We start from the raw sequence: 56189 nt of genomic DNA, 5'->3' as shown, positions 1-56189 counted from the left end.
TCCCACCAGGTCCTCCTGGAGGAAGGGGACACCAGATGCTCGGAGACCGTCGCCTGCATGCCCGGCAGCAGCACGCCCCTGCCGCTGGGCGCGGCGGAGCGGATCGGCGGTATGGAGTACGAGTTCGCGGCGCGCGTCGAGACGCTGTCGCAGGGCGCGTTCGCCGGGCGCGCGCAGGAACTGCTCGCGCTCGTCGCCGACCACCCGCACGGCCTGGCCGGGACGTTCCCCGGCTCGCCGCACGCGTTCACCGCGATGCTGGCGCAGCGGTACGACGGCGGGGTGCGATGGCGCACGTGGCACGCGTACCCGCAGGAGGGGCAGCTCGTGGTGACGCGGACCAGCGTGCGGCGCGACCCCCGGGCCCGGCGCCCGGACGGCGGGGCCGCCCGGTTGCGCCGCGAGGGCGGTGCCGCGTCCGGCGGCCCGCTGGTGCGCGGGGCCGCCGGTGGGTGACGGGGTGCCGCTGCGCGGGGCCGCCGGGGGTTGAGCCGCCGGTGGTCGACGGGGTGCCGGAGCGCGCGGCCGCCGGTCGCCCGGGGCCTGCTGATGGCGCCACCGGCAGGGGCCGGCCGCCGACCAGCCGGGGTCCGCTCCGGCGGCGGCCCGGGGCCGGTCCGCACGGCTGTCGGGCGTTCCATGCCTCGGACGCCCCGGTAGCACTCGTGTGGGTGACGAAGCGTGAGTGGAACGCGACGTAGCGTGGACGCATGCTCGAAGCGCCCGCCTCGCCGACCGCGGCGCCGCCCTCCTCGGAGGACGCGGCGCCCGGGCCGCCGGGGCCGCGCGCCGGCCGCCCCCTGGTCCTCGCGGCCGTCTTCGTCTGCGCCGCCTGCGGACTGGTCTACGAGCTCCAACTGGTCGCCCTCGCCTCGTACCTGATCGGCGACTCCGTGACCCAGGCGTCCGTCGTGCTGGCCGTCATGGTCTTCGCGATGGGCGTCGGCTCCCTGCTCGCCAAACGGCTGCGCCGCCGGGCGGCCGTGGGCTTCGGGCTGCTGGAGGCGGTGCTCGCCCTGGTCGGCGGCTGCTCCGGGCTCGCGCTGCACGCCTCGTTCGCCTGGCTGGGCGGCGCGCGGCACACGCTGGTCGTGCTCTCCCTCGTCACCGGGGTGCTGATCGGCGCCGAGATACCGCTGCTGATGACGCTGATCCAGCGCGTCTCGCCGCGCGCCCGCCAGGACGCCGACGGCACGGTCGCGGACCTGTTCGCCGCCGACTACGTGGGCGCGCTGGTCGGCGGGCTCGCCTTCCCGTTCGTCCTGCTGCCCTGGCTCGGTCAGCTCACCGGCGCGCTCCTGACCGGCGTGGTGAACGCCGTGGTGGGCGGGGCCATCGTGCTGTGGCTCTTCGCCCGCGACCTGTCGGGTCGCGAACGGCTGCTGCTCGTCTGCGTCAACGCCGCCGTCCTCGGTCTGCTCGCCGTCGCCGCGCTGCTGGTGGAGGACTTCGAGCGGGCCGCGCGCCACGCCGTCTACGGCGCGCACGTCCGCGTCGCCGTCCGCACGTCCGTGCAGGAGGTCGTGCTGACCGGCACCCGGCACGGACCGCCCGACCTGTACCTGGACGGGCGGCTGCGGATCAGCGGCGGCGACGGGTACCGCTACCACCAGGCCCTGGTCCACCCCGCCATGCGCGGCCGCCACACGCGCGTGCTGGTCCTCGGCGGCGGCGACGGGCTCGCCGCGCGCGAGGTGCTCCGCTACGCCGACGTGGCGCACGTGACCGTCGTCGAGGTGGACCCGGGCGTCGTCCGGCTCGCCCGCACCGATCCGGCCCTGGCCCGGCTGAACGCCCACGCGTACGACGACCCCCGGCTGCGGGTCGTCCACGCCGACGCGTTCCGCTGGCTCAGGACCGCGCCGCGCACCGCGCCGTACGACGTCGTCGTCGCGGACCTGCCGCACCCGGGGAGCACCGCCGGCGCGAAGCTGCACTCGCAGGAGTTCTACGGCCTGACCGCGCGCGTGCTCGCCGCCGGCGGCCGCCTCGCCGTCCACGCCGGGCCGGTCGCCGCGCGGCCCTCCGTGTACTGGACGGTGGAGGCGACGCTGCGCGCCGCGGGTTTCGCCACCCGGCCGTACGCCGTCACGGACCGACCGACCGGTCCCGCCGGCGGCCCCGGCCGCGCGCCCGACGGGTCCGCGCGTCCCCCGCGCGACTGGGGCCTCCTCCTGGCCGCGCCCGCCTCCTCGCGCAGGCCGGGCCCGCCCGCCCTCGCGCCCGCCCCGGGGGCACCGGCGCGGGACGCGCCGACGCAGGGCGCCCTGGCGGCCGCGGCACGCCGCGCGGAACGGACCCGCGTGCCGGCCCTGCCCCCGTCGACCCTGACCCACCCCCGCTACGGCCGATGACCGGGGCCGGACGGGGCCGACGGCCCGCCGGGACCGGGCCGGTGGGGCCGGTCGGGCCGGTCGGGCCGGCCGTGCCCGGCCGGGGCCGAGCGGGTGCGGTGGAGCCGGGCGGGTCGGGGCCGACGGGTCCGGTGGGCGGCCCCGGTCGGGCGGGCGGCCCGTACGGGGAGGCGGCCGGCGCCGGCGGCCCCTGGCGGGACGCGGCCGGCGCCGGCCCCTGACGCGGTCGGCGGGTGATCGGTGGCGCGCGGAGCGGGGACGGGACGGCCCGGCGTGGGTAGGCTCGCTCCCATGGAGCATGAGGTGTTCGTTCCGGTTGCCGAGCCGCCCCTCCGCGACCTGCTGGCCGACCCGGCCCGCGTCGCCCGCTGCGTCCCAGGGCTCCAACAGGACGCGGACGGCGCCGCGGGGCCGCTGTCGGGCCGCCTCCGGGTGCGCGTCGGCGGGCACACCATCACCTACCGCGGCGAGCTGCACCTCACCGCCCGGGAGGACGGCGCGTACGCCGTCGAGGGCGAGGGCTCCGAAGTGCGCGGCGGCGGGGCGGTGAAGGTCGCGCTGACCGCCCGGCTCACTCCGGCGGAGGACGGCACCACCCTGGCCTTCACCGGTTCCGCCGGCGCCGAGGGGCGCCTGGCCGAGCTGCCGGACGACGCGGTCACCGCGGCGGCCCAGCGCCTGCTGGACCGTTTCGGCGAGGCCCTCGCCCGCGGCGCGGCCGCCCCGGCGGCCCCGGCCGCCGCCGCGGGCCCGCAGGACGGCGTGACCGGACCGGACGGCGCGGGCGACGCGGACGGCCCCGGCGACGTGGACCACGACGGGGTCGACGACGGCGCAGTGGAGCCGACCGCCGCCGACGCGGCCCCGGGCGCCGCGGGCGACACCGCCGCCGACGCCGCCCACACCGACGCCGGTGACGACGCGGCCGACGACGAGGCCGGCCGGCGCCCCACCGTCTTCGACACGCCGGTCCCGCCGCCCTCCCTGGACCCGGACGCCCTGGACCCGTTCGCCGTCGACGGCTTCCCGCTCGACGAGACGGTCCCCGGCGAGCCCGCCGTCGAGGCCGCACACGCCCGGCGGACCATGATCGGCCGCAGTGCCGAGGAGGTCGACCACTCCCCGCCCCGCGGCAGGTACGCCCCCGTGCCCGGCCCCGACCACCGGGTCGGTTCCGCCGCGCTGCGCTGGCTCGCCCCCGCCGCCGCGCTCGCCATCGCCTCGGCGGTCGTCGTCGGCCGCGCCCTGCGCCGCCGCGGCTGAGGGACCCGGACCCCTCCCGGGCGGTGTCCCGCCGGTCGCACCGGGCGCGCGTGTCCGGCACGGCACGCCCGCCCGTGCCCCTCGGACCCGGCAGGTGCCCCGCCGCGCCGGGGCACCGTCGGCCGCCCACGCCACCGGATACCGCTCCCTGATCCGACCCGACCGACGGGACACCCCCTAGGGTCGGAGGGGTGAGCATGAGTGAGAACGTCCGGCTGGCCGCCGGAGACGTCGAGTTGACCATCACACCCGCCAACGGCTGCCGGTTGGCCGGCCTGCGCGTGGCCGGTGCGGAACTGCTGCGGCAGGGCGAGCGGTACGGCTGCTTCCCGATGGTGCCCTGGTGCGGACGCACCGACCGGGGCGTCTTCCTCAACGGCGCGACCCGGCACCGACTGCCGCTCAACGCGCCCCCGCACGCCATCCACGGCACCGGCCGCGACACCGCCTGGCGCACGGCCCGCGCGGACGGGACGGAGGCGGTCTTCACGTACGACCTGGCCGATCCGTGGCCGTACACCGGCCGGGTCACGCAGACCGTCGAGCTGACCGACTCCTCGCTCACGCTGCGGCTGGGCGTCGAGACGTACGACGACTCGTTCCCCGCGCAGGCCGGCTGGCACCCGTGGTTCAACCGGACCGTCCACGGCAGCGAGGTGGCCCTCGACTTCGCCCCCGCCTGGCAGGAGGAGCGCGGCGACGACCACCTCCCCACCGGCCGGCGCGTCGACCCCCGGCCCGGCCCCTGGGACGACTGCTTCGGCATGCCCGACGGCGTCAGCGCCACGCTGACCTGGCCCGGAGTGCTGGAGCTCGAGGTGGCGAGCCGCTCCCCGTGGGTCGTCGTCTACGACGAGCAGGAGGCCGCCGTCTGCGTCGAGCCGCAGTCGGGTCCGCCGAACGGGCTGAACACCCACCCGCGGCTCGTCACCCCCATCGACCCGCTGGAGGTCGCCACCACCTGGACCTGGCGCCGCCTCTGACGCGCGGGCCGCGCCCCCTCCGGCTCCGGCCGCCGCCTCCGACGCGGGACGCGACCGGCAGGAGCGGGACGGACGCGGGCGACCGGAGCGGTGGGGCCGGACCGGCCGCCGCGGGACGGCACCGGCCGCCGCGGGACGCGACCGGCCGGTGCGGGAGGCCAGTGGTCGGCGCCGGGGTGCGGGCGGTCGGCGCCGGGTGCGGGCGGCCGGTCGTGCCCGGCGCGGACGGTGCCGCTTAAGCTCGTGGGCATGACTGACGTACGAGCCGATCTGCTCCGGCAGATCAAGGACAAGGCCGTGGTGCACGGCAAGGTGACCCTCTCCTCGGGTCTGGAGGCCGACTACTACGTCGACCTCCGCCGGATCACGCTGGACGGCGCCGCCGCGCCGCTCGTGGGTCAGGTCATGCTCGATCTGACCGCCGACCTCGACTTCGACGCGGTGGGCGGCCTGACCCTCGGCGCCGACCCCGTCGCCACGTCGATGCTGCACGCGGCCGCCGCCCGCGGCCGCGCCCTGGACGCGTTCGTCGTCCGCAAGGCCGCCAAGGCGCACGGCATGCAGCGCCGCGTCGAGGGCCCGGACATCAAGGGCCGCCGCGTCCTGGTGGTGGAGGACACCTCCACCACCGGCGGCTCCCCGCTGACCGCCGTCGAGGCGGTCCGCGAGGCGGGCGCCGAGGTCGTCGCCGTCGCGACGATCGTGGACCGGGCGACCGGCGCCGGCGAGAAGATCAGCGGCACCGCCGGGGTGCCCTACCGGTACGCCTTCGCCCTGGACGAGCTGGGCCTCGGCTGACCCCCGGCCGCTCGACCTGCGGCTTCTTCGACGCGTGCGCCGTTCCCCGGGGAACGGCGCACGCGTCGTGCGTCACGGCGCCGTCCGGGGGGTGGAGCCCGCGGGGCCGTCTGGGAAGATGGGTGCGACGATGACGTCGCCCCCAGGTCAGGGATCAGCAACGCTACGCAACCGCAGATCACAAGGAGCGGACAGATGCCCATCGCAACCCCCGAGGTCTACAACGAGATGCTCGACCGGGCGAAGGCAGGCAAGTTCGCCTACCCGGCCATCAACGTGACGTCGTCGCAGACCCTGCACGCCGCCCTGCGCGGCTTCGCCGAGGCCGAGAGCGACGGCATCATCCAGATCTCGACCGGTGGCGCGGAGTTCCTGGGCGGCCAGCACAACAAGGACATGGTGACCGGCGCCGTCGCGCTCGCCGAGTTCGCCCACATCGTCGCCGCGAAGTACGACGTCACCATCGCCCTCCACACCGACCACTGCCCGAAGGACAAGCTCGACGGCTACGTCCGCCCGCTGATCGCGGTCTCCGCCGAGCGCGTCGCCAAGGGCGAGAACCCGCTGTTCCAGTCCCACATGTGGGACGGCTCCGCTGAGACCCTCGCCGACAACCTGGCCATCGGCCGCGAGCTCCTCGCGCAGGCCGCCGCCGCCCGGATCATCCTCGAGGTCGAGATCACCCCGACCGGCGGCGAGGAGGACGGCGTCACCCACGAGATCAACGACGAGCTGTACACCACCGTCGACGACGCCGTCCGCACCGCCGAGGCCCTCGGCCTGGGCGAGCAGGGCCGCTACCTGCTGGCCGCGTCCTTCGGCAACGTCCACGGCGTGTACAAGCCGGGCAACGTCGTGCTCCGCCCCGAGCTGCTGAAGGACCTCCAGCAGGGCGTCGCCGAGCGCTTCGGCAAGGCCGACCCGTTCGACTTCGTCTTCCACGGCGGCTCCGGCTCGACCGCCGAGGAGATCGCCACCGCGCTGGAGAACGGCGTCGTGAAGATGAACCTCGACACCGACACCCAGTACGCCTTCACCCGTCCGGTCGCGGACCACATGTTCAAGAACTACGACGGTGTCCTGAAGGTCGACGGCGAGGTCGGCTCGAAGAAGACGTACGACCCGCGCACCTGGGGCAAGCTGGCGGAGGCGGGCATGGCCGCGCGCGTCGCCGAAGCCTGCCAGGCGCTCCGCTCGGCGGGCACCAAGCTGAAGTAGTCGCCGCCACGGCGACCGGCCGGGCCCGGCACCGCGAGCGCGCGGTGCCGGGCCCGTGCCCGTGGCCGGCCGCGCGCGGACGCGACGCCGCACCCGCCGGAAGCAGCGCCGCGCCCGCCGCGCCGCCGGGACGCCGGAAGCACGTCGGAAGCACGCCGGAAGGGGAAGCATGCCGCAGGACCGGGTGTACGACTTCGACGCGGAGGTGCCGATACGCGGCACCGGCTCGTTCCAGTGGGACGTGCTGCCCGATCTGTACGGGGTGCCGGACCTGGTCCCGTTCACCATCTCCGACATGGACTTCCGCTCACCGCCGGAAGTGCTCGACGCCGTCCGGGAACGCGTCGACCAGGGGGTGTTCGGGTACGCCGACTGGCGGTACACGGCCTTTCCGGACGCCGTGCGCGAGTGGTACCGCCGGCGGTACGACCTGGAGCTCGACCCGGCGGCGCTCGTCTTCGGCCCGTCCGTGGTGAACGGCCTGGCGCAGCTGCTGCGGATGTGGACCCGGCCGGGTGACGGCGTCGTGGTGCACGTGCCGACGTACGACGGCTTCACCAAGACCCTCGCCGGGCTCGGACGGGAGGCGCGGGGCGTCCCGGTCGGCGACGGGGTGGCCCTGGAACGGGAGCTGGCGCGCCCCGACAGCCGGGTGCTGCTGCTGTGCTCGCCGCACAACCCGACGGGCCGGGTGTGGAGCCGGGCCGAACTGGAGCGGTTCGCGGCGCTCGCCGCCGCGCACGGGGTGGCCGTCGTCAGCGACGAGATCCACGGCGACCTCGCCCACGGCGGCCACCCTCACGTGCCGTGGCCGGCCGTCGCGCCGGCCGGGGGCCGCTGGGCGCTGCTCACCTCGGGGTCGAAGGCGTTCAACTTCCCGGCGCTGAACGGGGCGTACGGCGTGCTCGGCGACCCGGCCGACCGGGCCGCGTTCGACCGCCGGCTGGAGTACGGCGAGGGCCTCACCGCGCCGTCCGTGCTCTCCCTCACCGCGCACACCGCCGCCTACCGGCACGGCGGGCCCTGGCTGGACCAGCTGCGCGCGTACGTCGCGGGGAACCTGCGGCTGCTCGCCGACCGGCTGGAGGACGCCTTCCCCGGCCGCGCCCTGTACGCGCCGCCGCAGGCCGGGTACCTCGCCTGGGTCGACCTGCGGCCGCTCGGCGTGGACGACGGGACGCTCGACGAGGAGCTGGTCCGGCGCGAACGGGTCGCCGTCCGGCGCGGCACGGTGTACGGCACGGCCGGATTCGTGCGGATCAACCTCGGCTGCCCGCGCGCCAAGGCCGAGCGGGGCGTCGACGCGCTGGTCCGCACCCTGACCCGTCTCGCGGAGTGACCCGGCCGCCGTAGGAGACTGGGGCCATGGCCATTCACGAGAACCTGCTGGGGGGACCGCCCCCCACCCACCTGCCCGACGAGCCCGGTCCGCGCGAGCTGCTGGCGGCCGGGACCGCGCCGGAGGAGGTCGCCGCGCAGTACCCGACGTCCTCGCTCGCCTGGGCGCGCCTCGCCGACGCCGCCTACGAGGGCGGCCGGGTCGTCGAGTCCTACGCGTACGCCCGCACCGGCTACCACCGGGGCCTGGACGCCCTGCGCCGCAACGGCTGGAAGGGCCACGGCCCCGTGCCGTGGGAGCACGAGCCGAACCGCGGCTTCCTGCGCGCCCTGCACGCCCTGGCGCGGGCCGCGCAGGCGATCGGCGAGAAGGAGGAGTACGAGCGCTGCGCGACGTTCCTGCGCGACTCGTCGCCGCTCGCCGCGGACACGCTGGGCTGACGCCGCCCGGGGCCGGGGCCGCGCGACGCCGGCCGGACCCGGCCCCGCCACGGGTGGCTCCCGCCTCCGGTGGACCGCGCCTCCGGCGGACCGCGCCGGCGGTGCGGCGCGAGGCCCCGCCCCCGCTGTTTCCCGCCCCCGGTGGAGCGCTGGACCCGGCCCCGGTGGGCCCCGCCGTCGACAGGCCCCGGTCCCGGCGGCACGCCGGGGGCGGGGCCCGTTTCCGTCCTCGGGCGGAACGGGATCCTCCGGGCCGGCCCGGGCCGGGGGCACGGCCTCCCGGGGGCGGTGGCGCGCGGGTGCGGCGGGACCGGGCGGTGAGGTGCGACCGGGCCGCGTGGTGACCGGCCGGTACGATCGCACAGACCATCGAATCAGGCGCCGGACCTCCCCCGACCCGGCCAGGACACGGGGAGAGCTCTGCCATGGGCAAGCGTGGAACCGCCGCGCCGCGAAAACGCGCGCGCCGTCCGAGCGGCCGCGGCCGCGGCAGGAACCGTGGGCCGCTGAGGCGTGTCGCGCCGGCGACCCTCGCCCTCGGGATCCTCTCCCTGGCCGCCGGCGCCGCCCTCGCCCACTGGCACGCCGACGAGCGGCCCGTCGCCGCCGTCGCCCCCGCCCCCGCCGCCCCGCAGGCCCCGCGGGCGGACCGGTCACCCGCCGCCCCGGCCGCGCCGGAGAGCGACGCGCGGCCCGCCGCCCCGCCGGCCGCGCCGTCCCCCTCCCGCCCCGGCCGCGCCGCGCCGCCGCCCCGTTCCGTGCCACGGACGGGCGCCGGGACCTTCACCACCGCCCGCACCACCGGCGCCGAGGTCGGCACCGGCACCCTCCGCCGCTACCGCGTGCAGGTCGAGGACGGCACGGGCATCCCCGCCGCCGACGCCGCGCACGAGATCGAACGCATCCTCGCCCACCCGCGCGGCTGGGCCGCCCACGGCCGCGGGAGGTTCCAACTGGTCGCCGAGGACGCCGACTTCGTCATCCGGATCGCCACGCCGGAGACCGCCGACCGGCTCTGCCTCGCGCAGGGCCTCGACACCCGCGGCGAGTACAACTGCGAGACCACCGAGGGCGTCGTGGTCAACCTCAAACGGTGGCTGCTCGGCTCCCCGACCTTCACCGGCACCCCCGCCGAGTACCGCCACCTGATCATCAACCACGAGGTCGGCCACGAGATCGGGCTGCGCACCCACATGACGTGCCCCGGTCCCGGCGAGCCCGCGCCCGTGATGATGCAGCAGATCAAGGGGTTGCGCGGCTGCGTCTCCAACGCCTGGCCCTACGACGAGGACGGCCGTTACATCACCGGTCCGATCGTGCCATGATGCGACCGGGACCGCGTGCGCCGACTGCGCCCGGTCCCGAGGGGACCGGGGCTCCACCGCCGAACGGAAGGAGCAGACCGCTACCCGGTAGCACGCACCGACGGAGACAGCGATGTCTACTTCGCCCACTACCCCCCCTGCGCACGAGACCGGTTCGGACATGCCGAACCTGGACTTCGCGGGCACCACTCCCTACGAGGACTACGTGCAGGCGGACGTCCTCACCCACCTGCAGAACCTGCGCTCCGACGACCCGGGAGAGATGGTCTTCCTGGTCACCACCCAGGTCATGGAGCTGTGGTTCACCGTCATCGTCCACGAGTGGGAGACCGCGGGCCGCGCCCTGCGCGACGACCGGATCCCCGACGCGCTGACCGCCCTGCGCCGCTCGACGCACGAGCTGGAGGCGCTGAACGCCTCCTGGAACCCGATCGCCCGCCTCACGCCCGCGCAGTTCAACGCGTACCGCAAGATGCTCGGCGAGGGCTCCGGCTTCCAGTCCGCGATGTACCGCCGCATGGAGTTCCTCCTCGGCGACAAGTCGGCGTCCATGCTCGTCCCGCACCGCGGCTCCCCGCGCGTCCACGCCGAGCTGGAGAAGGCCCTCGCCGAGCCCGGCCTGTACGACGAGGTGCTGCGGCTGCTGGCCCGCCGCGGCCTGCCCGTCCCCGCCGAGGTCCTGGAGCGCGACCTCACGCTGCGGTACGAGCCGTCGCCGGCGGTCGAGCAGGTCTGGGCCGGGCTGTACGCCGCCCCCGGCGACCACGCCGAGCTGGTCGAGCTCGGCGAGGCCCTCACCGACGTCGCCGAACTGGTGTGGCGCTGGCGCAACGACCACCTCGTCGCCACCCGCCGGGCCATGGGCGCCAAGACCGGCACGGGCGGCTCCGCCGGGGTGGCCTGGCTGGAGAAGCGCGCCGGCAAGCACGTCTTCCCCGAGCTGTGGACGGCGCGCAGCCATGTCTGAGACCCTCCTCCCCCCGCGGACCCTCCAGGCGCGGGCCGCGGAACTCGACGCCGCCGACCCGCTCGCCGACCGCCGCGACCTGTTCGTCCTGGACGACGGCGTCGTCTACCTCGACGGGAACTCGCTGGGCGCCCTGCCCCGCCACGTCCCCGCGCGGATGGCGCACGTCATCGGCCACGAGTGGGGCGAGCTGCGCATCCGCTCCTGGGACGAGAGCGGCTGGTGGACCGCGCCCGAGCGGGTCGGCGACCGTGTCGCCCCGCTCCTCGGCGCCGCCCCCGGCCAGGTCGTGGTCGGCGACTCGACCAGCGTCAACGTCTTCAAGGCGCTGGTCGGGGCGGTCCGGCTGGCCGGCGACGACGGCAGGGACGAGATCGTCGTCGACGCGACGACCTTCCCCACCGACGGGTACATCGCCGAGTCCGCCGCCCGCATGACCGGCCGCCGCCTGGTGCCGGTCGCCCCGGGCGACGTCGCCGGCGCGGTCGGCCCGCGCACCGCCGCCGTCCTCGTCAACCACGTCGACTACCGCACCGGCCGCCTCCACGACCTGCCCGGCATCACCGCCGCCGCGCACGCCGCGGGCGCCGTCGCGGTGTGGGACCTGTGCCACAGCGCGGGCGCCCTCCCCGTCGACCTCGACGCGCACGGCGTGGACCTGGCCGTCGGCTGCACGTACAAGTACCTCAACGGCGGCCCCGGTTCGCCCGCGTACCTGTACGTCGCCCGGCGCCACCAGGAGCGCTTCGACTCCCCGCTGCCCGGCTGGAACTCGCACGCCGACCCCTTCGCGATGACCCCCGGGTACGCGGCGGCGGACGGGGCGCGGCGCGGCCGGGTCGGCACGCCCGACATCCTGTCGATGCTGGCCCTGGAGGCGGCCCTCGACGTGTGGGACGGGGTGCCGGTGCCGCAGGCGCGGGCGAAGAGCCTCGCCCTGACGGACTTCTTCCTGGAGTGCGTCCGGGCGTACGTCCCCGAGGGGCGCCTCACCCTCCTCACCCCGGCCGCGCACGCCGAGCGCGGCAGCCAGGTCGCCCTCTCGTGCGACGACGCCCCCGCGGTGATGGAACAGCTGATCGCCCGCGGTGTCGTGGGTGACCTGCGCCGCCCGGACGTGCTGCGTTTCGGCTTCACGCCGCTGTACGTCGGGTTCGCCGACACCGAGCGCGCCGCCCGCGTGCTCGCGGAGGTGTGTTCGGGCCGGTAGCGCCGCCGTTCGAGCCGATCTGCGGGGGCCGTCGCGCCTGATACGGTCCCCGCAGGTCAGGCCAATTCGGCCCCGTCACCGAAAGGTTGAGCACCATGCCCGACCCCGCCGCGCGCGACGCCGCCGAGGAGGCGTCGGCCCTGTCGCATCCGGCCGTCGACCCCGACTCCACCGCCTCGTACGGCCCGCACCCCGACCAGGTCGTGGACTTCCACGCGCCCCGGGGCCGGCACGACCGGGTCCCCCTCGTCGTCGTGCTGCACGGCGGGGCGTGGCGGGCGACGTACGACCGGCGGCACGTCTCGCCCTTCGCGGACTTCCTCGCCCGGCGCGGGTTCGCCGTCGCGAGCGTCGAGTACCGGCGGGGTGGCGGGCTCCCCGCACCGCGCGGGGCCGGGCCGGGCGGTACCGGGGGGCGGGGGGCCGGGCCGGTCGCCGGGCGCTGGCCGGAGACGTTCGACGACGTGGCCGCGGCGCTCGACGCGCTGCCCGCGCTCGCCGCCGCGCACGTGCCGCAGGCCGACCCGCGCCGGACGGTCGTCACCGGCCACTCGGCGGGCGGGCACCTCGCCCTGTGGGCCGCCGCCCGGCACGTCCTGCCCGCCGGTTCGCCCTGGCGGCTGCCCGAGCCGCCCGAGTTGCGCGGCGTCGTCGCCCTGGCCCCCATCGCGCACTTCGCGCGGGCCGTGGAGCTCGACGTGTGCGGCGGCGCCGTCACCCAGCTGCTCGGCGGGGACGCGCACGCCAAGGAGCGGACGGCCGCGGCGGACCCCGCGCTGCTGCTGCCCACGGGCATCGCCACGACCGTCGTCCAGGGCCGCGAGGACACCGTCGTGCCGCTGCCGGTCGCCGAGGCGTACGCCGACGCGGCGGAGCGGGCCGGGGAACTGGTCGGCCTCACCGTCCTGGACGACGTGGGCCACTTCCCCCTGATCGACCCGGCGGCGGACGCCTGCGCGGTCGTCGCGGAGGAGATCGCCCAACTGGCCTGGTGACCGGACGCCCGGTGGCACCGCACCCGAGGTGACGACCGCGGGAGAGGGGCGGGGATCGCGGACCGTGGTCGTCCGCGAGGGCTCCCGGCGTGCCCGTACGACCTTCCTCGTCACGGAGCCACCGGAGCCACCGGAGTCACCGGAGTCACCGGAGTCACCGGAGCCACCGGAGTCACCGGAACCGTCGGCCGCCACGTCGTGGCCGAGCTGCTGCGCCGCGGCGCGCCCGTCCGCGCCCTGACCCGCGAGCCCGCCGCCGCGGACCTCCCCCGCCCCGTCGAGGTCGTGCGCGGCGACCTCACCGACCCGGCCTCGCCCGCCGCGTCCGGCGCCCTCGACGGCGTCATCGGCCTGCACCTGATCACCTTCGGGTGCGCCGCCCGGCGCGGACGTCCGCCGAGTGGGCCCGGGAGCACGCGGCGGCGTTCCGGCTCCCCGGGAGGACACCGCGTAGTACTCCAGACGGACCCGCCGGAACCCGTCTCACAGCCGACGCCACGGGTGCGGTGCCCCCCGTACGGTTGCTGACGTGACCGAGACGACGCAGCGCATCCAGGGCGCCCGCAGCCCGGAGCTCCACCACGCCGTGGGGATGCTCCGGGGCCTGCGCGAACACCTCATCCAGGACGCCACGAGCTACCGCCCCCTCCCGCCCATGTCCCCCGACGGCCCCGTGACGCGCAGGCTGCCGGAGGGGATACGCCGGTACGTGGTGTGGACGCCGCACGCGGCGGTCTGCGCCGCGGCGCTGCTGGTCGTCGCCGTGGCGTTCGACCGCGGGCCGTTCGTCTTCGGCCTCCTCCCGGCGGCGCCCATCCTGCTGACGCTGGTGCGGCCGGTGGCGGCCTTCTGGGGGTCGCTGCTCGCCGCGACCCTGTCCTCCGTGGTCGCCGGGCCGTGGGACGGGGGGCCGTGGACGCCTCTCACCTTCTTCTCCCACCTGGTCGTCCTGACCGTGGTCGCGGCGCGGACCCAGCCGCGCACCGCCGCCTGGATGTGGGTGGTGACCGGCGTGTACGGGCTCTTCTCGGGCATGGTCTTCGGCGGGTACGGCGGCGAGAACACCGCGGCGCTGCTCTTCGTCTCCGCGCTCGTCCTCCTCACGGTGACCGTCCTGCACGTGCGGCGGGAGGCGAAGGAGGAGGTGACCGCGGAGCGCACGGTCACCGCGCACGAGCGGTCCATGCGGACCCTGCTGGAGGAGCGCACCACCATCGCGCGCGAGCTGCACGACGTGGTCGCCCACCACATGTCGGTCGTCGCCATCCAGGCGGAGGCCGCCCCGTACCGGGTGGAGAACCCGCCGCCCGAGCTGGAGCAGGCGTTCGTGACGATCCGCGAGAACGCGGTCGCCGCCCTGGCCGAGCTGCGGCGCGTCCTGGGTGTGGTCCGCGCGGAGGACTACGAGGCCCCCGACGCCCCGCAGCCGACCCTCGCCGACCTGGACGGGCTGCTGGCCAACGTCCGCGACGCGGGCCTGGCCGTCGACAAGGCGGTCACCGGCGCCGCGCGCGAGCTGCCGCAGGGCGTGGAGCTGTCCGCGTACCGCATCGTGCAGGAGGCGCTCAGCAACGTCCTGCGGCACGCGCCGGGCGCGGCGGCGCGCGTGGAGATCGCGTACGTGCTGGGCGGGCTCGGCCTGCGGGTCGTGAACGGCCCGCCGCGCGGCCTCGTCAAGCCCTCCCCGGGCGCGGGCCACGGCATCACCGGCATGCGGGAGCGGGTGGCGATGCTGAACGGCGAGCTGACCGCGGGGCCGACGGACGACGGCGGCTACGAGGTGACGGCGTTCGTGCCGGTGACGAAGGACGAGGCGACGGCGTGACGATCAGGGTCCTGGTGGTGGACGACCAGGTGATGGTCCGCGAGGGCTTCTCGGTCCTGCTGAACGCGATGCCCGGCATCGAGGTCGTCGGCGAGGCCGTGAACGGCCGCGAGGCGATCCGGCAGGTGGCGGCGCTGCGCCCGGACGTGGTGCTCATGGACATCCGCATGCCGGAGATGAACGGCATCGACGCGACCCGGGAGATCGTCGCCGCCGACGGCGACGCGAAGGTGCTGGTCCTGACCACCTTCGACCTCGACGAGTACGTCTACCAGGCCCTGCGCGCCGGCGCGTCCGGGTTCCTGCTGAAGGACGCCTCGGCCCGGCAGCTGGCGGACGGGGTGCGGGTGGTGGCGGAGGGCGAGGCGCTCCTCGCGCCGACGGTCACCCGGCGGCTGATCACCGAGTTCGCCCAGCGCGCCGAGTCGCCGCGACCGGCGGCGCTGTCCCGGGTCGGCGACCTGACGGAACGCGAGACGGAGGTCCTGGTGCTGATCGCGCAGGGCCTGTCCAACGCGGAGATCGCCGCGCACCTGGTGGTGGCGGAGTCGACGATCAAGACGCACGTCAGCCGGATCCTGGTGAAGCTCGGCCTGCGCGACCGCACCCAGGCGGCGGTCTTCGCCTACGAGGCCCGCCTGGTCACCCCGGGCTAGGTGGCGACACCCGGGGCCCGCGCCGGGCCGCCGGCCGCGCGCCGGGACCGGTCGCCGGGCACCGGGACCGGTCGCCACGTGCCGGGCCCGATCGTCTCCGCGGGTCCCGCGGGGTCCCGCCCGGTCTCCGGGGGCCCCGCCCGGTCTCCGGGGGTCCCCCTGGTCTCCGGGGGTCTCGCCCGGGGGGCGGCCGTGGGGTAGCGTCCCGCCATGCTCACGTCGTTCGACCCCTGGGCGCCCGGGTTCGTCGCGGATCCGTACCCCGCGTACGCGGAGCTCCGTGCCCGGGGGCGCGTCCACTGGTACGAGCCCACCCGCCAGTACCTGGTCCCGCACCACGCGGACGTCTCCGCCCTGCTGCGCGACCGGCGCCTGGGGCGGACGTACCTGCACCGCTTCACGCACGAGGAGTTCGGCCGGACCCCGCCGCCCGCCGCGCACGAGCCGTTCCACGTGCTCAACGGCCACGGTCTGCTCGACCTGGAGGCGCCGGACCACACCCGCATCCGCCGCCTGGTGGCGAAGGCGTTCACGCCCCGCACCGTCGAACGGCTGGTGCCCGTCGTCGAGCGGCTCGCCGCGGAGCTCGTGGACGGACTCGTCGCGGACGGCGGCGGCGACCTCCTCACCCGCGTCGCCGAGCCGCTGCCGGTGGCGGTCATCGCGGAGATGCTGGGCATCCCCGCCGCGGACCGCCCCCTGCTGCGCCCCTGGTCGGCGGCCATCTGCGGCATGTTCGAGTTGAACCCCGACGAGGAGACGGCCCGCCGGGCGGTCGCCGCGTCCGTCGAGTTCTCGGCGTACCTGCGGGAGCTGATCGCCCGGCGGCGCCAGGAGCCCGGCGACGACCTGGTGTCCGCGCTGATCGCCGCCCACGACGAGGGCGACCGGCTGACGGGGCAGGAGATGGTGTCGACGTGCGTGCTGCTGCTGAACGCGGGCCACGAGGCGACCGTCAACACCACCGTCAACGGTTGGTGGACCCTGTTCCGCCACCCGGACCGGCTCGCGGAGCTGCGCGCCGGCGGGGTGCCGTTGTCCACGGCCGTGGAGGAGCTGCTGCGCCACGACACGCCTCTCCAGATGTTCGAGCGCTGGGTGCTGGACGACATCGAGATCGGTGGCGTGACCGTTCCGCGCGGCTCCGAGGTGGCGCTGCTCTTCGGCTCCGCCAACCGCGACCCGGCCCGCTTCGACCACCCCGACCGCCTCGACCTGGCCCGCGCCGACAACCCGCACGTCAGCTTCGGCGCGGGCGTCCACTACTGCCTGGGCGCGCCGCTGGCCCGGCTGGAGCTCACCGCCACCTTCCGCGAGCTCCTGCGCCGGGCCCCGCGGCTGCGCCCGGTCGAGGAGCCGCGGTGGCGGCCCGGGTACGTGATCCGGGGCCTGGAGGAGCTGCGCGTCACCGTGTGACGGGGCCCGTCACCTCCGTCACCCCCGTGGCCGGGCCCGTCACCCCGTGACGAGGTCCCGGCGCCGCAGCCCCGCGAGACCCGCCGCGACCAGCAGCGCCGCCCCGGCCAGCAGGACCAGCACCGGCGGCCACGCCATGTCGGCGCCCGGCAGCTTCGGCAGGTGCCCGAACGGCGACAGGTCGAGCACGGCCCGCGGCAGGTCCAGCGCCGGCCCGATCCAGCCGATCGCGAGCGACAGCCCGGCCACGCCCCACGCCGCGACCGCCACCTTCGGCGCGGCGCCGTACAGCAGCACCGCCACCCCGCCCAGCAGCCACACCGCCGGCAGCTGGACGGCCGCCGCCCCCATCACGGCGCCGAAGTCCCGCCCGTACGAGAGGTACATCCCGAGCCCGGCCGCGAACAGCAGCACGACCGCACCGGCGAACGCGACCACCAGGTGCCCGGCGGCCCAGCGCAGCCGCCCGACCGCGCCCGCGAGCACCGGTTCGGCGCGCTGCGAGGTCTCCTCGCCGTGCAGCCGCAGCACCGACCCGACCGCGTACAGCGACGCGACCATCCCGAACATCCCGAGCAGCGCGGCGAGGAAGGCCTCGCTGACGGCCTGCGCGCCGCCCATCCGCTGGAAGATCGCCCGTGCCCGCTCGTTGTCCCCGACGAGGTCGGCGGCGCCCTCGACCATCCCGCCGAAGACGAGTCCGGCGACGAGGAACCCGACCGTCCACCCCGCGAGCCCGCCGCGCTGGAGCCGCCACGCCAGGGCCCCCGCCGTGGCGAGCCGCCCCTCGGCGGGGCCGGGCCGGGAGGGCAGGAAGCTCATGCCGATGTCGCGGCGCCCGGTCAGCCCGTACGCGGCGGCGCCCTGGACCAGGATCGCGGCGACCGGCAGCAGCAGCACCCACCAGCGGTCCCCGGCGAACGCCCGGACGTTCTCCGCCCAGCCGACCGGTGACAGCCAGGTGAGGACCGACCCGCCGTCGGCGCTGCCCGCGTCACCCGCCGCGCGCAACACGAAGGCGGCGCCCAGCACGGCCGCCGCCAGGCCCTTCGCGAGCCGGGCGCCCTCCGTGAGCTGCGCGGTGATCGCCGCCGTCGTGGCGAAGACCATGCCGGTCAGCCCGACCGCGAGGCCCAGCGCGAGGGCGCTGCCGGCCCCCCGCCCGGCCAGCCCCGCGGTGATGACGAGGGTGAGGGCGGTGTTGCCGACGAGCGCGGCGAGCAGGGCGGCGGTCAGCGGGGCCCGCCGCCCGACCATGGCGGCCGACAGCAGTTCCTGGCGGCCGGTCTCCTCCTCCTCGCGGGTGTGCCGGACGACGACGACCAGGCTCATCACCGCCGCGAGGACCGCCGCGAACACTCCGAACCGCCAGGCGACGAGCGCGCCCGTCGAGTCGCCGAACACCGGGCCGTACATCGACCGCAGGGAGCTGTTGGCGGTCATCGACGAGGCGACCTCGGCGCGCTCGGCGGCCGTGCCGTAGAGGGCCTCGATCGAGCCGGCGCCGCTGACGACCATGGTGCCGAGGACCAGTACCCAGACGGGCAGCATGACCCGGTCGCGGCGCAGGGCGAGCCGCAGCAGCGCCCCCGTGCCGGCGAGGTGGCGGGCACCCCTGTCACCGCGGGTGTCCCGGGAGGCCGGGGCGGAGGCGGTGGTGGTGCCGGTGGTCGTGTTCACCGGGTCACCGCCTCGTCCGTCTCGTTCCCGTAGTGGCGCAGGAACAGTTCCTCCAGGGTGGGCGGGGTGCTGGTCAGCGTCCGCACTCCGGCGTCGGTGAGGGCGCGCAGGACCGGGCCGAGCCGGTCGGTGTCGACCTGGAGCCGTACGCGGGTGCCCTCGGCGCGCACGTCGTGGACGCCCGGCAGGTCCGCGAGGCCGTTCGGCGGGGCGGCGAGCTCCGCCTCGACGCTGGTGCGGGTCAGGTGGCGCAGCTCCGCGAGGGAGCCGGACTCGACGGTGCGGCCCTTGCGGATGATGCTCACCCGGTCGCAGAGGCTCTCCACCTCGCTGAGGATGTGCGACGACAGCAGGACGGTGCGGCCCCGGTCGCGCTCCTCGCGCACGCACCGCTGGAAGACGCCCTCCATCAGCGGGTCGAGGCCGCTGGTCGGCTCGTCGAGGACCAGCACGTCCACGTCGGAGGCGAAGGCGGCGACGAGGGCCACCTTCTGGCGGTTGCCCTTGGAGTACGTGCGGCCCTTCTTCGTCGGGTCCAGCTCGAACCGCTCGACCAGCTCGGCGCGGCGCGCCCGGTCCAGTCCGCCGCGGAGCCTGCCGTACAGGTCGATCACCTCACCGCCGGACAGGTTCCGCCAGAGCGTCACGTCGCCGGGGACGTACGCCACGCGGCGGTGCAGCTCGACGGCGTCCTGCCACGGGTCGCGGCCGAGGAGGCGGGCGGTGCCCGAGTCGGCGCGGAGCAGTCCGAGGAGGACGCGGATGGTCGTCGACTTGCCGGAGCCGTTGGGCCCGAGGAAGCCGTGTACCTCACCGGGCGCGACGGTCAGGTCGAGGCCGGCGAGCGCGTGGGTGCGCCCGAAGGACTTGTGCAGTCCGGCGACGCTGATGGCGTTCGTCATGCTCCGACGCTACGCCGGTGTTCACGAATTTGTGAAGTTAAGGAAGCGTATAAAATCGGGTCCGTTCGAGGGACGACGGGAGACGATGGGCGCATGGGGACCGACGAGCGGCTCGCGGAACGGCCGGAGCGCGACGAGGAGGCGGTGAGCCGTTTCGTCGAGCGCTTCGCCGGGGAGCTGACCCAGGCGGGGATGCAGCGGATGGCGGCCAGGGTGTTCGCCGCGCTGCTCGTCTCCGACAAGGCGGCCCTGACCGCCGCGGAACTCGGCGAGCAGCTGAGGATCAGCCCTGCCGCCGTCTCGGGCGCGGTGCGCTACCTGACGCAGGTGAACATGATCGGCCGCGAGCGCGACCCGGGCTCCCGCCGCGAGCGGTACGTGCTCCACGAGGGCGGGTGGTACGAGGTGTTCACCCGCCGCGACGAGGTCCTCACCCGCTGGCGGAAGACCCTCTGCGAGGGCGCCGAGACGCTCGGCGCCGACACGGCGGCGGGCGCGCGGATCGCGGAGACGGCGGAGTTCTTCCGGTTCCTCCACGACGAGATGACGCAGATCATGGCCCGCTGGCACCAGCGCCAGTCGGCCGTCTCCCCGCCGGACTGACGTCCGTCTCCCCGCCGGACCGACCGGCGGGGAGACGCCGGCGGCCGCGGCCCGCGAGCACGGGCGGACTCCGGGCGTCCCCGGGGCGAGCGGCCCCGGGCGTTCCCCGGGACGGGCGGCCCCGGGCGTTCCCGGGCGCGAGTGGCCCGAACGGGCGGGCACGGACCCGGGCGTCCCCGGGACGGGCGGCCCCAGAGGGTGGCGCCGGGCTTCCCGAGGCCCTGGATGCCACTGCGTGCGGGTGCGCGCTCCGGACCGCTCCGACGCGTCCCCCGCAGCCCTGGCGACGGACCGGACGGCCGGGCCCTACCGGCCCTCCCGCGCCGGGGCCGGGGCCGGCGCGGGGGCCGGTACGAGCAGGGCCCAGGCCGCCGGGCGGACCGTCCACGTCCGCTCGGGCACCGGGCCGGAGGGCTCGGCGTCCGCCCGGTAGTGGAAGCCCCGCCCCGCCGCGCCCGTCACCGTGACGGTACGGGCCGCCCACCGCAGGGGCTCCGCCGCCCGCGGGCGCACCACGACCTCCGCCGAACCGTCCCGCGACACCACCGTGACGCCCTCCACCGGGTCGTCCACGTCACGCAGCAGCCGCCCGTCCGCCTCCACCCGCAACCGGTGCCCCCGCGTCTGCGGGACCCGCGGCGGTACCGGGCCCACCAGGGTCCGCACCAGCGACCGGCACGTGCCCCACACCGTCGGCGCGAGCGGGTCGCCCCCGCCGGGCCGGAACCGCGACTCCGGCGCCCCCGGCGGCCTGGGGCGCGGCGGCCCGTCGGGGATGCGCAGCCCGCCCACGACCACCCCGCCCCCGTCGTCCACCAGCAGGTCCAGCCGCCGCTCCACCCCGTCGAGCACCGCCCGCGCCGCGGTCACCGCCCCCGGCGGCACGCCGAGCGACACGGCCAGCCGCACCGACTCGCGCGGCCCCACCGGCACCAGTGACAGGGCGGGCCCGCCCGCCTCGCCGGCCCCGTGCAGCAGGCCCACCGCACGCACCAGCGCCCGGTCGTCGCCGATCACCACGGGCCGCCGGGAACCCCGCCGCGCCAGGGCCCTCGCGAACTCGTCCGGGGTGTCGGGGAGGCACACCCGGGCGGCCGCCCCGGCGCACAGCACGTCCCTCGCGATCCGTACGGACTCGCCGTCGGTGCGGCGCGCGACCGGGTCGATGACCACCAGCAGCTGGTCGGGAGCCGACACCTCGGTCCTTCCTCGGGTAGCATCTTTGTGCAAGAGCCCCTTGCGCTATTGCGCCAGGGGCTTCGTCTATTCCGGGGCACCGGTCCAACGGCTCAGGCTGCGCGTCGTACACCGCCGTACGACGTCCTCCGCCCCTGGCCTTGGACATGCCCCGCCCGGAAGGGGTGTACGCCTGTGCCCGCACTTGTGCTGCTCGGTGCTCAGTGGGGTGACGAGGGCAAGGGGAAGGCCACCGATCTCCTCGGTGGATCCGTCGACTACGTGGTGCGTTACCAGGGCGGCAACAACGCCGGTCACACGGTTGTCGTAGGCGACCAGAAGTATGCGCTGCATCTCCTTCCCTCCGGAATCCTCTCCCCGGGATGCACCCCGGTGATCGGGAACGGTGTCGTCGTCGACCCGGCGGTCCTGCTCTCCGAGCTGAGCGGGCTGAACGATCGGGGGGTCGACACCTCGAAGCTCCTGATCAGCGGTAACGCCCACCTGATCACGCCGTACAACGTCACCCTCGACAAGGTGACGGAACGGTTCCTCGGCAAGCGGAAGATCGGCACGACCGGCCGCGGCATCGGCCCGACGTACGCCGACAAGATCAACCGCGTCGGCATCCGCGTCCAGGACCTCTACGACGAGTCGATCCTCGCCCAGAAGGTCGAGGCGGCGCTGGAGCAGAAGAACCAGCTCCTCGCCAAGGTCTTCAACCGCCGCGCGATCGAGGCCGACAAGATCGTCGAGGAGATGCTCGGCTACGCGGAGCAGATCCGGCCCTACGTCGCCGACACGACGCTGATCCTCAACGACGCCATCGACGCCGGCAAGGTCGTCCTCTTCGAGGGCGGCCAGGGCACGCTGCTCGACGTCGACCACGGCACGTACCCCTTCGTCACGTCCAGCAACCCGACCGCCGGCGGTGCCTGCACCGGCGCGGGTGTCGGCCCGACGAAGATCAGCCGTGTCATCGGCATCCTCAAGGCGTACACGACCCGCGTCGGCGCCGGCCCGTTCCCGACGGAGCTGTTCGACGAGGACGGCGAGGCGCTGCGCCGCATCGGCGGCGAGCGCGGCGTCACCACCGGCCGCGACCGCCGCTGCGGCTGGTTCGACGCGGTCATCGCCCGGTACGCCACCCGCGTGAACGGCCTGACGGACTTCTTCCTCACCAAGCTGGACGTCCTGACCGGCTGGGAGCAGATCCCCGTCTGCGTCGCGTACGAGATCGACGGCCGGCGCGTCGAGGAGCTGCCCTACTCGCAGACCGACTTCCACCACGCGAAGCCCGTCTACGAGTACCTGCCGGGCTGGTCCGAGGACATCTCCAAGGCCAAGACCTTCTCCGACCTGCCGAAGAACGCGCAGGCCTACGTGAAGGCGCTGGAGGAGATGTCGGGCGCCCCGATCTCCGCCATCGGCGTCGGCCCCGGCCGCACCGAGACCATCGAGATCAACTCCTTCCTGTAGGCCCGCCCGCCGCGGCCCTACACGCCGAAGCCCCCCGCACCGAGTGGTGCGGGGGGCTTCGCCGTCGCTCACTTCCGGCGCGTGAAGCCGTGGAACTCGCAGACGTCCGGATCACCGGCGAACCGGTACAGCCGCGGCTCCGCGCGGGTTCCCGTGACGTTCAGGTGGTACCCGAGGCCCCCGCCGCCGGGAGCGGTCCGCCAGACCCCGCCGGAGAGGAGGTCGAACCGCAGGCTCAGGTCCCCTCCCAGCTCGCGGTCCGGGTTCAGTTCCCAGGTGCCCTCTCCCTCGGCGACCTTCCGGGAGCGCTCCGAGACCGGGTCGTCGTCCGGGTGGGGCCAGTCGGACGCCGTGAAGGCGCCGTCCGCCGCGATCGTGAGCGTCCCGAACGGGGAGCCCTCGTACGTGCCGGCCAGGTCCCGCGCCGTCAGCCCCCGCGGGCGCGGCCCCTCCTCACCGCACGCCGATGACCGCGCGAGGCAACCGGTCGAGGTGAGGGATGCCGCCAGGGCGAGGGCCGTCACGAGGCCGGCGGTCCGTGTCCGCTTCCTCCAGGTCATGGCGCCTTCAGCTCCTCCTCCCAGATCGCCTTCTGCTTCTTCGTGCGCAGCGGGCCGTCGAACCTGTCGGCGAGTTCGTTGAGGGGCTCACCGATGTACTTGTCCCACTCCTCCCGCAGGAAGGGCGGGTGGACGGACGAGTTGATCGTCGTCTCGTTCGTGATCGTGATCCGCACCTTGACCGTACCGCGCACGCTGTCGCGGGACAGCACCTCGTACTCGTAGTTGTACGACCCGACGAAGACGGACGCCGACGTGCCGTACCGGCCGTTGCTCTGCTCATGCCGCCTGCGCGCGGTGTGGCCCAGGGTCGCCACGTCCAGCAGGTCGGTGGCGAGGCGGCCCACGCCCTCCTTGCCGAGGACCGAGTAGCCGCCCCCGTCGTGGTCGTACCCCTTCTTGATCTTCGCGAGCATCTCCTGGCGCACCACGTCCATGGAGTGGTCCCCGCGCAGGTGCTCGGTGAACTCGTCGCCCGCGAGGAAGTAGTCGGTGCGATTGCCCTTGCCCAGGACCCACTCGAGGCCGAGGTCGATCGCGTCCTGCTTGGTCCCCGACGCCCCGGCGCCGACCGCTTCGCGGAGGTAGTTGATGACGAGCCTCTCCTCGTTGCTCAGCGGCTCGTCCCGCTTGCGGCGCAGCTCCTCCAGGCGCAGCCGCTCCTGTTCCTCCTTGTACAGCTTGGTGCGGTAGGAGTCGAAGGCGCTCTCGTACGCCTTGGCCGCGACGGCCGCGTTCTCGCCGGCGGACAGCGCCGACCGGCGGGCGTTCTCGGCGTACGCGTACGCCGCGTTCGCCGACGCCGTGGCCGAGGCCGCGGAGGCCGTGGCGCGGACGGCGGCGGTCTCGGCCGTCCTGGCGTCCCGCTCGGCGGAGATGGCCGCCTGGTCCGCGGTGCGCGCCGACTTCGCGGCCGCGGCGGCGGACACGGCCGCGGCGTTGGCCTGCTTGGTCGCCTCGGCGGCGTGGTTCTTCGCCTCACCGGCGGACTTCGACGCCGCGTCCGCCCACTTCTTCGCCTCGCCGGCTGCCTTGATCGCGTCGGCGGCGACGACGGCGGCGTCGTAGGCGTCCTTCTGCGCCAGGGCGGCGGTCTGGGCGGCCTCGGCGATGAGCTGGTTCACGACCGCGTTGTGGGCCGCGGTGAGCTGGTCGCGGCGGGCCGTGGAGTACTGCCCCACCTCGACGAACTGGCTCAGGGCGGTGGCCGTGCCCTCCAGGGCGACGCGCGCCGCGGCCTTCGTCTCGGGGCCGCCGGTCGTCGCGAGCCGGGTGGCCTCGATCCGGTCGTCGCTCTCACGGGCGGAGAACTGGCCGTCGCTGATGAAGGCGCGGAGCGCCCTGGCCGATCCGTCCGTCAGCGCCGTGCGGGCGGCGTCCTTCACCTCGGTGTCGCCCGCCTCGGCGATCCGGGTGACGCGGATGCGGTAGTCGGTCAGGGCGACCTCGTCCACGCTGGACCGCAGGAACGTCGAGACCTGCTGCGCGTCGCCCTTGAGGGCCTCGGCGGCGCCTTCACGGACGCTCACGAGCTCGCTGTCCACGGCCAGGGTGGTGAGCACGGCCCGGTCGTCCTGCTCGGCCGCCTTCTTCCATCCGGTGGTGAGGTACTCCCGCACCACGGTGTCGGAACCGGAGAGCGCGCCCTTGGCCGCCGCCCGGCTCCAGGGGCCGCGGGTCTTCATCGCGAGGTAGGCCACCTTGCGGCCCTTCGCCGCGACGTCGGCCAGGTCGGCGCCGGGCTTCGCGGCCTCGGCGGCGAGACGCACCGCTTCGGCGTCGAGCGCCTTGGCCGTCGCCACCTCGCTCGTGACCAGGGCGTCGGTCTGGGCCTCCTGCAGGCGCTCGATGCGTGCCTGCTGGATGCCGCCGTTGGTCCGGGCCGTGAGCTCCTCCGCCTCGATGGCCACTGCGACGGCGTGGACCTCGCGGGCCCTCGCGACGGCGGCCGTCGCCTGGTCCGCGGCCACCTTGGCGGCCTTGGCGTGGGCGGCCGACTCGGTGGCGGCCTTGGCGGCCTCCCCGGCGTGCTCCGCCGCCTTCCTGGCGGCGGTCGCGGCCTCCTCGGCGTGCTTCGCGGCGGAAGCCGCGGCGTCACGCGCTCGCTCGGCCGCGTCGGCGGCGCGGTAGGCGAGGTCGCGGGCCGCGGCGGCGGCACGACGGGACTCCGCCGCGTTGCTCCGGGCGGTCGCCGCCCACTGCTTGGCCCGCTTGGCCTCGGCGCCGGCCACACCGGCGCTGCCGGCTGCGGCGTCGGCCGCGTCGGCCGCGGCGTCGGCGTTGCCGCTCGCGCTGATGGCGGCGTGCGCCGCGGCGCCGGCGGCCCGGGCAGCGGTGATCACCTGCGCGGCGGCCTCTTCGGACCGCTTCGCGGCACGGGCCGCGTTGCTCGCGTCGACGGCGGCGCGCCGCGCGGCCTCGGCCTGGTTCTTGTCGGTCGCGGCCGCGGCGGCTGCGTCACGGGCCCGGGAGGCGGCACCGGCGGCGGCCGACGCGGCGGCGGCGGCGTTCGCGGCGGCGCTGGAAGCCATGCGGGCCGCGTAGTTCGCCTTCTGCGCGGCGCCGATGGCCTGCTGGGCGGCCCTGGCCGCGCCGGCGGCGGCGTCGGCGGCCTGACCCGCGGCCTTGGCCGCGCGTCCCGCGTCGGCGCCCGCCTTCCTGGTGGCCTCGGCGGCCTTCAGGGCCTCCGACTTGGCCAGGTCGGACGCCTCGACCGCGCGCTTCGAGGCCTCCTGGGCGGCCCTCGTCTCGCGCTTCGCGACCGCGCCGGCCTTCTCGGCCTGCTCGGCGAGCTGCGCGATGGTGGCCCGCTCCTGGTCGCGGGAGCGGGCTATGTTCTGGCCGACGGTCAGGAACTCCCGCACGTCGGCGATGGACCCGCGCAGGGCGACCGCGGCCGCCTCCTTGGTGGCGGGGCCGCCGGCGTTCATGATCTGCGTGACCCGCAGCCGGTCGTCGGTCTCCTGGGCCGCGTACTGGTCCTGCTCCAGGAACTTCCGCACGTCATCGACGGACCCGCCGAGCGCGGCCATGCCGGTCTCCTTGACGGCGGGACCGCCGGTCGCGGCGATCTGCGTCGCGCGGATCCTCAGGTCGGACTCGTGCGGAGCCTTCCAGCCGTCCTTGAGGAACGCCTGCAGCTGCGTACGGGAGCCGGACGTGATCGCGGCGTACGCCGCCTCGCGCAGCGTGGGGCCGCCGGCCTCGAAGGCCCGCGTCGTGCGGATGCGCTCGTCGGCCTCGACGGCGGCGTCGGCCTCCCCCGTGAGGAACCTGCGGACGTCGGCGTCGCTGCCCAGCATGGCGATCTCGGCGGCGTCCTTCACCACCGGGCCGCCGGACAGCCAGAGCTCGACCACGCGGGCGCGGTCCGCTTCGGACACCGGTCCGCCGTCGGCCGCCACGGCCGTCTCCGGCCCGAGCAGTCCGACGGTCAGCACCAAAGGCATGACGGTGAGACCCAGCGCGCGAACGCCCGTCCCCCATTTCCCTCTCGCTCTTCTGAAGCAGAGGTTATCTCTCACCATTCCACTCTCTCTTGCTCGGTCCAGCGGCCCTTGATGGTCAGTTCCAGGCCCGCTGTCGGAGCGCCGAGCATATCCCGCTTACCGGAGCGGTCAGTTGGGCGCTCGTCACGTCGGTGACGTGCTCGGCCGCTGGTGAGGGCGCTGATGGCGGCGCCGAGCAAATCTGTTGCCGAGCAGGGGAAATGGTAGGTTCAGGGCGACCGAATCTCTGTTCACCCATGCGCCCGGCAGTCTGCCGTCGCGCAACTCCGAAGGGTATTCCTGGTGATACTTCGTGCACGCAGGGCGCTTCTTGTAAGCGCCGCCGGGGCTGCGTCCGTTCTCGTCGGCGTCTCCGCGATCGGCGTGGCCACGGCGGCCCCCGCCGACGGAAATGCGGACGACTCCACTCCGCCTATGGCGGTGGAAAACTTCGACTATCCGCACGCCTCGCAGATTCTGACCGAGCAGGGCATCAAGCTCATCAAGGGCGACGGTCACATCCTGGTGGCGGACTGTGCGGAGGCCGCCGACATCAAGGTCCAGACGTCGCTGATCCACCCGGGGCAGACCACCCGCGGCCAGTACTGCTTCAAGGTGACGGGCAGCGGCAAGTCCGGTTTCCTGGCGCTGGAACTGCCCAAGGTCTACAACATCATCACCGGTGACGTCGCCGTCTCGGCCGACGTGACCGCCGACGGCACCAAGCAGACCGTCGAGGTCGCCGAGAACGGCATCAAGGGCGTCGGCGTCGCCGGCACCCCGCCGACCGGCCCGGCGGTCCTCGTCGAGCTCCGCGTCAAGGGCTGACCGCGCCGGCGGACGGCCCGGACGGGCCGTCCGCCCTCGCCCTGCGGTCCGTTCGGCCCTGCGGTCCGTTCCGCCTTGTGGCCTTGCCGGGCCGGCGTCAGTCGCGGACGTACTCGCCCGGTTCGCCGTCGGCGGCCATCGAGTACGTGTGCAGCATCTCCTTGCCGCCGACGCGGGTGATCCGCAGGCTCTGCGAGTCCGTCCACCGCTCGCAGTCCTTGTCGGACTGCTCCTCGTCGAGCTGCGGCGGGCCCAGCACCACCACGTCGCCGACCGCGCCGACGACGGCCGTGCGGTAGCAGGTGACGGTGCCGCTCGTGGGCAGGGCCGTCTCGTCGTCCAGGACCGGGTGGGTGTCGCGCATCCGCACGAGCGGGGCGCCGACCGGGCCCTGCGAGAGGGTGATCTCGGAGCCGTACAGGTCCTCCTGGCCCGGCGGCAGCTCGGTGAACGGGATCCGCTTCCAGTCGCCGACGAGCTTCGCGGGGACGACCTCCGGGCCCGACCGCACCCGGCGCAACGTCACCTTCACCGCCCCGGAGCGCCACTCCAGCACCTGCGCGGAGCGCAGCGCCAACGTCTGGTGCGCGGCGGGCGTGCAGCGGCCCTCCGGCACGCTGACGGTGATGTCGCTCTCGCCGAGGACCACGGCGCCCTGGTCGGCGCGGACCAGCGTGGAGCGGCCCATGCAGAGCCGGTCGCCCGTCACGTGCGCGTACACACCGACCTTCTCGCCCGGCCGGCCCTGGCCGATCTCGACGCGGATCGTCTCGTACGGGGCGCCCGGGGTGCCGCGTACGACGCCTTCCCAGGCCCCGGGGTAGCCGGCCGGCACCACGCCCGGCCCGGCGGTCCCGTCCCCGGTCACCCCGCCCGCCTTGCCGCCCCCGGCCCCCGAGGGCGTGCCGCGCTCCGGCCAGTACGCGACGGTGAGCGCCGTGCCCGCGACGGCGAGCGCGACGGCCGCGGCGGCGGCCACCGCCCAGCTGCGCCGGCGGCGCGGTGCCCCACCGGGCTCGGCCGGTGCGGTGGACCCGGTGGGCGAGGGGCCGCCGGTGTCGGTGGCGCGGCCGACGTCTGCCGGGCCGTCGTCGGGCGCCGGGCCGTCGGCGGGGGTGGGCCCGCCGTCGGGGGCGGGGTCGCCGTCGGCGTCGAGGAGCCGGGCGGCGAGGCGGCCGAGCTGGGCGAGGAGTTCGGCCGGGAGCCACGGGTCGGCGCCCCGTACGCCCCGGGCGATGGCGGCGGCGGTGGGGCGGTCCGCGGGGTCCTTGGCGAGGCAGGCCCGTACGAGCTCGTCCAGCTCCGGCGGCAGGTCCGCCAGGTCGGGCTCGTCGTGGGCGATGCGGAACATCAGGGCGTGCACGCCGCTGTCGGCCGTGCCGAACGGGGAGCGGCCGGTCGCCGCGTACGCCAGGACCGAGCCGAGGCAGAAGACGTCCGACGCGGGCGTGACGCGTTCGCCGCGCACCTGCTCGGGCGACATGAATCCGGGGGAGCCGACGATCGCGCCCGTTCCGGTCAGCCCGCCGTCGGTGACCGTGTCGACGGCGCGGGCGATGCCGAAGTCGATGACGCGGGGCCCGTCGACGGTGAGCAGGACGTTGGCGGGCTTCAGGTCCCGGTGGACGAGTCCGGCGGCGTGGATGTGGCGGAGCGCCTCGGCGAGCCCCACGGCCAGGGCGCGGACGGAGGCGGCCGGCAGCGGCCCGTACCCGTCGCCGACGACGGCCCGCAGCGAGGGGCCGGCCACGTACCCGATGGCCACCCAGGGGGCCTCGGCGGCGGTGTCGGAGCCGAGCACCGGGGCGGTGCCGGCGCCGCCGACCCGTTCCAGCGCGGCCACCTCGCGGGTGAAGCGGCGCCGGAACTCCTCCCGGGCCGCGAGCTCCGGGTGGACGACCTTGACGGCGACGGTACGGCCGCCCACTGACCGGGCGAGGTACACGCGGCCCATGCCGCCGGTGCCGAGCCGGCCGAGGAGGCGGAACGGGCCGATCGCAGCGGGGTCGTCGGGCGTCAGCGGATCCACGCCCCGGATCCTCGCATACGGGTGTCGCCCGCTCATGCCCGTGCGGAGGGCCGCGGATCGGGAGATGGGGGAGGGAGGCGGGGGGAGGGAGAGGCGGGGGAGCGGGGACGGGGTGGCGGGGGCGACGGTCGGCAATGCGCCCGGGCCGCGCGCCCTGGGCTCGGCATTGGGGCGGGCGCCCGGCGTGGGGCGGGGCGCGTTGGGTGGCTCCGGGGTCGGCTCCCGGGAGTCGGCTCCCGGGAGTCGGCTCCCGGGACGCGCCGGGGGGCGGCGTGGCGGAGCGCCGTGACGGAGGGGCTCCTTCCCGGCCGTCGCCCTCGGGCGGCGTCTGGTCTGGACCTCTTGACAGGTCCAGACCAATCGCCGAGAGTGTCCGGCACCCACCGGCTTCCCCCCACCCGAAGGAGTGATGACGTGTCACGACGCCTCGGTGCCCTGCTGGCCGCCCTCGCCACGGCGATAGGTCTGACGGCCCTCCTCCCCGCCCCCTCCGCGTCGGCCGCCGACTGCGCGGCGCCCTGGAACGCGACCTCCGTGTACGTGGGCGGCAACACGGCCTCGTACGGCGGCCACAACTGGCAGGCCAAGTGGTGGACCCAGAACGAGCGTCCGGGCGCGGTCGCCGTCTGGGCCGACCAGGGGGCCTGCGGCTCCGGCGCTCCCGATCCGGGTCCGACGGACCCTGCGCCCTCCGGCTTCGTCGTGTCCGAGGCGCAGTTCAACCAGATGTTCCCGAACCGGAATTCCTTCTACACCTACAGCGGCCTGAAGGCGGCGCTCGGCGCCTACCCGGCGTTCGCGACCACCGGCGGCGCCACGGTGAGCCGGCAGGAGGCGGCCGCCTTCCTCGCCAACGTCAGCCACGAGACCGGCGGCCTCGTCCACATCGTGGAGCAGAACACCGCGAACTACCCCCACTACTGCGACCGGAACCAGCCCTACGGCTGCCCGGCCGGTCAGGCCGCGTACTACGGCCGCGGCCCGATCCAGCTCAGCTGGAACTTCAACTACAAGGCGGCCGGTGACGCCCTGGGCATCGACCTGCTCAACAACCCCCACCGCGTCGAGCGCGAGTCCGCGGTCGCCTGGAAGACCGCCCTCTGGTACTGGAACACCCAGAACGGCCCCGGCACCATGACGGGCCACAACGCCATGGTGACCGGTGCCGGCTTCGGCCAGACCATCCGCTCCATCAACGGCGCCCTGGAGTGCGACGGGCGCAACCCGGCGCAGGTCCAGAGCCGGGTGGGCAAGTACCAGCAGTTCACGCAGATCCTCGGCGTCGCGCCGGGCGCCAACCTGTACTGCTGACAAGGGGCCCCGGGCCCCGGGCCCCGGGACCGGGGGCGGCCACCGTGTGAGGTGGCCGCCCTCCGCGCGTGCGGGCCCGGGCGGGACGCGCGGGGGCGCCGGCCTCACGCCCCCGTGTGCGCGAGGATCGCCTCGGCCAGCGGCTCCAGGACCTGGCGGGGCAGCGCGTGCCCCATGCCGGGGACCTCCACCAGCGACGCGCCCCGGATCACCTGCGCCAGGTGCCGGGCGTGCGGCGGCGGGAAGACCGGCTCGGCCGGGCCGGAGACGACGAGGGTCGGCACCTCGTTCCGCGCCAGCTCGTCGGTGCGCAGCATGCCCGAGTGGTCCGCCTGGCCGTGCGCCGTGCTGATCCGGGTGTGACCGGTGTGCTCGGCGATCCTGCGCTCCAGGGCGCGGGCCGCCCCGGCGTCGAACGGGATCCCGTCGCCGTTCAGCAGCCGCCAGTGCTCGGTCCGCCACTCCAGCTCCTGCTCCGGGTCCAGGTCCGTGGGGCGGTTCGCCCACATGTCGAGGATCCTCGGGTCGATGCCCGGCAGCTCCTCGGGTGGCGTGGTGGTGCCGTCCGGGTGGACGTACGGCGCGGTGCTGAGTGCGCTGGTGCCGATGAGCGTGGCGCTGAGCAGCCGGTCCGGGTGGTCGGCCAGGAGGAGTTGGGTCAGCATGCCGCCCAGGGACATGCCGACGACGTGGGCCCGCCGGACGGCGAGCGCGTCGAGCACGGCGAGCGCGTCGTCGGCGAGGTCGGTGATGGCGTAGGGCCGCTCCTCGTACGCCCAGGACGACCGGCCGGTGTCGCGGTGGTCGTAGCGGATCACCCGGTGGTGCTCGGCGAGCGCGTCCACCAGTTCGTCGGGCCAGCCGAGGCCCGACGCCTGTGCGCCCATGATCAGCAGCAGCGGCGGGGCGTCCGCGGGGCCCCGCTCCTCCACCCACAGGCGGATGCCGGGTGCGACGTCGACGTGATGCTGGTGCATGCTGCCCCCTTGGATACTAGACGAGACGTCTCGTCTCGCTCACGGGTCACACAGTAGCGCGCCCCCCGGTCGACCGCATCCCTTTTGGGGGCGGCTCGCGGGGGGCGTCGTGCGGCGCGGCGGTTCAGCCCAGCCGCAGGTCGATCCAGGGGATGGTGTCGCCGTCCAGCAGGTACCGCTCGACCTCGGTGAAGCCGTGCCCCAGGGCGAAGCGCAGGCCGTCGTCGTTGGACGCCAGCACCACCGTCTCCAGCGTCACCGCCCCCGCCTCCCGGGCCACCGCCACCCCGCGCGCGTACAACTCCCCGCCGTACCCCCGGCGCCGGTACGGAGGGAGCACGCGGGCGATCACCGTCGCCGTGTCCGGCAGCTCGGCCGTCGGCGGCCGTACGGTGCTGCACCCGACGACGGCGTCGCCGAGGTACGCGACCTCCAGGTGGTGGCGGCCGGCGCGCTCGCGGACGTCCCGCGGGGACAGGAGGTGCGTCGGAATGATCTCGTTGTGGACGTGCCGCCAGTCCTCGGCGCCCGATGCGCCGTCCACCCGCTCGAAACGCAGTTCGCTCATCCCCGCAGCCAACCGGTGCCGCCGACCGGAGGGCAACCGCTTTCGCCGGCACCAGACCTGACGTTCCGTCAGGTCGGCCGGCGGGTTCCCCGGCCGCGGGCCTGACAGGGACGCGGGCCGCTCAGAGGAAGACGACGCGGACCACGGTGACCGTCAGGACGCTCCGGCTCACGTAGTACCGGATCACCACGCCCGCCACCGTCGCCTCCCGCCGGTCCTCGTCGCTGCCCATCGGCGCGGAGCCCTGCCCGTACGGGTCGGGGACGAGCGAGGCGCGCATCCCCGCGTCGAAGCGGGCGCGCAGGGACGGGTCCATGGAGTCCAGCGCGAGATCCGCCGGGGGCGCGTACTGGAGCCGGTAGCCGGTCACTCCCGTACATCCTCGCCGCGCGCCAGCCGCTCGAACAGCTCGGCGTCCTCCCGGTCCGCGTCCGTCGTGGACAGCGCCCAGCGGGCCAGCGTCACCGGCAGGTCCGCCACCGGTACGTGCGGGATCTCCGCGTCGAACTCACGCACCCGGTCCTCGTCCAGGGCCGCGCGGATCGCGGCGATGGTGCCCGGCAGCTCCACCAGCCGGCCGGCGATCACGGTTCTCACCGCCGCCCCGAACGGGCCGCCGCGGACCACCGCTCGGTGACTGTCATGACCGACCTCCTGTCAACGGCTGGACGGGGCCCGCGGATCGACGGGGCCGCCGGGCCGGGCCCGCATCGTCGCACAACGGCGCCGCGCGCGGTCACGCCCGGGCGACCCCGAAGCCCCCGCCCCCGCCTGGCACGCCGACCGGCCCGCGCCCGCGGCGCCGCCGCCGCCCGCGCCCGCGGGGCCGGGGTCGGGGCGGGTCCGCCGCCGCCGGGCCCGACTGCCCCGCCCCGCCTCGCCCCGCCGCGCCCGGCAGGGCCTGCGCGGCGCCGCGCCGCGCCGCGTCGTTCAGTCGGTGCGGGTGCCGGTCACCACCGTGGCGTACAGCTCCTCGTCCGTCTCGACGCGCGCCGTGAGCCCCGCGTCGGCCAGGACCCGGGCGGCGGCGTCCGCCTGCCGCCCGCTCGTCTCGGACAGCAGGACGCCCGAGGGCGCGAGCCACCGCCCCGCCCCGGCCGCGACGCGCCGCAGGACGTCGAGGCCGTCCGCCCCGCCGTCGAGGGCGACCAGCGCCTCGTGGAGGCGGGCCTCCTGCGGCAGGAGGCCGACCTCGCCGGTCGGTACGTACGGGACGTTGGCCAGCAGCACGTCGACGCGGCCGCGGAGCCCCGCCGGCAGGGCCGCGTACAGGTCGCCCTCGTGGACGAGGCCGCCGAGCGGCGCGACGTTGCGGCGGGCGCAGCGCACGGCGGCCGGGTCGATGTCGGCGGCGTGCAGTTCGGCGGCGCCGCCGTCCAGGGCGGTGACGAGGGCGGCGCCCAGCGCGCCGGTACCGCAGCACAGGTCGACGACGACGGCGCGGCCGCCGCGCGGGGCCAGCGCGGTGGCCCGCTCGACGAGGAACTCGGTGCGGCGGCGCGGCACGAACACCCCCGCGTCCACGGCGACGCGGACGCCGCCGAAGCACGCCCAGCCGAGGACGTGTTCGAGGGGGTGGCCGAGGACGCGGCGGGCGACCATCGCGTCGAGGTCGGCGGGGGAGCGGGCGGAGGCGAGCAGCAGCTCCGCCTCGTCCTCGGCGAAGACGCACCCGGCGGCGCGGAGGGTGGTGACGATGTCGTGGGGAACGGGCACGGGGAGAGCCTTTCGGGAACCGCGTACGCGGGTGCTCCCGGCGGTGCTTCTACGGCCGCGGCGTGATCGCCGTACCGCCGTGGGAGGGGAGCGCCCTGCCTTGCCTGGCGTTGATGGGTCCCACCTCCTCGTTCCGCGGTCGTCGGTCCGGCGTCCGCGGCCCGACCCGTGCCGTCCGCCCGCGGCGCGTGCTCGTGCGCGTCCCGGCGATCGACCCGGACGACCCTACCCCACGGGCCCGTTGGCGCCGCGCTGCCCGGTGACCGTGTCCATCGCCCGGGACAGGCGCTCCAGTACGCGCGCGGTCTCGGCGAACGCCTCCTCCCCGAGCTCGGCCGCCAGCCGGGCCGCCAGGTCGGCGTGGCCCGGATCGACGCGGGCGACGGCGGCGCGCCCCTCCTCGGTGGGCCGCAGCAGCTTGGCGCGGCGGTGGGCCGGGTTCGGCGCGTACACGGCGAGTCCCCGCTCCACGAGCAGGTCGGCGACGCGCTGGACGCTCTGGCGGGTGATGCCCATCGTGCGGGCGATCCCCGAGACCGGCAGCGGCTCGCGCAGGACGGCCCCGAGGACCTGCCACCACGCGGCGGTGATTCCGGCGGGGCGGGCCAGCTCCTCGGAGACGGCGAGGAACTGGCCGTTGAGGCGGAAGACGCCGAGCGCGGTACGGCTCAGCAGGGCCTGCTCGGCACGGTGGTCGGCATCGCGGTCCGGGCTCACGCGTCCGTGCCCTCCGCCGCCGCGAGGACCTCGTACGCGGCCGGGTCCGAGTCGTGGAACAGCCGGTACCAGGCGTCGAGGAGCTCGCCCTCGAAGACCCCGAGCCGGCCCAGCACCTCGCGGGCGAACGCGACGGGCTCGGTCGACCCGGCGGTGATCAGGTCGCCGGCCGTCACGGCGTCCGCCTCCGTGTAGTGGGCGGCGCCGCGGTAGCCGGTCGCGGCCAGGTAGCCGGCGGCCGAGCTGGTGTGGGGGCGGTCGTCGAGGAGACCGGCGCGGGCCAGCCCGGCCGTGGCCCCGCAGATCGCCGCGACCGGTACGCCCGCGTCGAGGAAGGTGCGGGCGGCGGCGGCGAACGGCGCGAGCCGCTCCGCGTCCCCGTCCCACAGGTCGGCGCCGGGCAGTACCAGCAGGGCGCTGTCGTCGGGGCGCAGGTCGGAGAGGGCGAGGTCCGGGGTGACGCGCAGCCCGCCGAGCGTGGTGACCGGGCGGGTCGTCGGGCCGACCGTGCGGACGGTGAGGCCGCCGCGGACCAACCACGCCGTCGCGTGCCCGGTCTCCCAGTCGGCGAGCGTGTCGTACACGGCGAGGTGCACGGTCCGCGGGGATGTGGTGGTGCCGGTCATGACGACCTCCTGGGGCGTGCCGTGGCGGGGTCCACCTGCTGACAGTAGGCTGTCATCAGGGCAGCATGCTGTCAATGCTTGCTCTCGCGATGTCGCCCCGCGCGGCCCGCCGCCGCCCCCGGACGCGACACCCTGCCGACCCGGGCGGGCGCCGTTCCCGACAAGGTGGCCATGTCCCGGCGCGGTCCGCCCTCCCTACGCTCACCCGCATGACCCCTCATCCCGACCCGCGGAAGGGCGCGGCCGTCAAGGCCGCCGACCGCGCGCACGTGTTCCACTCCTGGTCCGCCCAGGCGCTGATCGACCCGCTGGCCGTCGCCGGCGCCCGGGGTGCGTACTTCTGGGACTACGACGGCAACCGCTTCCTCGACTTCACGAGCGGCCTCGTCTTCAGCAACATCGGCTACCAGCACCCGAAGGTCGTCGCCGCCGTGCAGGAGCAGGCCGGCCGGCTCGCGACCTTCGCGCCGGGCTTCGCCGTCGACGTGCGCTCCGAAGCCGCCCGGCTGATAGCCGAGCGCACGCCCGGCGACCTCGACCGGATCTTCTTCACCAACGGCGGCGCGGAGGCCGTCGAGAACGCCGTGCGCATGGCGCGGCTGCACACCGGCCGGCACAAGGTCCTCAGCGCGTACCGCTCGTACCACGGCGCCACCGCCACGGCGATCCACCTGACCGGCGACCCCCGCCGCTGGCCCTCGGACAGCGGCGCCGCCGGGGTGGTCCACTTCTGGGCCCCCTTCCTCTACCGGTCGCCGTTCCACTCCGCGGACGAGGCGCAGGAGTGCGAGCGCGCCCTGGCGCACCTGGAGGACACGATCGTCTTCGAGGGGCCCGGTACCGTCGCGGCGATCGTCCTGGAGACGGTCCCCGGCACGGCCGGCATCATGCCCCCGCCACCCGGCTACCTCGCCGGCGTGCGGGAGCTCTGCGACCGGCACGGCATCGTCCTCATCCTGGACGAGGTCATGGCGGGCTTCGGGCGCACCGGCCGCTGGTTCGCCGCCGAGCACTACGACGTCGTCCCCGACCTGCTCACCTTCGCCAAGGGGGTCAACTCCGGATACGTGCCGCTGGGCGGCGTCGCCATCGGCCCGGAGATCGCCGCGACCTTCGAGCGGCGCCCCTACCCGGGCGGACTGACGTACTCCGGGCACCCGCTGGCCTGCGCGGCGGCCGTGGCGACGATCCGGGCCATGGCGGAGGAGGGCGTGGTGGAGGCCGCCGACCGGCTGGGCGCCGAGGTCCTCGGCCCGGGGCTGCGGGAGCTCGCCGAGCGCCACCCGTCGGTGGGCGAGGTGCGGGGTCTCGGCGCCTTCTGGGCCCTGGAGCTCGTACGGGACCGCCGGACGCGCGAGCCGCTCGTGCCGTACGGCGCGGTCGGGGAGGCGAACGCGCCGATGGCCGCGTTCACCGCCGCCTGCCGGGAGCGGGGCCTGTGGCCCTTCGTCGCCATGAACCGGACGCACGTCGTCCCCGCCTGCACCCTGACCGACGCCGAGGCGAAGGAGGGTCTCGCGGTGCTCGACGCGGCGCTGTGCGTGGCGGACGAGCACACGGGGTGACCCGTCGGCGCCCCACCCGTGCGGCCCGCCGGTGTGACGTCCCCCTCGCCGAACCCCTACGGGTGACCCCCTCCGACTGGCTTAAGGTGTCCGAAACCGGACGGAGGGGACCTGCCCATGCCCGCGAGCGGACCTGTCACCCGCAGCACGCTGCGCCAGCAGATCGCGGACGCGTTGCGTGACGAGGTGCTCGCCGGACGTCTCCAGCCGGGCAGGGAGTTCACCGTCAAACAGATCGCCGAGCAGTACGGGGTCTCCGCGACGCCCGTGCGGGAGGCGCTGGTCGACCTGTCGGCGCAGGGACTGCTCGACTCCGACCAGCACAAGGGTTTCCGCGTGCACCAGTTCACGGTCGGCGACTACCGCGGCATGGTGGAGGCCCGCGCCCTGGTCGTGGACGGCGTCCTGCGGCGCGACCCCCGGCACGCGGCGCACCGGGGCGGTCCCCGCGCGGCCGCGACCGGCGCCGCGACGGCGGCCGTGACCCCGTCCGGCACGGTGCCGACGACCCCGGCCGCGCCCGGCGCGGGGACGATCGCCCCAGCCCCGTCCGGCGCGGCGGCCGCGCCCGTCGCCGCGGCCGCGCCCTCGCCCGGCGCGGCGACGCGGTCCTGCCTGCCGGCGGAGGCGCTCGGGCCGGTGCGCCGTCGGGCCGAGGCCGCCGCCCGCGCCGCCCGCGCCGGCGACCTCGACATCCTGATCGGCTACGACGTCCGCTTCTGGCGGGAGCTGGGCGGCCTCGTCGCCAACCACTACATCGCCGACTTCCTCCACCGGCTGCGCGTCCAGGCGTGGGTCTTCGCCGTGCCGCACCTGCGCGCCGACCCGCGCCCCGGGGACTGGCTGTGGAGCGGCCACGAGGAGCTCGTCGACGCGGTCGCCACCGGGGCGCCGGCGCGGGTCGGCGCCGTCCTGGACGCGTACAACGCCCACGCCCTGCGCTGGGCGGACCACCTGGAACGCCTCCCGGCCCCGCGCCCCGCCCCACCCGCCTGACGTGCCACCCGGCCCGGGGTGCCCGCCCTCACCCGGACTGACGCGCCCTCACTCACCTGGACGTGCTTGCCCCCACCCGGCCTGACGCGGCCCCCCGGCCCTGATGTGCCCGCGCATCGGCTGCAGTGCCGGCGCACGGCCCCGCAGCGCCCGTACGCGGCCTGACCCGGCGGACGCCCTCACGTCACCTGACGCACCCTCACGTCACGCCGCGACCAGGCCGATGCGCTACGCCGTACCGGAGGGGTCGCGCAGGACGAAGTACGGCGCCCGGCTCGACTCGCCGTCCGCGCGGCTCCAGGGCGCGGTCACCTCGCCGAGCGCGCCGGCGGCGACTTCCTGGCCCGGGACGCGGACCACGACGAGCGCCGCCGCGTCCGGGTCGGCGCCCTCCGCCAGCCGGGCGGTGACCGTCGGGTCGGGGGTGTCGCTCTCGCTCTGGGCCTGCGGTGCGGCGTCGCCCCGCAGGAACGCCCGCACCTGCGCGAGGAGCACCGGATCGTGGGCACCGTCGTACACCCAGCGCGTGCCCAGCACCCCGTGCTCGGTCGTCCCGACGAGGGCGGCCTCGGCCCCGGCGAGCGGCGCGCCCCGGTAGGTGAGCGGCACGTGGTACGAGCGGGGCGCGTCCCCGGAGGTGTCGCCGACCACCATGAACTCGATGCCCACCGCCCCCTCCGGGTCGTCCAGCCGCCACCCGCCGATCCGGTCGAGCCGCGGCTCCCCGCCCGTGCCGTCGTACCACGGCTGCGCGGGCAGCCAGCCGGCCAGGAGCTCCAGCTTGGTCGGTTCCATCGTCGTCCGGTGAATGATCGCCATGCCGGGTCAACTCCCCGCGCGACCACCGCGTTCCCCCCGGCGCGCGGGCCGCCCGGCTTCGCGGGCGGTGCCACCGGGTATCACTCTGCCCGAACGCCGGGACCCGACGGCGCCGGACTAGTCTGTGCCGGACCTCCGCAACGACCCGTCGCCCGTCGCCCGTCGCCCGTCGCCCACTGTCCACCGCCCGTCGCCCCGGACGCCCGATGACCCGAACGAGCCGTTGCTCCGAACGATCCGTTGCCCCGATGACCCGAGAGCGAGTCAACCTTGGCCTGTGACCTGTGGCTGGTCCCCCTGGTCGACGTGTTGTGCCACAGCCCTGACAACCCGTTCGCCGAGGAGATCGCCGCCTACGACCGGGCGTTGACCGGCGCCGGGATGCCGGCCGTGCCGGTCTTCGCGTACATGCCCGGCCTGTCGGGTGACGTCGCGCCGGTCGCCGGGTTCGACTACGACGCCCTGCACTTCCTGCGCCGGGCGTACCTGCTCCAGGTCTGCGGCCTCGCCGTGACGCCCGTCGACGAACTGGGCGGGGACTACGAGCAACTGCTGGAGATGTTCGAGGCGACGGCCCAGCAGTCGCACCTGGTCTGGCACTACGACCACGCGGGTGCCTACGTGCCCGTGGACTTCCCGACGCCGCTGTCGACGGAGGAGCTGCTGTCCGGGGGCGGACCGCTCGGCTCGGCGCAGGGGCTGCTGCGGGAGCTGGAGCACGTCGCCCCGTCGATCGGCATCGACCCGGGGAACCCGCCGGCCGCGCCGGAGCCGCCGCGGCACCCCACGTCGCTGGAGGAACCGGCCGCGCCGATCCCGTACGACGACAGCCCCTTCGCCCGGGAGCGGCACGTGTGGCTGGGGCTGCACGCGGCGGCGACGCGGAGCCTCGCCCAGGGCTCCATGATCATCTTCAGCTGACGCGCGTCCCGGGCGCCGCCGCCGGCCCGCCGCGCGTCCCGGGGGAGCCGCTCGGAGCCCCGGGGCGCCCCGGCAGCCCCAGGGAGCCCCCAGGAGGCGTCCGGAGGGGGCCGGGGACGGAAGGCGGCCGGGAGCGGCAGGGGGCCCGGGAGCGGCAGGCGTCAGCGTGGCTCCGGGGGCCGCTGGCGCGGCATGTTGGGACGGGTGGCCGGGGGCAGCAGGAAGCGGCCGCCCTGCGGCTGCGCCCCGCCGCCGTCGGGGCGCGCGTGCGCCGCCGCGCCCAGCGACTGCGTGACGAGCGGCGCCGGCCCGGCCCGGAACTCCACCATCCAGTCGGCCGTCTCGGCGCGCACCAGTTCCGTCACGTCGTCGGTGAACCGCCGCAGCACCCCGAGGCAGCGCTCCGCCGCCTCGCCCGCCGTCCCCTCGGTGGGCCCCAGCACCTCCCGCACGCTCTCCGACGCCCAGTCGAACTGGAGGGTCGCCAGGCGCCGCTGCACGGCCTGGGCGGTGGCCACGTCCCGCATCCAGCCGGAGGTCAGCCCGAAGTACCGGTCGCACGCCATGCAGGCCGCGGCGAGCAGCAGGGAGAGGTACCCCCAGCCGGCGGCGCCGTCCAGGGCGCCCGTGAGGTCCAGGAGGGGCAGCGCGGCCCCGAGTACGGCGCCCAGCGCCGTACCGGCCCGCAGCGCGCGGGCGCTGCGGCGCTTCCACGTCCGGTCGGCGAGGTACCAGTCGGCGGTGCGCAGGGCGTTGCCCTCGACCCACCGGTACAGCTCGTCCAGCCGCTCGGCCGGCTCGCCCCAGTCGCCGAGCGGGAACGGCCGTCCCGTCAGGTCCTCGCCCCGGGCGGGCCCCCCGGGCTGCATCTCCGGCTGGCTCACCGGGGCACTCCTCTGCGCTCTGCGTGACAATGCGTGACGTGCGGTGACGGACGTTCCGTGGCCTGCGTGGCGGGTGGACGGGGGGAGTCGGCGGGGCGGCGGCGGTGCGGTGACGAGCCGGGTGGGACGGGGGACGGGGCGGGGGGGATGGCGAGGACGGACGGGGGCACGGAGAGGACCGGCGGCGGGGGCGGGCAGGGCGGGGCGGGCGTGGCAGGTGGCGGACGGGTCGGGCGCGGGCATGGCAGGGCTGTCGTGGCTGGTGGTGGGGCCGGCGGTACCGGTCGGGTACGGCCTGGTCGGTGGCGCCCGGGGTGTGCGCCGCGCGGAGCCCTTCCTACCGCCGAATGGTGGTCCCTGGAGGCGACATCCGTGGATTTCCGCCCGCATGAGCGGCGTGATCAGGTAGGGGGCGCGCCAGGCGTTCACTCCAAAGAGTGCAGCGGTGTGCGTGGGGCGTGCCGAGCGGCGACCACGTAGGCTCGACCGTGACCGATGACCTCGTCGACGCGCAGGAGTGACCGTGATCCCCGGTGGTGGCCAGCCCAACATGCAGCAGCTGCTCCAGCAGGCCCAGAAGATGCAGCAGGACCTCGCCCAGGCGCAGGAGGAGCTGGCCCGCACGGAGGTCGAGGGCCAGGCGGGCGGCGGCCTCGTGAAGGCCACGGTCACGGGCTCCGGTGAACTGCGGGCCCTGGTCATCGACCCGAAGGCGGTCGACCCGGACGACACCGAGACCCTCGCCGACCTGGTCGTGGCGGCCGTGCACGCGGCGAACGAGAACGCGCACCAGCTCCAGCAGGAGAAGCTCGGCCCGCTCGCGCAGGGCCTGGGCGGCATGCCGGGCCTGCCCTTCTGACCCTCCGGCCCGCCGCCGGCGCAGCGGTACCGCGTGTGGGCGAGGGGTACCGACCGGTCCGAGCCCCCCGACCCGGTTCCCCTCGCTTGCGCCCGGTCCGCTCGGTTCCGCCCGGTCCTTTCGGGTCCGCCCGCCGCGAGCGGATCCGACGGGCTGCGGGGCGGTCGGGGCCGATCCGCCCGGCGCCCTCCGGCGTCGGGCGCCCCGTGGGCACCCCCGTGCCGCGTTTCCCGACGGTGTCACCCACGCCGAGGCTTCTGCGGCGCACCCCCAGCAACTACCGTAAGACCAAGACTGCACTCCCGGAGAGGCGTTCCGTTGTACGAAGGCGTGGTCCAGGACCTCATCGACGAGCTGGGCAGACTGCCCGGTGTCGGTCCCAAGAGCGCGCAGCGGATCGCCTTCCACATCCTGCAGGCGGAGCCGACCGACGTACGGCGGCTGGCGCACGCCCTGCTGGAGGTCAAGGAGAAGGTCCGGTTCTGCGCGGTGTGCGGCAACGTCGCCCAGGAGGAGCGGTGCGGCATCTGCCGTGACGCCCGCCGGGACGACGCGGTCATCTGCGTGGTCGAGGAGCCCAAGGACGTCGTCGCGATCGAGCGGACGCGCGAGTTCCGGGGCCGGTACCACGTGCTCGGTGGGGCGATCAGCCCGATCGAGGGCGTGGGCCCGGACGACCTGCGGATCAGGGAGCTGCTGGCCCGCCTGGCGGACGGCACGGTCACCGAGCTGATCCTGGCGACCGACCCCAACCTGGAGGGGGAGGCCACCGCGACGTACCTCGCGCGGATGGTCAAGCCCATGGGCCTGAAGGTCACGCGCCTCGCCAGCGGACTGCCCGTTGGCGGAGACCTGGAATACGCCGACGAGGTCACGCTCGGTCGCGCGTTCGAAGGGAGAAGACTCCTCGATGTCTGACGCCACGCTCCACGCCCACTCGCTCGACCCGGACAGCTTCGCGGTCCAGGTCGCCGACTCCATCGAGTCCTTCATCGTGGCCACCACGGAAGTGGCGAAGGGCGACGAGCCCGACAGCGCCGTTCCCTTCCTGCTGCTGGAGGTCTCGCAGCTGCTCCTCGCCGGCGGCCGGCTGGGCGCGCACGAGGACATCGTCCCCGACGAGCGGTACGAACCGGACACGGGTCCCGACGTGGACGTGGACGAGCTGCGCCTGCGCTTCGCCGAGCTGCTGGACCCGGTGGACGTCTTCTCGGAGGTCTTCGACCCGTACGAGCCGCGCAAGGCGCCGGTCCCGTGCCGGATCTCGGACAACCTCGCCGACATCATCACCGACCTGCGCCACGGCCTGGCCCACTACCGGGCGGGCCGCACCTCCGAGGCGCTGTGGTGGTGGCAGTTCTCGTACTTCTCCAACTGGGGCCCCACCGCCTCCGCCACCCTCCGCGCCCTGCAGTCCCTCGTCTCGCACGTCCGCCTCGACCAGCCCCTGGAGGCCCTGGACGGCCTCGACACGGACGAGGACCTGCCCGACGACGACCTCGCCGAGGAGGCCGGCCGCGTCATGGTGCAGGAGATCGCCGGGCCCCTGGGCCTGCACTCCCCCTCCCGGAAGTAGCCCCCGACGTTCCGGACCCGGCCGCGCGGCTCGTCCACGCGCCGGGTCCGTGGGGTCCGCCGGGTCCGTGGGGTCCGTGGGGTTCGTCGGGTCCGTGGGGTCCGTGGGGTCCGCGCTGACCGTCGGGTCCGTCAGGTCCGCGTGGGGCCGCCCGGGCGGCCCCACCCCGGCGGCCCCGGACCGCCGCTCCCGGCCCCGGCCCCGTACGGTCGGGCCGCCCCTCCCGCCCCGGCCCCGTACGGCCGGGTGGCCGCTCCCGTCCCGACCCCGTACGGCCCGGTCGCCCCCCCGCGGCTGAACCGGTCTCCACCGACGGCCACGCGGCAGCGTCCCCGACGTGACCCGCCCCACATTCCGCGTACCGGGCGGGACGGCGGGCAGGTACCGGCTCGGAGCGACCGGACAGCGTCCCCGTCCGACACGGATGATCACCACCTGAGCGGGACATCTCAGGATGTGGCACCACGGAGGCGTTCTCCGGTCGCTCGTTAGACTGAGCTGACCGCAAACGGACTGAGCGAGGAGCGCACGTGGGCCTTGTCGTGCAGAAGTACGGAGGCTCCTCCGTTGCCGATGCCGAGGGCATCAAGCGCGTCGCCAAGCGAATCGTCGATGCCAAGAAGAACGGCCACCAGGTGGTCGTCGTGGTATCCGCGATGGGCGACACGACGGACGAGTTGATCGATCTCGCCGAGCAGGTATCCCCGATCCCTGCCGGGCGTGAGTTCGACATGCTGCTGACCGCCGGAGAGCGGATCTCCATGGCGCTGCTGGCCATGGCGATCAAGAACCTGGGCCACGAGGCCCAGTCGTTCACGGGCAGCCAGGCAGGCGTCATCACCGACTCGGTCCACAACAAAGCGCGCATCATCGATGTCACGCCGGGCCGGATCCGCACCGCACTGGACGAGGGCAACATCGCCATCGTCGCGGGCTTCCAGGGCGTCTCCCAGGACAAGAAGGACATCACCACCCTCGGCCGCGGCGGCTCCGACACCACGGCCGTGGCCCTCGCCGCCGCCCTGGACGCCGAGGTCTGCGAGATCTACACCGACGTCGACGGCGTCTTCACCGCCGACCCCCGGGTCGTGAAGAAGGCCCGGAAGATCGACTGGATCTCCTTCGAGGACATGCTGGAGCTCGCCAGCTCCGGCTCCAAGGTGCTGCTGCACCGCTGCGTCGAGTACGCACGCCGTTACAACATCCCGATCCACGTCCGCTCGTCCTTCTCGGGGCTCCAGGGCACGTGGGTCAGCAACGAACCGCGAGGGGACCGCAAGGTGGAGCAGGCCATCATCTCCGGTGTCGCCCACGACACCTCCGAGGCGAAGATCACCGTCGTCGGCGTGCCCGACAAGCCGGGCGAGGCCGCCGCGATCTTCCGCACCATCGCGGACGCCGAGATCAACATCGACATGGTGGTCCAGAACGTCTCCGCGGCGTCCACCGGTCTGACGGACATCTCCTTCACGCTTCCCAAGACCGAGGGCCGCAAGGCCATCGACGCCCTGGAGAAGCAGAAGGGCGCCATCGGCTTCGAGTCCCTCCGCTACGACGACCAGATCGGCAAGATCTCCCTCGTCGGCGCGGGCATGAAGACCAACCCGGGCGTCACCGCCTCCTTCTTCGAGGCACTGTCCGACGCCGGCGTGAACATCGAGCTGATCTCCACCTCCGAGATCCGCATCTCGGTCGTCACCCGCGCCGACGACGTCAACGAGGCGGTCCGCGCCGTCCACACCGCCTTCGGTCTGGACAGCGAGTCCGCCGAGGCCGTCGTCTACGGCGGCACGGGCCGCTGACGGCACGGACCCGGACCTCGCGAACCCGTGCGGCCGTGACGCCGTGACGAGCCGGAAGCCGGCGCTCGCGGTCGTCGGCGCGACCGGAGCGGCCGGTGCGGTGATGCTCCAGATCCTGTCGCAGCGCGCCGACGTCTGGGGCGAGATACGCCTGCTCGCGCCTCCCCCCGCCACCGGCGGGGGGACGGCCGGTGGCGGGACGGCCAGTGGCGGGGCGGCCAGGGGCGGGACGGCAGGCCCCGTCGGTCGCAAGCAGGTCGTACGGGGGGCGGAGACGGAGGTCCTCGCGCTCTGCGAGGAGACGCTCAGGGGCGCCGACGTCGCCGTGTTCCTGGCCCCGGAGGAGGTCGCCGCCCGCTGGGCGCCGATCGCCGCCGCCCAGGGCACCGTCGTCGTCGACGCCTCCCCGGCGTTCCGTACCGACCCCGACGTGCCGCTCGTCGTCCCCGAGGTCAACCCGCACGCCGCCCGGCTCCGGCCGCGCGGCATCGTCGCGAGCCCCGGCTGCACCACGCTCGCGCTGATCGTCGCCGTCGGGACGCTCCACGCCGAGTTCGGCCTCGACGAGCTGGTCGTCTCCGCGTACCAGGCGGCGAGCGGCGCCGGCCAGGCCGGGGTCGACGCACTGCGCGGGCAGCTGGCTGCCGTCGCCGGCACCGGGCTGGGCGCCGCACCCGGCGACGTCCGCAGGGCCGTCGGCGACGACGCGGGTCCCTTCGCGGCACCGCTCGCCCTCAACGTCGTCCCCTGGTCCGGTACCTGCGAGGAGGACGGCTGGTCCTCCGAGGAGCTGCGCGTACGGGCCGAGACGCGCAGGATCCTCGGCCTTCCCGCCCTGCGGGTCGCCGCCACCTGCGTCCACGTCCCCGTCGTCACCGCCCACTCCGTCGCCGTGCACGCGCGGTTCGAACGGGCGGTCACCGTCGCGCGCGCCCATGAGATCCTCGCCACCTCGCCGGGCGTCGTCCTCTACGACGACCCCGCGACCGGCGACTTCCCCACCCCCGCCGACGTCGTCGGCACCGACCCCACATGGGTGGGCCGGGTGCGCCGGCACCCGGACGACGAACGGGCCCTGGAGTTCTTCGTGTGCGGTGACAACCTCCGCAAGGGGACCGCGCTGAACACCGCGCAGATCGCGGAGGGCATCGCCGCCGAACTGGCCGCCGGACGCGCGGCGCCGGTCTGACCGCGGATACCCGGTGTGCGCCCGGCCCCGCCTTTGTAGGATCTGTGAACGCCCTGCGCAAAGGTCTTCGGTCCGTACCGCTGGAACTGGGGCGCTGGCATGTCCGACGACGCTTCCTCCCCCACGGCCGGCGGTGGGTGGCGGCAGCGTCCGAACGCGGTCGCCCCACGGCGCGACCGCGTGAACGGGGCTTAGGGGAAAGCGGATACGCATGAGGGCGAACGACGCACCGTCGAAGGCGGAGCCGTGCGCGTACAACCCTGACGGGGGTCGACGTGTCCAACTGGCGTGGCAGAGGTTCTCGACATCACATCAGCGGGCCCCCTTCGCGGTGGCACGGCGGTCCTTCCGCTCGTACGACCGCCTCAGCGGGCTGCGCGCGACCGTCGGCGCGGCGGCGGCATGCCGGTGATCGCGCCCATGCCCGCCACGCGCCGTGCCGGCGTACCGTTCCCGCGTGAGGGCGCCGGAGCCGAGACCGACACCGGGGCCGCGACGACCGCGGGCACCACCGTCGACCACCTCACCGAGACCTACCGCGCCCACTACCGGTCGCTGCTGGGGCTCGCCGCGCTCCTCCTCGACGACACCGCCTCCTGCGAGGACGTCGTCCAGGAGGCGTTCATCCGGGTCCACTCCGCGCGGCGCCGGGTCCGCGACCCCGAGAAGACCCTGGCGTATCTGCGCCAGACCGTCGTCAACCTCTCCCGCTCCGCCCTGCGCCGCCGAATACTCGGGCTGAAGCTGCTCTCCAAGCCGATGCCCGACATGGCGAGCGCGGAGGAGGGCGCGTACGACCAGCTGGAGCGCGACGCGCTGATCAAGGCGATGCGCGGGCTCCAGCGCCGTCAGCGCGAAGTGCTGGTGCTGCGGTACTTCGCCGACATGACGGAGGCGCAAGTCGCCGAGACCCTGGGCATATCGCTCGGGTCGGTGAAGGCGTACGGCTCCCGCGGCATCGCCGCCCTGCGCGTCACCATGGGGGCCACGGCATGAGCGACCGCGCGGACAGCCACGAGCACAACGGGCCGGACGGGCCGTCGGACGACCGGACTGGGAACGGAACTGTGAACAACGGGCACGACGGCGATCTGCACGCCGCCGGACAGGACTCCTCCGAAACGCACACCCGGGATACCAGCGGCCCGGACACCAGTGGCCCGGACACCGGTGGCCCGGAGACGAGCGGCCCCGAAGCCGCCGGCACCGACGGCACGGGTGCGGACGCCCCGGGCAGAAACACCACCGCCACGGGCGCCACGGGCACCGCCGGCGCGACCGGGGCCGGCCTCGGCGCCCCGGACACGGACGCCGACGCGGACGGCCTGCTGGTCGACGAGCTGGCGCTGCGGCGCATGCTGCACACCGCCGTGGGCGACATCCGGCCCTCGGACGACGTGCTGGACCACCTCCGCAGGGCGGTCCCCGCCCGACGCGCACGCAAGCGCCAGGCCATGGTCGGCGCGGCCGCCGCGGTGATCCTGCTCGGCACGGGTGTCCCCGCCTTCGTCCACGTCGCCGCGTCCGACAGCGCCTCCGACGCCAACCCCGTCAACGCCGGCCACGGCGAGCAGGTCCAGGGCGGCACCGGGGACGCCATCAAGGGCACGACCGGCGAGGAGACCGCCGGCAGCCCCTCGGGCGCGCCCGCGAGCAAGGGCAAGGGCGGCAAGGACCCGAAGGAGAAGCCACGGGCGGCCTCCAGCGGCGCGACCGACGGCACCGACGGCACCGCGGACCCGTCCACGTCCGCCACGGCGAGCCTCCCGGTCTGTGACCCGGGCCAACTCGGCGTGATCTCCGCCGACGCGGGGTCCCCCGACTCCGACGGCACGGTGTACGGCACCTTCCGCATCGCCAACGTCTCCAGCACCGACTGCGTCGTCGACGGCGTGGGCACGGTCGGTTTCCGCGCGAACGGCGCCGCCGACCAGAACCGCATCAGCGTCGTCACCCACACGTCCGGTGACGCGGTGGGCGGCCTGCCCGACCCCTCCGCGTCGGTCAGCCACCTGACCCTGAAGCCGTCGGCGGCGTACGACGTGAAGTTCGCCTGGGTGCCGGCCGAGACCTGCCCCACGGACGGCGGGAACACGCCCGACCCCACCCCGTCCCCGACCACGGAGCCCACCCCCACGACCGGTGGCACCGGGGCGGGCGCGGCCGAGGGCGGCGCCGCGGAGTCGGGCGCCGGCGCGGCCACCGAGCCCCAGCTCGTCTCCGAAGGGGGGAAGGCCGACGGCAGCGTGAGCGTCACGCACACCCCGGACGTGGGCGGCCCCACGGCGGAGGCGACCGTCCCCGACGCCTGCACCGGCACGATCTACCGCACCGGCCTCCTCCCGGCCCAGTAACCCCCAGGACGGACGGGTGGGCCCGCACCCAGCGGCGCCTACCCCCGCCCCGGTCGCACCGAGGCCCCAGCCCCATCCCCCCGCCCGCAGCCGTCGGAACGCCCCTACAACCCCCGGCCGACGCTGCCGCCCACCGCTCCGAGGCCCGGCCGAGCCCGGCGACGCCCGAAGCCCGTCCCAGGCCCGCCCGAACGACGCCGGCCCCATCCACGCCGCGGCCGGCTCGATGCCCATCCACGCCGCGGCCGGCTCGACGCCCATCCACGCCGCGGCGGGCTGTGCGCCCCTCCGCGCCGCGGCGGGCTCGACGCCCATGCGTGCCGCGGCCGGCTCAACGCCCGTCCGCGTCCCGGCCGACCAACCCCGATCCGCGTTCCGGCCGGCTCGATGCCCCGCGCCCCCGCCGACCCGACGCCCGTCCGCGTCCCGGCCAGCGCAACGCCCGCCAGCGCCCCGGCCGGCCCCATGCCCGCCCGGCTCGGGCGACCCGACGCCCGCCCTGAGCTCGGGCTCGGGTGGGATCAGCCGATGCCCTGGCTCTCCGGTTCCAGGCCGAGCGCGCGGTCACGTTCCGCCTCCGCCTCGCGGCGGACGAGGCGGAACCACATGAACAGCACGAACCCCGCGAACACGAACCACTCACCCGTGTAGCCGAGGTTCTGGAACGCCTTGATGTCCAGCCCCGTGCCCGTGGCCGCCGCCGCGGGCACCGGGGTGAGACCGGCCGGGGAGCGTGCGAGGGTCACCCACGCGTCGTACACCTCGTCCGGCACCAGGTTGACGAGGGACGCCGCGCTGATGATGCCGAGCTGGCCCTCCGGCAGCCCGCCCGCCGCGTGGACGCCCTTCGAACCGGGGCTCTCCGACGCCTGCAGCGCCCCGGTCACAGTGACCTCGCCGACGGGCGGCGCCGGGGCGGCGGCACCCTTCGGCAGCCAGCCCCGGACCACCGGCAGGGCCTTGTCCTCGGAGGTGTGCAGCAGCGTCAGCACGTAGGAACCGGTCCTGCCGTCCAGCTCGCGCCCCGGCACGAGGAACTGCTTCCCGTACCGGCCGCTGACCACGGCCTGGCGTCCCGACGTCTCCTTGTCCACCGGCAGCAACTCCGCCAGCGGCGCCGGCGCCTCGGCCGCCTGGACGGCCGGGCGCTTCTCGGCCTCCTGGTGCGAGTCGACGCGGTCCTCGAACCTGCCCAGCTGCCAGATCCCCATGAACAAGCAGAACGGGATCGCCAGCAGCACGAAGACGTTGATCCCCCACCAGCGGGGGGTCGTCAGGAACCGGTACACCCCTCCACGGTACGGAACGACCTCACCCCCCGTCCGGCCGGGTCCCGCTCACGGTGGCCAGGTGCCGGGCCGCGAACTCGATCTCCTGGCGCAGCTGCTTGATCCGTTCCTCCACCACCAGCGAGCCGTGTCCCGCCTCGTACCGGTACACCTCGTGGACCGCGCCGCGGGCCGCGAGCCGGTCCACGTAGTTCTCCACCTGCCGGATCGGGCAGCGCGGGTCGTTGACACCCGCCGCGATGTACACGGGCGCCCGCACCGCGTCCACGTAACTCAGCGGGTTCGACGCCGCCCACCGCTCGGGCACCTCCTCCGGGGAGCCGCCGAAGAGGGTCCGGTCGAGCGGCCGCAATGCCTCCATCTGGTCGTGGTACGCCGTGACGTAGTCGGCGACCGGCACGTCGGCGATGCCCACCGCCCACGCGTCGGGCTGCGTGCCCAGACCCAGCAGGGTCAGGTAGCCGCCCCACGAACCACCGGCGAGCACCAGCCGCTCCGGGTCGGCGAGACCCGACGAGACGGCCCACTCCCGGACCGCCGCGATGTCCTCCAGCTCGATCAGCCCGACCCGGTGCCGGAGCGCGTCCGTCCACTCCCGGCCGTAGCCGGTGGAGCCGCGGTAGTTGACCCGGACCACCGCGTACCCGTGGTCCACCCACGCGGCGGGACCCGCGGCGAACGCGTCGCTGTAGTGCCAGGTGGGGCCGCCGTGGACGTCGAACACCGTCGGCAGCGGGCCGGCCACCCCCGCCGGCCGGTGGACCAGCGCGTGGACGCGGCCACCGGGGCCCTCCACCCACACGTCCTCCACGGCCACGGACCCGGGCGCCCGCATCCCGGGCGGGTCCAGCACGACCGCACCCGACGTCGACCTCACCTCCGGCGGCGTCGCGGCCGACGACCACAGGTACTCGACCTCGCCGTCCGGACGGGCCGTCGCGTCCGACACGGAACCGGGCGGGGTGTCGACCCGTGTCAGCCGGCGCGTCGCCAGGTCGTACCGCCACAGGTCGCTGCGCGCCTCGAAGCTGTGGACGACGAGCAGTCCCGACCCGTCCGGATACCACTCGGCGCTCACGTCGCCCGGCAGGTCCAGGTCCAGGTCCGTCTCCACCCCGGACGCCACGTCCCAGACCATCGGCTCCCACCGGCCGCGCCGCTGGTGCCCCACGAGCAGCCGGGTGTCCCCGTCGACCGGCGCGAAGCCGAGCACCGCCAGGCCCAGCGGCTGCGTACCGCCCTTGGTGTCGTCCAGCTCCGCCACCTGCGTCACGGACGGGGCGCCCGAGGCGCCGGCGGCGTCGGCGAGCCGCACCACGCGCAGCGCCGCGTGCGTCGCGTCGCCGTGCTCGGTGTGCTCCATGGCGACCAGCGTCCCGTCGTGCGACAGGTCGCCGACGCCGGCGGACTCGCGGTGCCGGTAGATCTCCACGGGCTCCTGCCCGGGGCGGACCACGTGGAGGGTGGTGCCCTCCTCCTCCGTGGACCGGCCGACGACCGTGGTCCCGTCCCGCCCGACGGCCAGGCCCGCCGGATACGACGGCGCCAGCCCGGGCACGGCCGGCTCGTCCGCCCCGCCGGCGAACGGCTGCCGCATCCACACCCCGAACTCGTCGCCGTCGGTGTCGGCGAACCACCAGATCCACTCGCCGTCCGGGGAGAGGACGCCGTCCGTCGTGCCGTTCGGCCGGTCCGTCACCTGCCGCTGCCCGCCGGTCTCCCGATCCCAGGCGTACAGCTCGTACGTCCCGGTCGCGTTCGACACGAAGAGAGCCCGGTGCGGCGCGTCGAACGCCCATTCCGGCAGGGAGACCCGCGGCGCGCGGAACCGCTTCTCCCAGTCCGGCACGTCGGGCCCGCCGGCGGGCGGGGTCTGATTCGTCGGTACGTCGCTCGGCTCAGTCATGCCGTCCATCATGGACCGTCCGGCCGACATCCCGTCGGGCCTGTGGACAACCTGTCCACAGGCCCGCCATCAGCGCGGTTCAGCGAGTGCCGGGTACCCGGTCCGTCGAGCACAGCGCCCAGATGACGAACACCCCGATCGCGATGCTGATGAAGCCCCAGACCGGCTGGTAGGGCAGCCAGACGAAGTTGACGATCACGGCCAGCGAGGCGAGCGCCACACCAGCCACCCTGGCCCAGGAAGCCCCACGCAGGATGCCCCAGCCGATCACCGCGAGGAGCAACCCGAGGACGAGGTGGATCCAGCCCCACGCGGTGGTGTTGAACTTGAAGACGTAGTTGCCGATGACCCCGTACACGTCGTCCTCGGCGATGCCCACGATGCCCTGCAGCATCCCGAGCACCCCTTGGACGAGCAGGAGCACCCCGGCGAACATCGTCCCCGCGGACGCCCAGGCGCCCCCGGACGCCGCCGAGGCACCGCCCTGGTGCCGGGCGCGGGGGTGCCCCGGAGCCGGATCGTGCCGGTGACCCGCTGAGTCGCTCATCGCCGTGCCCTCTCGTCGTACCGGTCCGGTCGCGTGTACGAGCAGCCTGCGGCGTGAGCCACCGTCCGGCGACCCGGAGCCCCCCATCCGGGCGACGGCCCCCTGCCCGGTGCGGCTGCCCGGAGACGCTGTCCGGGCGCCGGCACCGCCTCGGCCCCCTAGTCGGACGGGTCGGGCATGGCCTCCGCGATGACCCGCATCTCCCCGACGACGGCCTCCGCCCCGGCGTCGACGAGCGCCTGCCGCCGACCCGGCCCGTCCGCGAACCCGACCGCGACCGCGCCGACCGCGTGCGCGGCCCGGACGTCCGTGACGGAGTCGCCGATCAGCGCGCACAGGGTCACGTCCAGGCCGAGCTGCTCAGCGGCCGTGATGAGCGGGTACGGGTTCGGCTTCGTGAGCTCCGGCTGCCGCTCCGGCCGGCCCACGACGTGCAGCACGTACGACGACAACCCGTGCCGGTCGAGGAAGGCCCGCATGCACGCGGCGGAGGTGTCGCCCACGACCGCGATCCGCCGCCCCGCGTCCCGGGCCCCCTCCAGCACGGCGACCGCTCCCGGCGTCGGATCACCCGCGACCTCCACGGCCGCGACCTCGGCCGCGGTGAGCGCCTCCTCCACCTCGCAGCCGAGCCCGGCGTCCTCCGCGTGCACCCGCCGCACGACCTCCACCGGGTCCCCGACCCCCGCCAGCTCCGCCGCGAGCGCGGGGTCCCGCCGGGCGACGACCTCCACCAGCCGCTTGGCGACCGCCGCCGACCGCCCGCCGAAGACATCGCACAGCGGTCCGTCGAAGTCGACCAGCACTCCCTGCGCGGCCCGCATGATCCCGCCCAACACGTCATCGCCCATCACCCCCGCCTGCCCGCCGTCCCGCGGCCCCAGACACTCCCGGGCGGGCGCGCCCCACGATCGGGCGGCCGACCCCGTAGCGGACCGGCCACCGATCGGACACCCCGAGGCCGGGCCACCCCATGCCGGCGTGGTCCAGTTCACACCGGCCGGAGCGGTGACTCCACCGGTCACCGCCGGTCATGTACGGCGAGACTCCGATGAGGAAGGCCCGTCATGACCCAGACGCTCAGCGCCCGTCCCACCGCCGCGCCCGCCTGCCGCCCGGCTGCCCCGCGCGGGCTCACGGCCGGCGCGGTCGTCGCCGGGCCGCTGTTCCTCGGGGCGGGCGTCGTCCAGGGGCTCACCCGCGACGGTTTCGACTTCACCCGCCACGCGCTCAGCCAGCTGGCCCTGGGCGGCCCGGGGTGGATCCAGACACTGAACTTCCTGCTCACGGGGTCACTGCTGCTTGCCGGCGCGGCCGGCCTGCACGCGACGGAACCGACGGAACCGACGGAACCGACGGAAGAGACGGGACCGACAGGCCTGGCCGGGCCGTCGGGGCTGACGGGGCTGACGGGGCTGTCGGGCTCGGCGGGACGAGCCGGCTCGGCGGGACCGACAGGACCGGCCGGCTCGGCGGGGTCTCGGGGCCGATCCTGATCGCCGTGTTCGGCGCGTCCTTCCTGGCCGCCGCGGCGTTCCCCGCCGACCCCGCGGCCGGCTTCCCCGAGGGCGCGCCGCAGGCCGCCTCACTGAGCGGGCACGGCACCGTCCACATGGCTGCCGGCATGATCGGCTACCTCGCGCTGTGCGCCGCCTCCGTCGTGCTGGCCAGCCCCCTCGCCGCCCGGGGCCACCGCGCCTGGGCCGTGGCCTCCCGCCTCGTCCCGATCGCCGTCCTCGCCGGCTTCCCGGCGTCCGCCGCCTCCGTCCTCGCGTTCACCGCCGGAGCCGGCCTCGGCCTGTGCTGGCTGGCGATGGTGGCGGCCCGGCTGACCGGTCGGAGGGGCGACGGGGAACCGCAAGCAGCCGGACGCCATCTGACGCGACAGCACGACCCCGTCCCCGGTCGCGCCCGCTGCAGTCAAGCCCCGGCCCTGACCCACAAGACCACTCAGGGGCCTGACCCGCTCTCGCGGATCAGGCCCCTGACCTGGTGTTTCAGCTGTCGGGGTGGCGGGATTTGAACCCACGACCTCTTCGTCCCGAACGAAGCGCGCTGCCAAGCTGCGCTACACCCCGATGTCGCCGGTGTCCTGGCGACGTCGTTTACTTTAGCCCACCGGCGCCCGGAGACGAAATCCGGTTTCGGCGGGGCCGGCGGGCGGTGGTGCGGGGGTCAGTCGCGGGGGGTCAGGGTCAGCAGGGTCGCCTCCGGGGGGCAGGCGAAGCGGACCGGGGTGTAGCGGTTGGTGCCGCAGCCCGCCGAGACGTGGAGGTGGGCCGTGCGGCCGCCGGCGCGGTGGGTGGAGAGGCCCTTCGCGCGGTCCGTGTCGATGTCGCAGTTGGTGACGAGCGCCCCGTAGAAGGGGACGCACAGCTGGCCGCCGTGGGTGTGGCCGGCGAGTACCAGCGGGTAGCCGTCGGCGGTGAAGGCGTCCAGGGAGCGCAGGTACGGGGCGTGGACGACGCCCACGGAGAGGTCGGCGTCCGCTTCCGGGCCGCCCGCGACCTTCTCGTACCGGTCCCGCTTGATGTGCGGGTCGTCCAGGCCGGTGAACGCGAGCTCCAGGCCCTCCACCTTCAGCCGGCCGCGCGCGTTGGTCAGGTCCAGCCAGCCCGCCGCGTCGAAGGCGTCGCGGATGCCCTCCCACGGGTTGTGGACGGCGCCGACCGCCGGCGGGTTGCCGTTGAGGCCGTGGCGGCCCTGGAGCTTCTCGAAGAGGTAGCGGGCCGGGTTGCGGAGCTTGGGACCGTAGTAGTCGTTGGAGCCGAAGACGTACACGCCGGGGAAGTCCATCAGCGGCCCGAGGGCGTCCAGGAGCTCCGGCACGCCGTCCGGGTCGGAGAGGTTGTCCCCGGTGTTGACGACGAAGTCGGGGCGCAGCCCGGCCAGGGACCGGAGCCAGCGCTGCTTCTTGCGTTGGCCGCCCACCATGTGGATGTCGGAGACCTGGAGGACCCTCAACGGGTTCGCGCCGCGCGGCAGTACGGGGACGGACACCCGTCGGAGCCGGAAGGAGCGGGCTTCGAAACCGGCGGCGTAGGCCACGCCGGCCGCGCCCAGTGCAGTGATGCCGAGGGGTACTCCGTATCGCGCGCGCATGGGTCCATGGTCGCAGACCGGGGGAGGGGTCGCGACGCCCGGGAAATGGGCGGGCGGGCGCGGGAGCGCACCTGTCATGCTTGCCGCATGACCACGCTCAAGTCCAAGTTGCAGGAAGACCTCACGGAGGCGATCAGGGCGCGTGACGAGCTCCGCTCCTCGACCCTCCGGCTGACGCTCGCCGCCATCACGAAGGAGGAGGTCGCGGGCAAGCAGGCGCGCGAACTCTCCGACGACGAGGTGCAGAAGGTGATCGCCAAGGAGGCGAAGAAGCGCCGTGAGGCGGCCGAGGCGTTCACCGCGGGCGGTCGTGCCGAGCAGGCCGAGCGGGAGCAGGCGGAGGGGGTCGTCCTCGACGCGTACCTGCCCGCGCAACTGACGGACGAGGAGCTGCGGGAGATCGTCGCGCAGGCCGTCGAGGAGGCCAGGGCCGGTGGGGCCGAGGGGCCGCGGGCAATGGGCGCCGTGATGAAGATCGTGAACCCGAAGGTGGCGGGCCGGGCCGAGGGCGGCCGGGTGGCCACGGTGGTCAAGCAGCTCCTCGCCGGCTGAGGGGCTCCACCGCGGGCCTGGGCTGAGGGCGCTGCGGCCTCGTGGGCTCAGGGCTCAGGGGCTCAGGGCTCCGGGTTCCCAGCCTGCGGGTTCAGGGCTCCGGGCGCTCCGGCCGGCGGGCTCAGGGCCTGTGGCCCGGTACATGCGGACCAGGGCCCGCGGCCGTGCCGCCGTGCGCCGGGGGGTGAGCGCCGGGACGCGCGGCCCCTTGCCGGACGCGCGGCTCGCGGCCCGCGTGTGTGCGCCGGGACGTGGGGGGGGGGGGGGGGCCCCCCCGGGGGGGGGGCCCCCCCCCCCCCGGCCGGGGGGGGGGGCCGCCCCCCCCCCCCCCCCCCGGCCCCCCCCCCCCGGGGGGCCCCGCCGACGTGCACACCGCCCC

Annotated in this window: 52 protein-coding genes, 1 tRNA gene and 1 pseudogene (1 of these 54 cut by a window edge); 33 read left to right on the top strand and 21 right to left on the bottom strand. The window is 75.4% G+C overall.

All coding sequences use genetic code 11. From position 1 onward, the window contains the following. From ACF053_RS09830 to ACF053_RS09755, 16 genes and pseudogenes are all read left to right on the top strand, one after another. Positions 1-456, top strand: the 3' portion of a protein-coding gene (locus ACF053_RS09830; protein WP_391953394.1) for a DUF2617 family protein. Its footprint begins 144 nt before the window's first position; 456 of the gene's 600 nt are visible here — the last part of the coding sequence; the start codon falls outside the window, past its left edge; it ends in the stop codon at positions 454-456. A 254-nt stretch (positions 457-710) separates the two neighbouring features. Beyond that, positions 711-2354 (top strand): polyamine aminopropyltransferase, encoded by a 1644-nt coding sequence (locus ACF053_RS09825; protein ID WP_391953393.1) that lies wholly within the window; start codon positions 711-713, stop codon positions 2352-2354. A 291-nt stretch (positions 2355-2645) separates the two neighbouring features. Beyond that, positions 2646-3617, top strand: a complete 972-nt coding sequence (locus ACF053_RS09820) for an SRPBCC domain-containing protein (RefSeq protein ID WP_391953392.1) — start codon at positions 2646-2648, stop codon at positions 3615-3617. A 191-nt stretch (positions 3618-3808) separates the two neighbouring features. Beyond that, positions 3809-4600: an aldose epimerase family protein gene (locus ACF053_RS09815; protein ID WP_391953391.1), complete on the top strand. Its 792-nt coding sequence runs from the start codon at positions 3809-3811 to the stop codon at positions 4598-4600. A 249-nt stretch (positions 4601-4849) separates the two neighbouring features. Then, the gene (gene pyrE, locus ACF053_RS09810; protein WP_058942468.1) at positions 4850-5398 is read left to right on the top strand and encodes an orotate phosphoribosyltransferase; all 549 of its coding nucleotides are present in this window, start codon (positions 4850-4852) and stop codon (positions 5396-5398) included. Positions 5399-5575: 177 nt separating this feature from the next. Further along, on the top strand, positions 5576-6616 hold the full coding sequence (gene fbaA, locus ACF053_RS09805) for a class II fructose-bisphosphate aldolase (RefSeq protein ID WP_391953693.1): 1041 nt from the start codon (positions 5576-5578) through the stop codon (positions 6614-6616). Between the two features lie 169 nt (positions 6617-6785). After that, positions 6786-7955 (top strand): MalY/PatB family protein, encoded by a 1170-nt coding sequence (locus tag ACF053_RS09800; RefSeq protein WP_391953390.1) that lies wholly within the window; start codon positions 6786-6788, stop codon positions 7953-7955. A gap of 26 nt (positions 7956-7981) precedes the next feature. Continuing rightward, complete coding sequence (locus ACF053_RS09795; protein WP_391953389.1) at positions 7982-8395, top strand: DUF3151 domain-containing protein; 414 nt, start codon at positions 7982-7984, stop codon at positions 8393-8395. A 425-nt stretch (positions 8396-8820) separates the two neighbouring features. Further along, on the top strand, positions 8821-9720 hold the full coding sequence (locus ACF053_RS09790) for a DUF3152 domain-containing protein (protein ID WP_391953388.1): 900 nt from the start codon (positions 8821-8823) through the stop codon (positions 9718-9720). 112 nt (positions 9721-9832) lie between these two features. Then, positions 9833-10687, top strand: coding sequence for a tryptophan 2,3-dioxygenase family protein (locus tag ACF053_RS09785; protein ID WP_391953387.1), 855 nt, complete (start codon positions 9833-9835; stop codon positions 10685-10687). After that, entirely contained in the window at positions 10680-11897 is a 1218-nt protein-coding gene (kynU, locus tag ACF053_RS09780; RefSeq protein ID WP_391953386.1) for a kynureninase, read from the top strand. The genes ACF053_RS09785 and kynU overlap by 8 nt, the downstream gene beginning before the upstream one ends. Positions 11898-11992: 95 nt before the next feature. After that, on the top strand, positions 11993-12892 hold the full coding sequence (locus tag ACF053_RS09775; RefSeq protein WP_391953385.1) for an alpha/beta hydrolase family protein: 900 nt from the start codon (positions 11993-11995) through the stop codon (positions 12890-12892). 198 nt (positions 12893-13090) lie between these two features. After that, a pseudogene (locus tag ACF053_RS09770) lies at positions 13091-13264 on the top strand (hydroxylase); the annotation flags it as partial. A 157-nt stretch (positions 13265-13421) separates the two neighbouring features. Next, entirely contained in the window at positions 13422-14717 is a 1296-nt protein-coding gene (locus ACF053_RS09765) for a sensor histidine kinase (RefSeq protein ID WP_391953384.1), read from the top strand. After that, on the top strand, positions 14714-15373 hold the full coding sequence (locus ACF053_RS09760; protein WP_391953383.1) for a response regulator: 660 nt from the start codon (positions 14714-14716) through the stop codon (positions 15371-15373). The genes ACF053_RS09765 and ACF053_RS09760 overlap by 4 nt, the downstream gene beginning before the upstream one ends. 210 nt (positions 15374-15583) lie before the next feature. Next, on the top strand, positions 15584-16789 hold the full coding sequence (locus ACF053_RS09755; protein WP_391953382.1) for a cytochrome P450: 1206 nt from the start codon (positions 15584-15586) through the stop codon (positions 16787-16789). 39 nt (positions 16790-16828) lie between these two features. Here the strand turns inward: ACF053_RS09755 and ACF053_RS09750 are convergent, their stop codons facing one another. Together ACF053_RS09750 and ACF053_RS09745 are read right to left on the bottom strand one after the other, a co-directional pair. Continuing rightward, the gene (locus tag ACF053_RS09750; protein ID WP_391953381.1) at positions 16829-18469 is read right to left on the bottom strand and encodes an ABC transporter permease; all 1641 of its coding nucleotides are present in this window, start codon (positions 18467-18469) and stop codon (positions 16829-16831) included. Then, positions 18466-19371, bottom strand: a complete 906-nt coding sequence (locus ACF053_RS09745; RefSeq protein ID WP_391953380.1) for an ABC transporter ATP-binding protein — start codon at positions 19369-19371, stop codon at positions 18466-18468. The genes ACF053_RS09750 and ACF053_RS09745 overlap by 4 nt, the downstream gene beginning before the upstream one ends. A 93-nt stretch (positions 19372-19464) precedes the next feature. On the opposite strand from ACF053_RS09745, the gene ACF053_RS09740 reads away from it, so the two are divergent. Beyond that, positions 19465-19974 (top strand): GbsR/MarR family transcriptional regulator, encoded by a 510-nt coding sequence (locus ACF053_RS09740; RefSeq protein ID WP_391953379.1) that lies wholly within the window; start codon positions 19465-19467, stop codon positions 19972-19974. A gap of 306 nt (positions 19975-20280) precedes the next feature. Here ACF053_RS09740 and ACF053_RS09735 read toward each other — a convergent pair whose 3' ends face one another. Continuing rightward, entirely contained in the window at positions 20281-21171 is an 891-nt protein-coding gene (locus tag ACF053_RS09735) for a diacylglycerol kinase (protein WP_391953378.1), read from the bottom strand. A gap of 174 nt (positions 21172-21345) precedes the next feature. On the opposite strand from ACF053_RS09735, the gene ACF053_RS09730 reads away from it, so the two are divergent. Next, a complete protein-coding gene (locus ACF053_RS09730; RefSeq protein ID WP_058942454.1) occupies positions 21346-22629 on the top strand; it encodes an adenylosuccinate synthase in 1284 nt (427 codons plus the stop codon). A gap of 68 nt (positions 22630-22697) precedes the next feature. On the opposite strand, the gene ACF053_RS09725 is transcribed toward ACF053_RS09730, so the two are convergent. Together ACF053_RS09725 and ACF053_RS09720 are read right to left on the bottom strand one after the other, a co-directional pair. Continuing rightward, positions 22698-23189, bottom strand: coding sequence for a hypothetical protein (locus ACF053_RS09725; RefSeq protein ID WP_391953377.1), 492 nt, complete (start codon positions 23187-23189; stop codon positions 22698-22700). Beyond that, entirely contained in the window at positions 23186-26629 is a 3444-nt protein-coding gene (locus ACF053_RS09720) for an ALF repeat-containing protein (protein WP_391953692.1), read from the bottom strand. Before ACF053_RS09720 ends, ACF053_RS09725 begins: the two co-directional genes overlap by 4 nt. Before the next feature lie 483 nt (positions 26630-27112). On the opposite strand from ACF053_RS09720, the gene ACF053_RS09715 reads away from it, so the two are divergent. After that, entirely contained in the window at positions 27113-27505 is a 393-nt protein-coding gene (locus tag ACF053_RS09715) for a hypothetical protein (protein WP_391953376.1), read from the top strand. Positions 27506-27602: 97 nt separating this feature from the next. On the opposite strand, the gene ACF053_RS09710 is transcribed toward ACF053_RS09715, so the two are convergent. Further along, positions 27603-29534: a serine/threonine-protein kinase gene (locus ACF053_RS09710; RefSeq protein ID WP_391953375.1), complete on the bottom strand. Its 1932-nt coding sequence runs from the start codon at positions 29532-29534 to the stop codon at positions 27603-27605. A gap of 414 nt (positions 29535-29948) precedes the next feature. Between ACF053_RS09710 and ACF053_RS09705 the strand changes: the two genes are divergently transcribed. After that, positions 29949-30845 (top strand): glycoside hydrolase family 19 protein, encoded by an 897-nt coding sequence (locus tag ACF053_RS09705; protein WP_391953374.1) that lies wholly within the window; start codon positions 29949-29951, stop codon positions 30843-30845. A gap of 104 nt (positions 30846-30949) precedes the next feature. On the opposite strand, the gene ACF053_RS09700 is transcribed toward ACF053_RS09705, so the two are convergent. The 7 genes from ACF053_RS09700 to ACF053_RS09670 all read right to left on the bottom strand — a co-directional run bounded on the left by ACF053_RS09700 (position 30950) and on the right by ACF053_RS09670 (position 35449). Continuing rightward, positions 30950-31822, bottom strand: a complete 873-nt coding sequence (locus ACF053_RS09700) for an alpha/beta fold hydrolase (RefSeq protein ID WP_391953373.1) — start codon at positions 31820-31822, stop codon at positions 30950-30952. Between the two features lie 124 nt (positions 31823-31946). Beyond that, positions 31947-32390: a GNAT family N-acetyltransferase gene (locus tag ACF053_RS09695; RefSeq protein WP_391953372.1), complete on the bottom strand. Its 444-nt coding sequence runs from the start codon at positions 32388-32390 to the stop codon at positions 31947-31949. 121 nt (positions 32391-32511) lie between these two features. Then, complete coding sequence (locus ACF053_RS09690) at positions 32512-32706, bottom strand: hypothetical protein (RefSeq protein ID WP_391953691.1); 195 nt, start codon at positions 32704-32706, stop codon at positions 32512-32514. 50 nt (positions 32707-32756) lie between these two features. Beyond that, the gene (locus tag ACF053_RS09685; protein WP_391953371.1) at positions 32757-32987 is read right to left on the bottom strand and encodes a hypothetical protein; all 231 of its coding nucleotides are present in this window, start codon (positions 32985-32987) and stop codon (positions 32757-32759) included. A gap of 333 nt (positions 32988-33320) precedes the next feature. Then, on the bottom strand, positions 33321-34106 hold the full coding sequence (locus tag ACF053_RS09680; protein WP_391953370.1) for a putative protein N(5)-glutamine methyltransferase: 786 nt from the start codon (positions 34104-34106) through the stop codon (positions 33321-33323). A gap of 225 nt (positions 34107-34331) precedes the next feature. Continuing rightward, on the bottom strand, positions 34332-34823 hold the full coding sequence (locus ACF053_RS09675; RefSeq protein WP_391953369.1) for a MarR family winged helix-turn-helix transcriptional regulator: 492 nt from the start codon (positions 34821-34823) through the stop codon (positions 34332-34334). After that, positions 34820-35449 (bottom strand): DJ-1/PfpI family protein, encoded by a 630-nt coding sequence (locus ACF053_RS09670; RefSeq protein WP_391953368.1) that lies wholly within the window; start codon positions 35447-35449, stop codon positions 34820-34822. Before ACF053_RS09670 ends, ACF053_RS09675 begins: the two co-directional genes overlap by 4 nt. 209 nt (positions 35450-35658) lie before the next feature. Here ACF053_RS09670 and ACF053_RS09665 point away from each other — a divergent pair, with 209 nt between their 5' ends. Beyond that, a complete protein-coding gene (locus ACF053_RS09665; protein WP_391953367.1) occupies positions 35659-37014 on the top strand; it encodes an aspartate aminotransferase family protein in 1356 nt (451 codons plus the stop codon). Positions 37015-37131: 117 nt separating this feature from the next. Beyond that, a complete protein-coding gene (locus tag ACF053_RS09660; protein ID WP_391953366.1) occupies positions 37132-38010 on the top strand; it encodes a GntR family transcriptional regulator in 879 nt (292 codons plus the stop codon). 228 nt (positions 38011-38238) lie between these two features. Here the strand turns inward: ACF053_RS09660 and ACF053_RS09655 are convergent, their stop codons facing one another. Further along, the gene (locus ACF053_RS09655) at positions 38239-38829 is read right to left on the bottom strand and encodes a maltokinase N-terminal cap-like domain-containing protein (RefSeq protein ID WP_391953365.1); all 591 of its coding nucleotides are present in this window, start codon (positions 38827-38829) and stop codon (positions 38239-38241) included. 270 nt (positions 38830-39099) lie between these two features. Here ACF053_RS09655 and ACF053_RS09650 point away from each other — a divergent pair, with 270 nt between their 5' ends. Further along, complete coding sequence (locus tag ACF053_RS09650) at positions 39100-39750, top strand: hypothetical protein (RefSeq protein WP_391953364.1); 651 nt, start codon at positions 39100-39102, stop codon at positions 39748-39750. A gap of 161 nt (positions 39751-39911) precedes the next feature. Here the strand turns inward: ACF053_RS09650 and ACF053_RS09645 are convergent, their stop codons facing one another. Beyond that, on the bottom strand, positions 39912-40634 hold the full coding sequence (locus ACF053_RS09645; RefSeq protein WP_391953363.1) for an SLATT domain-containing protein: 723 nt from the start codon (positions 40632-40634) through the stop codon (positions 39912-39914). Positions 40635-41157: 523 nt separating this feature from the next. Between ACF053_RS09645 and ACF053_RS09640 the strand changes: the two genes are divergently transcribed. The 7 genes from ACF053_RS09640 (at position 41158) to ACF053_RS09610 (ending at position 48414) form a co-directional block, all read left to right on the top strand. Beyond that, the gene (locus tag ACF053_RS09640) at positions 41158-41493 is read left to right on the top strand and encodes a YbaB/EbfC family nucleoid-associated protein (RefSeq protein ID WP_391953362.1); all 336 of its coding nucleotides are present in this window, start codon (positions 41158-41160) and stop codon (positions 41491-41493) included. Positions 41494-41811: 318 nt separating this feature from the next. After that, positions 41812-42411 (top strand): recombination mediator RecR, encoded by a 600-nt coding sequence (gene recR / locus ACF053_RS09635; RefSeq protein WP_058940820.1) that lies wholly within the window; start codon positions 41812-41814, stop codon positions 42409-42411. Then, on the top strand, positions 42404-43069 hold the full coding sequence (locus ACF053_RS09630; RefSeq protein WP_391953361.1) for a DUF5063 domain-containing protein: 666 nt from the start codon (positions 42404-42406) through the stop codon (positions 43067-43069). Before recR ends, ACF053_RS09630 begins: the two co-directional genes overlap by 8 nt. 530 nt (positions 43070-43599) lie before the next feature. Further along, a complete protein-coding gene (locus ACF053_RS09625; protein ID WP_058940822.1) occupies positions 43600-44871 on the top strand; it encodes an aspartate kinase in 1272 nt (423 codons plus the stop codon). A 103-nt stretch (positions 44872-44974) separates the two neighbouring features. Beyond that, positions 44975-46060 (top strand): aspartate-semialdehyde dehydrogenase, encoded by a 1086-nt coding sequence (locus ACF053_RS09620; RefSeq protein ID WP_391953690.1) that lies wholly within the window; start codon positions 44975-44977, stop codon positions 46058-46060. A gap of 288 nt (positions 46061-46348) precedes the next feature. Continuing rightward, positions 46349-47056, top strand: coding sequence for a SigE family RNA polymerase sigma factor (locus ACF053_RS09615; protein ID WP_391953360.1), 708 nt, complete (start codon positions 46349-46351; stop codon positions 47054-47056). 71 nt (positions 47057-47127) lie between these two features. Continuing rightward, positions 47128-48414, top strand: a complete 1287-nt coding sequence (locus tag ACF053_RS09610) for a hypothetical protein (protein ID WP_391953359.1) — start codon at positions 47128-47130, stop codon at positions 48412-48414. 521 nt (positions 48415-48935) lie between these two features. On the opposite strand, the gene ACF053_RS09605 is transcribed toward ACF053_RS09610, so the two are convergent. From ACF053_RS09605 to ACF053_RS09590, 4 genes are all read right to left on the bottom strand, one after another. Beyond that, the gene (locus ACF053_RS09605) at positions 48936-49703 is read right to left on the bottom strand and encodes an SURF1 family protein (RefSeq protein WP_391953358.1); all 768 of its coding nucleotides are present in this window, start codon (positions 49701-49703) and stop codon (positions 48936-48938) included. Between the two features lie 22 nt (positions 49704-49725). After that, positions 49726-51609 (bottom strand): S9 family peptidase, encoded by a 1884-nt coding sequence (locus ACF053_RS09600; protein ID WP_391953357.1) that lies wholly within the window; start codon positions 51607-51609, stop codon positions 49726-49728. A gap of 79 nt (positions 51610-51688) precedes the next feature. Beyond that, positions 51689-52156 carry a DUF7144 family membrane protein gene (locus ACF053_RS09595; protein WP_391953356.1) on the bottom strand — a complete coding sequence of 156 codons (468 nt, stop codon included), beginning with the start codon at positions 52154-52156 and terminating at the stop codon, positions 51689-51691. Between the two features lie 158 nt (positions 52157-52314). Beyond that, positions 52315-53007 carry an HAD family hydrolase gene (locus ACF053_RS09590; RefSeq protein ID WP_391953355.1) on the bottom strand — a complete coding sequence of 231 codons (693 nt, stop codon included), beginning with the start codon at positions 53005-53007 and terminating at the stop codon, positions 52315-52317. 216 nt (positions 53008-53223) lie between these two features. On the opposite strand from ACF053_RS09590, the gene ACF053_RS09585 reads away from it, so the two are divergent. Together ACF053_RS09585 and ACF053_RS09580 are read left to right on the top strand one after the other, a co-directional pair. Further along, positions 53224-53652, top strand: a complete 429-nt coding sequence (locus ACF053_RS09585) for a DUF998 domain-containing protein (RefSeq protein ID WP_391953354.1) — start codon at positions 53224-53226, stop codon at positions 53650-53652. A gap of 5 nt (positions 53653-53657) precedes the next feature. Further along, positions 53658-54179: a DUF998 domain-containing protein gene (locus ACF053_RS09580; protein ID WP_391953353.1), complete on the top strand. Its 522-nt coding sequence runs from the start codon at positions 53658-53660 to the stop codon at positions 54177-54179. On the opposite strand, the gene ACF053_RS09575 is transcribed toward ACF053_RS09580, so the two are convergent. Both ACF053_RS09575 and ACF053_RS09570 read right to left on the bottom strand, forming a co-directional pair. Next, positions 54161-54234 (bottom strand) — tRNA-Pro (locus ACF053_RS09575). The two genes, ACF053_RS09580 and ACF053_RS09575, sit on opposite strands and share 19 nt — an antisense overlap. A 97-nt stretch (positions 54235-54331) precedes the next feature. Then, positions 54332-55258 carry a metallophosphoesterase gene (locus ACF053_RS09570; protein ID WP_391953352.1) on the bottom strand — a complete coding sequence of 309 codons (927 nt, stop codon included), beginning with the start codon at positions 55256-55258 and terminating at the stop codon, positions 54332-54334. Between the two features lie 87 nt (positions 55259-55345). On the opposite strand from ACF053_RS09570, the gene ACF053_RS09565 reads away from it, so the two are divergent. Further along, entirely contained in the window at positions 55346-55810 is a 465-nt protein-coding gene (locus ACF053_RS09565; protein WP_391953351.1) for a GatB/YqeY domain-containing protein, read from the top strand. Positions 55811-56189: the final 379 nt, after the last annotated feature.

The sequence above is a fragment of the Streptomyces kanasensis genome, from assembly GCF_043077165.1.
Classification (GTDB): domain Bacteria; phylum Actinomycetota; class Actinomycetes; order Streptomycetales; family Streptomycetaceae; genus Streptomyces; species Streptomyces changanensis.
The sequence above is the reverse complement of the archived record's forward strand: the minus strand, read 5'-3'. Positions and strand labels throughout refer to the sequence as shown.

What these genes read in the sequence shown, in the direction of transcription:
- ACF053_RS09660 (WP_391953366.1), top strand. Translation starts at nt 37,132, where the DNA reads ATGCCCGCGAGCGGACCTGTCACCCGCAGCACGCTGCGCCAGCAGATC.
- ACF053_RS09790 (WP_391953388.1), top strand. Translation starts at nt 8,821, where the DNA reads ATGGGCAAGCGTGGAACCGCCGCGCCGCGAAAACGCGCGCGCCGTCCG.
- ACF053_RS09620 (WP_391953690.1), top strand. Translation starts at nt 44,975, where the DNA reads ATGCTCCAGATCCTGTCGCAGCGCGCCGACGTCTGGGGCGAGATACGC.
- ACF053_RS09690 (WP_391953691.1), bottom strand. Translation starts at nt 32,706, where the DNA reads ATGGACCCGTCCCTGCGCGCCCGCTTCGACGCGGGGATGCGCGCCTCG.
- kynU (WP_391953386.1), top strand. Translation starts at nt 10,680, where the DNA reads ATGTCTGAGACCCTCCTCCCCCCGCGGACCCTCCAGGCGCGGGCCGCG.
- ACF053_RS09665 (WP_391953367.1), top strand. Translation starts at nt 35,659, where the DNA reads ATGACCCCTCATCCCGACCCGCGGAAGGGCGCGGCCGTCAAGGCCGCC.
- ACF053_RS09570 (WP_391953352.1), bottom strand. Translation starts at nt 55,258, where the DNA reads ATGCGCGCGCGATACGGAGTACCCCTCGGCATCACTGCACTGGGCGCG.
- ACF053_RS09600 (WP_391953357.1), bottom strand. Translation starts at nt 51,609, where the DNA reads ATGACTGAGCCGAGCGACGTACCGACGAATCAGACCCCGCCCGCCGGC.
- pyrE (WP_058942468.1), top strand. Translation starts at nt 4,850, where the DNA reads ATGACTGACGTACGAGCCGATCTGCTCCGGCAGATCAAGGACAAGGCC.
- ACF053_RS09740 (WP_391953379.1), top strand. Translation starts at nt 19,465, where the DNA reads ATGGGGACCGACGAGCGGCTCGCGGAACGGCCGGAGCGCGACGAGGAG.
- ACF053_RS09715 (WP_391953376.1), top strand. Translation starts at nt 27,113, where the DNA reads ATGGCGGTGGAAAACTTCGACTATCCGCACGCCTCGCAGATTCTGACC.
- ACF053_RS09775 (WP_391953385.1), top strand. Translation starts at nt 11,993, where the DNA reads ATGCCCGACCCCGCCGCGCGCGACGCCGCCGAGGAGGCGTCGGCCCTG.
- ACF053_RS09565 (WP_391953351.1), top strand. Translation starts at nt 55,346, where the DNA reads ATGACCACGCTCAAGTCCAAGTTGCAGGAAGACCTCACGGAGGCGATC.
- ACF053_RS09745 (WP_391953380.1), bottom strand. Translation starts at nt 19,371, where the DNA reads ATGACGAACGCCATCAGCGTCGCCGGACTGCACAAGTCCTTCGGGCGC.
- ACF053_RS09820 (WP_391953392.1), top strand. Translation starts at nt 2,646, where the DNA reads ATGGAGCATGAGGTGTTCGTTCCGGTTGCCGAGCCGCCCCTCCGCGAC.
- ACF053_RS09785 (WP_391953387.1), top strand. Translation starts at nt 9,833, where the DNA reads ATGTCTACTTCGCCCACTACCCCCCCTGCGCACGAGACCGGTTCGGAC.
- ACF053_RS09755 (WP_391953382.1), top strand. Translation starts at nt 15,584, where the DNA reads ATGCTCACGTCGTTCGACCCCTGGGCGCCCGGGTTCGTCGCGGATCCG.
- ACF053_RS09795 (WP_391953389.1), top strand. Translation starts at nt 7,982, where the DNA reads ATGGCCATTCACGAGAACCTGCTGGGGGGACCGCCCCCCACCCACCTG.
- ACF053_RS09695 (WP_391953372.1), bottom strand. Translation starts at nt 32,390, where the DNA reads ATGAGCGAACTGCGTTTCGAGCGGGTGGACGGCGCATCGGGCGCCGAG.
- ACF053_RS09590 (WP_391953355.1), bottom strand. Translation starts at nt 53,007, where the DNA reads ATGGGCGATGACGTGTTGGGCGGGATCATGCGGGCCGCGCAGGGAGTG.
- ACF053_RS09700 (WP_391953373.1), bottom strand. Translation starts at nt 31,822, where the DNA reads ATGCACCAGCATCACGTCGACGTCGCACCCGGCATCCGCCTGTGGGTG.
- ACF053_RS09595 (WP_391953356.1), bottom strand. Translation starts at nt 52,156, where the DNA reads ATGAGCGACTCAGCGGGTCACCGGCACGATCCGGCTCCGGGGCACCCC.
- ACF053_RS09825 (WP_391953393.1), top strand. Translation starts at nt 711, where the DNA reads ATGCTCGAAGCGCCCGCCTCGCCGACCGCGGCGCCGCCCTCCTCGGAG.
- ACF053_RS09800 (WP_391953390.1), top strand. Translation starts at nt 6,786, where the DNA reads ATGCCGCAGGACCGGGTGTACGACTTCGACGCGGAGGTGCCGATACGC.
- ACF053_RS09670 (WP_391953368.1), bottom strand. Translation starts at nt 35,449, where the DNA reads ATGACCGGCACCACCACATCCCCGCGGACCGTGCACCTCGCCGTGTAC.
- ACF053_RS09725 (WP_391953377.1), bottom strand. Translation starts at nt 23,189, where the DNA reads ATGACCTGGAGGAAGCGGACACGGACCGCCGGCCTCGTGACGGCCCTC.
- ACF053_RS09630 (WP_391953361.1), top strand. Translation starts at nt 42,404, where the DNA reads ATGTCTGACGCCACGCTCCACGCCCACTCGCTCGACCCGGACAGCTTC.
- ACF053_RS09585 (WP_391953354.1), top strand. Translation starts at nt 53,224, where the DNA reads ATGACCCAGACGCTCAGCGCCCGTCCCACCGCCGCGCCCGCCTGCCGC.
- ACF053_RS09655 (WP_391953365.1), bottom strand. Translation starts at nt 38,829, where the DNA reads ATGGCGATCATTCACCGGACGACGATGGAACCGACCAAGCTGGAGCTC.